This is a genomic window from uncultured Idiomarina sp. (assembly GCF_964010655.1).
Classification (GTDB): domain Bacteria; phylum Pseudomonadota; class Gammaproteobacteria; order Enterobacterales; family Alteromonadaceae; genus Idiomarina; species Idiomarina baltica.
The window spans coordinates 1-50,929 of record NZ_CAXGLS010000013.1; the positions used below are offsets into that span (position 1 = coordinate 1).

The window sequence follows — 50,929 nt, forward strand, 5'->3', positions numbered from 1 at the left end:
ATCGAAGTACGTCCGGGCGAGCAGGTGCCTGTCGATGGCACCATCGTGAGTGGCACGAGCTATGTGAATGAGTCGATGATTACCGGCGAGGCCGAGCCGGTGGCAAAAGAAACGGGCGATAAGGTGGTTGGCGGAACCATTAATCAGCAGGGAAGTTTTCGCTTTAAGGCGACTGCGATAGGTGAAACCACGGTGCTGGCGCAAATTATCCGCATGGTTGAACAAGCACAAGGCGCGAAGCTACCTATTCAAGATACCGTTAACCGCATCACGCTGTGGTTTGTCCCAGCGGTTATGGCGGCGGCGGCATTAACCTTTTTGGTGTGGTTCTTTGCTAAAGACGTCAATGCGCTCACGTTTGCCTTAATTAACGCGGTCGCGGTACTCATCATTGCCTGCCCTTGTGCCATGGGACTTGCCACACCGACTTCGATCATGGTTGGCACAGGGCGAGGAGCCGATGAGGGCGTATTGTTTCGACAAGGCAGTGCGTTACAGCAAATTGAGAACGCGCGTATTGTAGTATTCGATAAGACTGGAACGCTGACCGCGGGTCACCCCGAGGTGGTGAGCTGGGAGGCAGTACAAGCCGATAGTGATGCGTTAATGCTAGCGGCGAGTCTAGAGCAACGCTCAGAGCACCCAACGGCTCAGGCGTTAGTTAATTACGCTGAAGCACAAAGCAAGCAGTTGACCCAACCGGAGAGTTTTAATGCTCTAGCGGGGCTTGGCGTTGAGGGTAAGGTTGATGGTCGTACGTTATTGGTCGGCTCACGTACCTTAATGGATGAGCAATCGGTTGCACTCGACAGTACCCAGCAACAAACTCAAACCATTGAACGCAATGGGCAAACGCCCCTATATGTAGCTATTGATGGTCAGTTAGCCGCGGTGTTCTCGGTCGCTGATCCTATTCGACCTTCGGCCAAGGCTTTGATTGAGCATTTAGCGGAACAGAACATACGCACCGCGATGGTTACGGGCGATGCCGAGGCGACTGCACAAAAAGTGGCAAAAGAACTCGGTATCAGTGACGTGGTGGCGGGAGTTAAGCCCGATGGCAAAGTGGCTGCGGTAGAAAAGCTGCAAGCTCAGTATGGTAAGTTAATTTTCGTTGGCGACGGTATTAATGATGCGCCCGCACTGGCGGCCGCCGACATTGGTATTGCCGTTGGAACAGGTACAGACGTGGCGATCGAAAGTGCCGATGTAGTGATGATGTCTGATGATTTGAACGGAGTGCGTAATGCATTCAGTCTATCGCGTCAGACCATGCGCAATATCCGCCAAAATTTATTTTGGGCGTTCGCCTACAATACGGCGTTGATTCCCGTGGCTGCGGGCTTATTGTATCCGTTTTGGGGCATTACTCTGTCACCGATGCTAGCCGCAGGCGCTATGGCGCTCTCAAGTGTCTTTGTTATTTCTAATGCGTTACGTCTTAAACGTATTACTTTGTAAGGAGCCTCAGTGAAGTTAGGCGTTTTTGATAGCGGGGTGGGCGGTCTGACTGTCGCCCGCTCACTGCAACGGAGCCGTTATTTTTCCGAGTTGCTCTATTTTGGTGACACGGCGCGCGTACCATACGGCAGTAAGGACAGTAATACGGTAACTCGCTACGCACTCGAAGCGGTCGAGTTTTTTAACGGTACCGATGTCGATGCCTTAATCGTTGCCTGTAATACGGTTAGTGTAGTGGCGCTGGAAACCATGCAGAAGTTTTCTAATAAACCCGTGTATGGCGTGTTAGAGCCGGGCGTGATGGCGCTTGAACAAGCAACCGAAGTAAACCATGACAGCCAGGTATTGGTGATTGCAACACGCTCGACGATTCAATCCGGGGAATACCAACGGCGTATAAAGCAGCTTGGTTTTGAGCATGCCACGGCGATGGCGACGCCGTTGTTTGTGCCGATTGTCGAGGAGGAACTTTACGAGGGCGCGATTTTACATGCCACCTTTGACCATTACTTTAGCGCGCTAGAGCGGCCAGACGTTGTGCTGTTAGGATGTACTCACTTCCCACTGATTAGCGATGCGATTAGTGAATATTTCAGTGGCGCAAAAACGATCCATTCGGGCGAAGCAATGGTACAGTGGTTAAGTCAGCATTTAGATTTAAAACGTCAGTTTGACGAAACACCGATAACCATCCACGCTTCAGAAAATGTCGAAGCGGTGCGTCGGGTGGCAAAACGGTGGCAACTTAACTTATAAGGAAGAGCCATGTTTGAAGCGTACAATGGAACCTTTATTGCCCTTGCAGTGATATTGGCAACGGTCCTACTACAATGGTTGATTGCCAGTGGTAGAAAAGCAAAAGAAGACGGTGCTATTCCAGGCAAGCCACCTCAGCAACAAGGCCATGAAAGCTTTACCTTTAGAGCGTGGCGCACGCACCAAAACAGTATCGAAAACCTCAGTGTCATGTTAGGCACGGTATTTTTAGCTGTATTAAGTGGTGCCAACCCGTTTTGGACCGCGTTACTGACGGGCTTTTTTGCGGTCGCGCGTATTCTTCACATGATTCTTTATTATGTGATAGCGACAAACAAAAATCCGAGCCCGCGTAGCTACTTTTTTATGTTGGGTTGGTTAGCTAACGTAGCTTTATTAGTGTTTACGCTTGTTCACTTAGTGACGAAGTAAGGTTAAAGCGGTTTCTTATCCGGGCTCACGAACGTACGTCTGGCTGTTGGTGAGTCCAGTGTCTCTGGCTTATAGTGCTGTGCGAGTACGGCTTTTAAGTCGTTGACTAAGTCAGCGTTCTGTTGTTTAAACTCTGTGAAGTCAGAGCAGGGTTGCTCGCTTAAACGTTGGCTCATAATACGTAGTGTCGCGACCGTTAAGGTATGATGATAGCGTTCGTTCAATGACATGATATGTTGGTTGGCACGCAACGTGGCGACCACTTCGGCAAGTGCGATCGGCCAGGGTGCACGTTTTAAATGTATCCATGCCAAACGCAAGTGCCAACTGTGATCGGTACTATCTCGAGAAAACTCGCCTTGTTCAATTGCGTTAAGAAACGCCTCGTCTGATAGCGTACGGTTATCCATAACTCTTAAGTTCTAAAAAATTTAATCTATTGTGCATCAGATACTGGTTTATTGTCGAATAAGTTCATCTATTTTTATAGGGGATTAGCCGCATCTGGTCAGTCCTGTTTTTAGAGCGTGCGTTTCGTTCAACCTAACCGCTTGATTTTCTGCTATCATCTCGGCAGTCAATTTATCTTGGTTTAGGAGTCCGAGCGCATGTCTGACGAACAAAAACGTCCTTTGTATATTCCCTATGCGGGACCATCGTTGTTAGAAACTCCGTTGCTGAATAAAGGCAGCGCGTTTAGTAAAGAAGAGCGAGCGGCATTTAATCTAACGGGCTTGCTACCGCCCCGTTATGAATCGATTGAAGAACAGGCCGAACGTGCCTATATGCAGTATAAAAGCTTTGAGACTCCACTTAATAAGCATATCTATTTGCGCGCCATTCAAGATAACAACGAAACCTTATTTTATCGCTTGCTGACCGATCATTTAGAAGAAATGATGCCGATCATTTATACCCCTACAGTGGGCGATGCGTGCGAAAAATTCTCTGATATCTATCGCAGTTCACGTGGCTTATTTATCTCCTATTCCGAGCGCGATCAGCTCGATGACATTTTACGCAATGCCACCAAGCAAAAAGTTAAAGTTATCGTCGTCACCGACGGTGAACGTATTCTTGGTTTGGGTGACCAAGGCATTGGCGGAATGGGGATCCCCATTGGTAAGCTGTCGCTTTACACGGCCTGCGGCGGTATCAGTCCAGCCTATACGCTACCAGTGATGCTTGATGTCGGCACGAATAATGAAAAACTGCTGAATGACCCAATGTATATGGGCGCGCGTCACAAACGCATTAATCAAGAGCAATATGATGAGTTTTTAGAGAAATTCATCAAAGCGGTAACACGGCGTTGGCCGGGTGTGATGCTGCAGTTTGAGGATTTCGCACAGCCCAATGCAATGCCGTTGCTTCGCCGCTATCGTGATGAGGTGTGTTGTTTCAACGACGATATTCAAGGCACGGCGTCCGTCACAGTCGGCACGTTGCTCGCTGCGTGTCGTCAGAAGGGCAAAAAGCTGAGTGAGCAGAAAGTCGTGTTTGTTGGCGCAGGGTCGGCCGGTTGTGGTATCGCTGAACAAGTGATGATTCAGATGGTTGCTGAAGGGCTGAGCGAAGAACAAGCTAAAAAGCAGATTTTCATGGTCGATCGCTATGGCTTAGTGGTTGATAGCATGAGCGACTTACGTGACTTTCAACAGGCGTTAGCGCAACCGATTGATAGCCTAAAAGACTGGCAATACAGTGGCGACTATCCGTCGCTGTTGGATGTGATTCATTGTGCTGAACCAGACGTATTGATTGGTGTTTCGGGTCAGGCGGGGTTATTCACTGAACAAGTGATTACCACGATGGCACGCTACGTTGATCAACCGATTATTTTCCCATTATCGAACCCGTCGAAGCATGTCGAAGCGCATCCTCACGACGTTATTAAGTGGACACAGGGCAAAGCGATTGTCGCAACAGGCAGCCCATTCGGCGAAGTTGAGTGGGAAGGGACCACGTATCCGATAGCGCAATGTAATAATAGCTATATCTTTCCGGGCATTGGTTTAGGTGTTATCGCGGTGAAGGCGACGCGTGTCAGTGACGAGATGTTCCGAGTGGCAAGTAAGACGCTGGCGAAAGCCTCGCCGAGTGCCAACGGTAAGAATAAGAACTTATTACCCGGTTTCACCGAGCTGGCTCAATTGAGTAAAGACATTGCCTTTGCCGTTGCGAAAGTGGCACAAGAAGAGGGCGTTGCGCTCGAAATCGATGATGAGGTACTCAAGCAACGTATTGAGAAAAACTTCTGGTCTCCTGAGTACCGTCATTACAAGCGCGTCAGCATTTAAGCTGACGCCTCGATAGCATGAACTAAATCGGCGAGTAGATCTTCTTTACGCTCAATGCCGACGGACAATCTTAGTAAGTCGTCGGGTACAGGCGTGCCCGCTCCTTCAATACTGGCACGATGCTCAATGAGGCTCTCAACACCACCGAGCGAAGTCGCGCGGTGCCATAGACGTGTTTTGGCTGCGGTGCCGACGGCTTGTTGCTCGCCTCCGACGAGTCTAATTGATAGCATGCCACCAAAGCCGCCTTCCATTTGTTTGCAGGCGATTTCATAACCGGCAAAAGAGGGGAGTCCTGGGTAGAGCACTTCACTGACCATGGGGTGTTGCTCCAGTTGTTGGGCGAGAAACATGGCCGAGTCACAGCTTTCGCGCACGCGCAAAAATAAAGTACGCATGCCGCGTAATAGCTGAGCTGCATCCATTGGGGACGGTACCGCACCTCCTTGAGCGCGTATTGCAAGAATACGTTTCCAGAAATCATCGTTTTCTCGTGTGGCAAGCGCACCGGCGATAACGTCAGAGTGACCGTTCAAGTACTTAGTGGCAGAGTGCATAACAATATCGGCACCCAACTCGAGTGGACGTGTTAGTATCGGTGTGGCTACGGTTGAATCGACTGCAACGCGCGCGCCTTGATGTTTGGCAATATCGGCAATGGCGCGAATGTCGCTCACGGTCCACATCGGGTTGCCGGGCGTTTCGAGCCAAATCAATTTGGGCTGTAGCTGCGTGATTTTATTTTCCACCTGATCGAGTTGTGTCATATCGACAAAGTGAACGTGCAATCCGGCATCGGTCGCTAGACCTTTCAGCCAGTTGCGTAACGCCCAATACATGATGTCAGGTGCCAACACGACATCGCCGGGCTTGAGTGCTTGAAATACAGCGGTCGCGGCTGCCATGCCCGAGGCAAATAGTTTCGCGTCGACGGCGTGCTCAAGTTGAGCGATTAACTTTTCTGGCGCATCGTAAGTTGGATTATCGGCGCGAGAATAGACTCTTCCGCTACGATATTGATTATCCTCATCTCTTTGATAGGTCGTTGATGTAAAAATACCCGGGATAATCGGCTTGAAAGGTTGTGTAGTGTTCTCTCCGCCTTGTGCAAGAGACGTCTGGAAACTGTCATTTATCTTTTTTGTCATAAAATCGTTTACTCAGTAATCTAATTTAGCTCTATTGCGTATGATCTGAGTGTATTTTGGTCTCAAAATGAGAGGTATTGCAATGCGTTTGTTAAAAGCTTTAATCGCGGGTTCAGTGTTGTTAGTCGCAAACTCTGCACTTGCTAACGAATGTGAACTTACAATCACTGGTTCAGATAACATGCGTTATGATAAAAGTGAACTTTCTGTACCTGCTAGCTGTTCTGAAGTAACCCTTACTTTGAAGCACTCAGGTAAGATGGGTAAGAAAGTAATGGGCCACAACTGGGTTTTGAGTCAATCAAGCGATATGCAGTCAGTGGTGCAACAAGGCATGTCGGCAGGCTTAGATAACAACTATGTGCCTGACTCGGATAAAGTGATTGCTGCAACTGATGTTATCGGTGGTGGTGAATCCACGAGTGTGACTTTTTCTACTGAAGGAATGAGTGCAGACGGTGACTATATGTTCTATTGCACATTCCCAGGTCACTCGGCGATCATGAAAGGTCAGTTCAAACTGACTCAATAAACTGAATCCAAGCGAGTTAAAAAAGCCCGCGGCTGCTTTGCACCCGCGGGTTTTTATAGGGAATTATGAAACGTTTTACATGGTGTTTGCAGGTTACTGCGTTAGTCTCATTATTGGTTGCATCGGCTGGAGCAACGGCTCAGAGCTATGGTGCGCGTGAAGCGCTTGTTAATGTTGCGCCGGTTCAATTTGAAAATGAAAAGAACCGTGTCGAAGCTGTAGGTACCGCCGAAGCACAGCGCGCTGTCACGTTGTTTTCACCGGTCAGTGAGCGTGTTACTCAGGTTAATTTTGAACCGGGTGACCGTGTGCAAGCAGGCGACCTACTCGTGCAACTGGACGACCGACGTGAGCAAGTCGCTTTGCGACAGGCGCAAATCAGTTTAAAAGATGCCGAGCGCACAGTAGAACGTTTGAAGCAAAGCTTCGAACAAGGAGCGGTGCCACAGTCCGAGCTTGATAATGCTATTTTGTTGCGTGATTTGGCGGAAGTGGAAGTCGATCGCGTAGAAACCGAGATAGCTGATCGAAAAATTATTGCACCCTTTGATGGCATTGTAGGCATTACTGATGTTGAAGAGGGTGATCGTATCAATGAGCAGACGCAAATCGCGACGATTGATGACCGCGATACGTTGCTCATCAATTTCCAAATTCCTGAAGCGGCAGTTTATTTGCTTAAGCCCGGTGTCACTCTAGAGGTGGAGCCATGGCGTTATTCAGGACAGCCTGTCAATGCTGAAATAGTAGAACTCGATTCCCGTATTAATCCTACGACGCGGATGTTTAGAGCGCGTGCGAAAGTTGATAACAAAAATGATGACTTCCTGCCGGGCACTAGTTTTCGCACAGCGATAGAACTCGCAGGCGAGGAGTTTGCGTCGATTCCCGAAGTCGCGCTGTCATGGGGTGCAGATAATCCCTACATTTGGATTGCTGAAAACAGTAAAGCGAAACGCATCGAAGTACAGATTGAACAGCGACTCGAGGGACGCGTATTAGTATCAGGCAATATTAATCGTGACGACACGCTCATTGTTGAGGGTGTGCAGAGCTTACGTGATGGCCAACCGATTAAGTATGAGATGAGCGAACTAGATGCGAGCACTGAAGAGGTGGTCGAGTAATGTCTGACAAGCAAAATTTGCCCGCGCACGAAGGTAATGATTTACCTTCGGTCTCGATTCGTCGACCTGTCCTCATTGTTGTACTTAATATTTTAATTGCGCTTGCAGGCATCGCGGCTCTGATGGGTGTTGAAGTGCGTGAATTGCCGGATGTCGACCAACCCGTAGTCACTGTTCGCGCAACATTGCCCGGTGGTGCTCCCGAGACTGTCGACGCTGAAGTGACGAGTATTTTAGAGGGTGCCGCTGCTCGTGTTTCTGGTGTTAAATCGATTCGTTCGCAGTCAGAAGAAAACTCCGCTCGTACCGTGGTTGAGTTCCAGCCGAGTGTCGACCTTGATGTTGTGGCTGCCGAAGTTCGTGAAGCAGTGAACCAAGTCCGACGAGAACTACCCGAAGATGTTGAACAAGTAAACGTTGTAAAAGCAGACGATGATGCGCGCGCAGTCCTAGATATTGCCGTCTCCAGTGATAAGTTGAGTTTAGAAGAGTTAACACGCCGGTTAGAAACAGATTTCGCGCCCGAGTTTTTGTCTATCGAGGGCGTGGCGGATGTTCGGCTTAACGGTGCCCGTGAGCGCGTGCTGCGCGTTGCACTTGATCCGCTACGTTTGACGAGTTTCGGGCTATCGGTAACGGATGTCGCCGATGCATTGCGTCAGGCTCCTTTTGATGTGCCTGCAGGGAGCTTACGCTCAACGGATCAACGTATTATTATTCGTGCCGATGCTACTTCAATTAATGCCGAGCAAGTCGAAAATATTATAATTTCGGGCGATACGCGCATTGGTGATGTCGCTCAAGCTTATTTTAGTCCTGCGGATGCGAACAGTTTTGTACGCCTAAATGGCAAGCCAGTGGTCGGCGTGGGGGTTATTCGCCAAGCGGGTTCAAATACGATTGAAATCTCTGATCAAGCGCTGGCGATGCTCGAACGTTTACGTGATCGTTTCCCGGATATGGAAATGACCGTCACTAACGACGACGCTTTATTTATTCGCAAGTCGGTTGCTGAAGTGGTAACGACTTTGGCAATAACCATCGCGTTAGTTGTCGCAACGTTGTGGGTCTTTATTGGTTCATTTCGTGCGACCATCGTGCCGGCGCTGTCGATACCTGTTGCCTTATTTGGCGCGATTGCGGCTATTTGGTTGATGGGTTTCTCGATAAATATACTGACCCTGCTTGCTCTCGTACTCGCCACTGGACTGATTGTTGATGATGCCATCGTGGTTGCTGAAAATATTCAGCGACGTCGCTCAATGGGCTTGGGAAGCAGAGCGGCAGCGGTATTGGCGACACGCGAAGTGTTTTTCGCTGTTGTTGCTACCACTGCTGTATTGGCAGCCGTTTTCGTACCTATCGCGTTTCTTCCTTCAACTGCGGGTCGCCTATTCCGAGAGTTTGGTGGTGTCCTTGCGGCGGCTGTGATTATTTCGTCATTCGTGGCGTTATCTCTCGTTCCAGCATTTACCGCAAGACTCCCCAAAAATGCCGGTAAGAAGAATATTTTTGGTCCCGTCGGCGGCTGGTTTAAAACCGGCTACGAGCGCACGCTCAAGTGGGCGCTCAATACCTCTTGGCTGATCGTGGTATTCTCAATAGTTGCGGCAACTGGGGCGGTATTTGTTTACGATAATGTAGCGAGTGAGCTGTTACCGAATGAGGACCGAGGTGTCGTCCGTATTTTCGCACGAGGTCCCGACGGTGTTGGTCTTAATTTTATGGATCGCCAAGCACGCGCGTTAGAGGAAGTACTGATTCCTTATCAACAAAACGGCGCGTTTGAGACATTGTATACAGTGGTGGGTCAATGGGACCCGAATATTGTGTTTATTACCGCCAACATGTATCCGTGGGAAGAACGTGACATTACTCAGCAGGAAGTCATCAACGAAATACGTGGACCGCTTGGACAAAATCCTGGCGCGCCCGGCCGTGCGTTTGGTAGTAACTCACTAAACGTCCGCGGTGGCCAAGGGGGCGGTGCAGTGCAGATGGCGATTACCGGTGAAAGTTATGGTGATATTTTCCAAGCTGCACGTATGTTTACCGCGGCGATTCAAGAACGTTCTGACACGTACACCAACCCCAATATTTCGTATCAGCCAACGCAACCACAGTTGCGCTTTAAAATCGATCGTCGTCGAGCCGCTGAGCTCGGCGTATCATTAAATGATGTTTCGTCGACGTTACGCGCGGCTATCAACGGCGATGATGTGGCCGATCTCAACGTAGGCGACCAGCAAATCCCGGTGATTTTACAGACCCGTTTAAGCTCGATTAAGTCGCCACAGGATATGCAGAACCTTTACGTGTCATCGACGTCCGGTGAGTTAGTGCCTATCTCGAGTGTCGCAGAAATTGTCGAGGAGGGGGTCTCAGCAGAGCTCGAGCGACATGCTCAACGTCGCGCCATTGAGGTCGAAGTTGAAATTCCGCCAGAATATCCGTTATCTGAGGCGACTGACGAATTACGTGCCATCGCTCAGGATGTGTTGCCCGATAGTATGGGTCTTATTTTCTTGGGCGAGGCACAAACATTCGAAGACACCAATCGCGAAGTGGCAATGACTTACATTTTGGCATTTTTGATTGTGTTATTAGTACTTGCTGCTCAGTTTGAGAGTGTAAATAGTGCCTTTGTAGTGATGCTGACGGTGCCCTTCGGTATCGCGGCGGCCATTTATGCGCTTGCGCTGACAGGCATTTCACTTAATATCTACTCGCAAATCGGCTTAGTGATGTTGATAGGTCTTCTGGCGAAAAACTCGGTATTGTTGGTCGAGTTCGCGGACCAATTACGTGACCGCGGACTGTCGGTGCGCGATGCGGTAGAGCAAGCGGCATCTATTCGCTTACGTCCTATCATGATGACCTTGGTCTCCACTATTTTAGGTGGGTTGCCGTTGATTCTCTCAACCGGAGCGGGTGCGGAAGCGCGCAACTCAATTGGTTGGGTCGTTTTCGGCGGTTTAGGTTTGGCGACGGTGTTTACGCTATATTTGACGCCCGTTCTATACCTTTGGCTAGCGCGCTTTACTAAGCCGCGTGCAGACGAAGCTCAACGATTGCACGATGAGTTAGAAGCGGCTAATCAACAGGGTCATTAATCGACCAGTGGTCCTTGATGCGTTGCAAAGTGCCATCGGCACGCAGTGCATCAAGGGCGTCATTAATTTGGTTGACCAATTCGGGGTTATTGTTCGAAACACCAAAAGCCACTTGCGTAGGTTGTGGAGACTGCCACAGCACTTTTAGCTTGATCCCGACCTTATCGGCAAGGTAAAGCGCAACGCGCTTGGGCATAATCACAGCTTTCACATGACCCTTGGCTAAGGCATTTATTGCCTCTTCCTTCGACGCCATCTGTTCAATGCGAAATTGACTTTTTACGCCCAGTTGACTGAGATATGCCTCCAAGGATGAGTGGCGGTCGCCGGTGATATGTTGACCGATTAAATCCTTAACACGCCTGATCTGTCTATTCTCAGCCAGGGTCAGTAGTGCGGGTTGACGGGTATAATACGCGTCGGTGAACAAAAAATAGGGTTTTCGTGCTGCACTTACTTCGGCACCCACTGCGATGGCTAAGGCATTGTGGCGTAGCAGACTCATCACATCATCCCAACTGTACGCATTAAATTGGTAACTGACTTTTAGTTGGTCAAAAACGGCTTTTGCCACATCAATATCAAAACCGCTCGCTACCCCTTTGCCATTAACAAACGGATAGGGTTCATAGCCCTTGGCCAACCCGACGGTTAACGCATCCTTTGTATCCGCCGCGGATAATGCAAAGGACGTTAAACCGATGAGTAAGAGCCAGTGAGGTTTTTTCATCCAACCGACTCTTCAGCTGCCAATTTACAACGGATATAGTCTGAGTGGTCTATATACAGCAAGTCGGCGAGTTTACGTAGCATGCTTTCCTCTAGCGGATCGAGCTCACCATCGGCATAAGCAACTTCCCATAGAGACTCAAGCAGTACAACCTTGTCTGCGTAAGCAAGTGCTTTCAGCGGAGCGGTTGACTCTTGTAGTGAAGCCGCGTCGCGGACATGTATTTTGGCGTGGTTGATGACTTCTTCCGCTGCTTCAGGCGCTTGGTCAAAATCACGCTTCAGTTCATGGATTAAGTAGTCGTGTTCACTCTGTTCAAACTTGCCATCAGCCAATGCTATTTCCATCATTAAAATAACACTCAGCGTTTCGTTTGCATCTAAGCTGCCAAAATGCGGACGGGTGTCGCTGTCATCGGCAACGCGGGTACTTAACCAAGTTTTTAGTTTCTGTAGCATGATACTTCTTTCACTCTTATGTTCAGTCGATGATATTAGGTAAACGCACAGTAAAAGTGGTTCCCTTATTTAGTTGCGATTGCACATCAATGGTTCCATTTAACTTACGTTGCACTAGGTTATAGACAATCGACAAGCCTAAACCTGAACCGCCATCGTCCCGAGCCGTGGTATAAAACGGCTCAAATATTTTATGCTGAATATCGGGCTCGATTCCTGCTCCATTATCGATAATCCGCACCACCGCATCGGTATTTTGTTTTTCTACGAAAATATCAATGTGGTGGTTTTCATCGGGGGTCTTAAACGCATGCTCAGCACAGTTACTGATCAAGTTAGTGATCACTTGAGCGAGTGCACCGCGGTATGTTTTTATGGTTAGCTCCTCTTGGCAGTGCGTTTGGATAGTGACTTTCTTCTTCTTCACCATGGGTCGTAGGCTGATCACAAGTGAACTAATGTAGTCACCCAACGAACATTCAACCAGCTCGAAGCTCGACTGATCTACAGCGGTACGTTTAAAGTTTTGAATTAAGCTAGCCGCGCGTTCTAGGTTACTGTTCATTAATGTATATGCATCAAGCGTGTCGTTGATATACTGCGTGAGCGCGTTGCGGGATATTTTACCATCTTCAAAGCTTTGCTTAAGCTTTTTAAGGCGATGTTCGCAATGTGTTGTGGCAGTTACGGCAATGCCCAATGGCGTATTGACCTCGTGTGCAACCCCCGCGACAAGCTTACCTAAAGCCGCCATTTTTTCGGTTTCAATGAGACGATCTTGGGCTTGCTTAAAATTATTAAGCGCGTCCTCTAAGGACTGTGTACGTTCGGCAACACGCTGCTCGAGATCCTCGTTGTGTTTAATGAGCAGTTGTTCGTATTTTACACGCTCTGCCGCACTGACGGCGCGACCGTAGATATCAGCAAGAATGCCGACAAAAGCCACTTCGTCTTCGGTCCAGGAACGATTAGCGCGAGAGCTCTCGCAACATAAGACCCCGATCATTTTACCTCGATGCCTTAGCGGCACATCGAGCATCGCGACAATACCGAATTTATTCAGGTAATCAGTAAGTTCATTGGTGGCAGGGTGATCTGATGCACGATTAGCGATGATAGTTCGCTCGCGTTTGAGCGCAGCAAAATAATGGGGGAAATTATTCGCGCAAATAGTCGAAGGTGATTGTTCGCCATCATCTGCATCCAATAAGTAAGTACTGGTAATGCAGGCGCTTTCATCATCGTATAACCAGATGCCAACACGATTAATAGCTAAACCTTGAATCACTGACTTAATAATCAGTTGGGTTGCTTGTTCGAGTTTTCCTTCGTCGATAATGGGCGACTTAGAAACCTGCAAGAGTATATTCTCAAGTGTTTCAACCATGACTTTATTTACCGATTGCTTATAATCCCACTATACAATAGTGGGAATTATTGTCGAACCCTTCATCAAAAGGCTTCGTTTGCTGCTGTATCGGCGACCAGTTGGCGGAACCAGCGATGCCCCGCATCATGCTGTAGCAATGGACTCCAAATCATGGTCAAAGTCAGCCCAGGAATGCGAAACGGTGGTTCCTTCGTGACCAAGTGATCGTCATCTTTGTATAAAGCGGCTGCTCGGGTCGGCAGCGTGGCAATCAGTCCTTGTCGAGCCAGGTACATAGCGACGTGGTAGTTGCGGGTAAATACTTTAATTTGTCGACGTTTACCTAGCTCTGCTAGAGCTTCGTCAACCCAACCCAGTTTCTGTACGTCTTGAGGGTCCATACCAACGCCCACGCCAAAGCCTGTTTTTGATACCCATACGTGCTGGGCTTTTAAATACTCGTCTAACGTGTAGCTATTTAGTAGCGGATGCTCACGATGGATGAGACAAGAGAATTCATCCTGCCACAGTACTTTTTGATGAAACGACTGCGGTAGTTTTTCAAAGCGATTAATGGCTAAGTCGACTTTACCATTTTCAACGTCGTGAAAACTGATATCGCTGGGTGTCATGATATCTAAGGATACATGAGGTGCCTGCTCTTCAAGCTGACTTAGTAATCGCGGCATCAGTGTTGACGCCGCGTAGTCCGATGCCATGATGCGAAAAACGCGCTTGCTAGTTGGCGCATCAAATTCGCGTACGGGCTGGATCATTTCTTCCACAGAGTAAAGCACTGTACGCAAGGACTCCTGCATGTCTAAAGCCCTTTGAGTGGGTGTCATGCCATCGGATGTTCGAACTAAAATCGGATCGTTGAGGAGGTTGCGTAGACGTTTTAGCCCATTACTCATGGCGGGTTGAGTAATATTTAATTGTGCTGCTGCGCGGGTGACGTTGCGTTCTCGCAACAGCACGTCTAGATAAACTAAGAGGTTAAGGTCGATGTCCTTGATGGTGTTCATAAAACGCAATAATCCCGATACAAAGCATGTATCGGGATTATAAATGTTATGAATGTGTAACGCTAGTGGTATACGTTACGGGTTGCGATAGCGGGCGATATTTGCGCAGCACGCAAGGCAGGTCCCCATACTGCGAACAAGCCTATTGCCCACATGGCTATCATGGCGATAGGTAAGTAGATATAGCTCAGTCTTGGTAAGTTAAAACTCGAAACGAGCCACATGTTGAGCGCAATACTGCCAGCGATGCCCAGTAGCACGCCAACACTGGTAATCATCACGTTCTCGGTGAGGAAATAACTCATGATGTCAGCTTTTTGTGCGCCAAGTGCCCGACGTGTACCAATTTGGCGGCGGCGACGGTTAATGGAAAAGCTGACTAAGCCGACAATACCCAAAGCTGTGATGATGCAGAGCACTACAATGATGGTCCACAGAATGGCTTGTAACGCAGAGTCACCGCGATAGCTATCCATACGCACCTGTGTCATGGTTTCAGTTTCTCTGACCATACGCCCCACTTCGCGCTGTTTCATAAACTGTTCAACTTGCTCGATGGCTTGTTCACGTTGTCCTGGCTTAGCTCGCACTAGATAACGCGAGTACGGCGAGTCGAATTTGTTCGGTACAAGCATCGAGTGATTGACCGTTGTCCAGCCCGTCCATGGAGCCTGTAAATGATCCATAATACCGATAATGGTCAACGGCTCATTACTTTGAATGTAAACGGTTTGGCCAACGATTTCTGTTGGGCTCAAGTCAGGAAATAAACTCTTTGCTAACGCTTCGGTCAGTATTACTGACTGCGGCCAATCCCGAGTGTTGCGGTCGCGATAACTGATTTCGGTGGCTTTAAAGTTCTCGCCAGCAATCAACTCAACATCGAGCGTATTCAGTCCATGCTCATCGGTCATGTAGAGTGCCGTTGGCACCGAGTTTTCGCCTTCACCGGCTTTGGTTTGTAAGCCCATCGACCAGCCACCGTTGCTCATCGGGATCGCATTAATCTGTACCGCATCATCCACACTCGGGAGTTGGCGGATGCCGTCCAAGTCGGTATCGATCACGTACGGCGCATCAAAATCATTGGCATAACCGACACTGGTCACGTAAAACTGATTGGCTTCATCAAGGCCTGATGAACGACCCATGAGATCGCCGCGGGCATTAATAAGGTGTATCGCATTGACGATAATAGTCATGGTCACAGCCACTTGTAGCGCGATGAGCAGGGCACCGACTTTATTGCGCATCAGAGCTCTGAAAATGGGTCCTATCTGACTCATAATTATCTCCTTAATTACTCTGATTTAAGTTGTGAAGCAGGCGGAATACGACAAGTGCGCCAGGTTGGGTAGGCACCGGCCAATACACTGCTTATGATGGCGAGCAAAATACCGATACCCAGCAGCGGCAGATTGAGTGAGGCAAGGTCTTTGACCTGATCACCGTATAAGTATTCAATACCCAGCAGACCTAATGCGGCCAAAATAAGGCCACCGATACCGCCGGCAACGCCAATGAATACGGTTTCTACCAACTGTTGCTGATAGAGCTGCATGCGGGTTGCGCCTACCGCACGTCGCAGTGCGATTTCGCCGGTTTTAAAGCTAAACTTGGTCAGTAATAGCCCGATAGTATTCAGTAAGCATACGGCTAAGAACATAAGCGACAGATACATCATCACTTCAGCATCGTCATCAACCACATTCTCATGCTCCATCCAACCCATGACATCGGTAAGCCGATTGTTCAGAGGACGCGGGAAACGACCAAGTTTCTTTTGTTCTTCGACATACGCGTTGAGAAAACTCATGTACTCTTGTTTTTCTTGCGCGCTGTCGAGCTGTACCCAGAACTGAAAGTTCACGCATTCAGAGGTCAAAAATGATTTAAAGCCTTCTCCCTCGGGCATCTTCCAGCAGTTCGTATTGCCGCTGTTAGGAAGCTCCATCGTTTCTTTTAGCTTAAACGGTAAGTAAGCATCTTCCATTTCGTTAAACGCACCGGTCGTGACATCGTAAAAACGAGGTTTAAGTACCCATTCATCGAGCACGCCGACCACACGAAATTCTTTACCCTCTAACCTGACCGTGCGACCCACTGAATTTTCGCCAGCAAAGATCTCCTCATTGGCGCTTTTGCTCAGCACGATGCTTCTGTCGCCCGTCTCATCTGCGCTATCGCTCCAGCCTTGACCATATAAAAAGGGTGCATTGAACATGGTAAAAAAGTCGTTGTGGGTGAGGCGCAAGCGTGCCAAGAACGGTTCTTTACCTAAGCCTTGTGGTTCAATAACACCACCCGACTGCGCTAAAGCGGTTTGCAGTTGAGCAGGCGCTTGCGCTTTTAGTGCGGTCGCGTCGGTGTACGTTAACTGATCGGGTGGCTCATTGGGCTCGTCATAGGGTTCATTAGGTGACCAATTATCTAACTGTACATAAAACAAGCGGTCGCTTTTTTCAGGGATAGGATCCGCCGACATTAAGTAATTGATAGTAATCGTCGTCATGGCAGCGCCAATGCCCAAGGCAATAGCACCGCTCATGAGTAGTGATAACAGCGGATGACGTTTTAAGCTGAGCCAAGCAAGTCGAGTATAATATAACCACATAAGCGCCTCCTATGCGTTCACTGTGGCGAGTTCAGGCGCACCGCGCTTTTGCTCGGTGACTTGCCCATCTAACACTTGAATATGGCGGTGGGCACGTTCAGCTTGTGACAAGTCATGGGTGACCATGACAATCGTCGTTCCGGACTGATTAATTTCCTCGAGCAAACTCATCACACTGTCGGCCATTTTGCTATCGAGGTTACCGGTAGGTTCATCGGCGAGTAGAAACAACGGGTTACCCGCTAACGCGCGAGCGATCGCAACGCGCTGTTGCTGTCCGCCCGAGAGTTGTGATGGTAGGTGACGCATACGGTTGGCGAGACCCACGACATCCAAGCTATGTTCGATACGTTCTTTGCGCTCAGCTTTACTCAGTTTGCGGTAGCGCAGTGGTACGTCGACGTTATCAAATAAATTGAGATCTGGAATGAGATTGAAGCTTTGAAAGATAAAGCCAATTTTTTCGTTCCGCAGTTGCGAGAGTTGCTTGTCGTTAAGGTTCTTAACTGAGCGCCCGTCAAGCGTGTACTCGCCGTCATCAAACGACTCGAGTAAACCCGCGATATTTAAAAAGGTGGTTTTGCCAGAGCCTGAAGGACCGGTGACCGCAACGAAATCGCCCTCATTAACGGTAAGGCTAAACTGTTTAAGTGCGTGGGTTTCGACAGTCTCTGTACGAAATACTTTAGTGATGTTGTTCATTACAAGCATGGTGTATTCCTTATTGATTGATAACGACGCTTTCGGCACCGTTGAATGATTGAGTATCAGAAATGATGACGCGATCGCCGACCTTCAGACCCGAAATGATTTCCACTTTTGATAGGCTACTAGCGCCTGTTTGAATAGGCGTTTTTAGTGCGATACCGTCGCTAACCACGTAAGCAACGCGACCACCTTGATTCTGCAGGAAAGGTCCCCGCTGCAGAGTCATCACGTCGTCTTTTTGGTCGAGAATAATGCGGCTCGTTAAACGTTGGTTTTGGCGCAGCCCCGCGGGTGTGTCTTCGCTGAAACGCAATGTGCCGATGACTTCGTTATTGCGAATTTCAGGCGAAACCGCGACGAGAGTGGCTTTATGGAGCTGGCCGTTGTAGTTGATTTCAGCCGCCATACCAATGGCGAGGTCATCGGCGTAGCTTTCTGGAATACCGAGCTCTACCTCAAACTCGGATAAGTCGACAACACCCAACACGGCTTGGTTTTTGGCGACTTGATTCTTTTGATCGACTTCTAAGTTACCCACAATACCGTTAACTGGCGAAGCGATAGTCAAACCATCGACTTGACGTTGCAATTCGTTCACGAGTAATTGTTGGCGGTCCACTTTAAGTTGCAGCGACTGAATATCGAAAGCCAAGCTCTCGCTATTGAGTTTGGCATCCTGCACCGCGTGCTTGTATACGACTTGGGCGTTATCCAATTCGTCTTGCGCTTTTTCATAGTCGATTTCGCTGATGGCTTGCTTTTCCCAAGCTCTGTCAGCACGGCGCTTTTCGCGATCCGCGGCTGTCAGGGTGACGTGTGCTAAATCAACTAATTTTTGATTTTCTAAAGCGGCTTTTTTGGAGTTGATGCGCTGGCGGTCCAGTTCCATTTTTAAGCTGGCTAAACTCGCCTGTTCTTGCTCGAGCTTGCTTTTTAGCTCGGGACTTTCGATGGTCGCCAATGCTTGACCTTGCTCCACCGCATCACCTGCTCCCACGTGATAAGTGATCACCCCTTCAGCTGGCGCATACAAAGTGGGACTCACGGCAGCAACCACTTTGCCCTGAATCGATACATCTCGCGTAAAGTTGCCTTGCTCTACGGTTGCATAGCGCAGCTCACTTGACTCTACAGCCGCCTCGGCTGAAGACCAGGTGGTGAGCATCGGAATACTCACAGCGATAAGGGCCGCAGCGGCAATACCGGCCATCCCCCATTTGATCCAAGGTGTTTTTTTAGGTGCGCGAACAACGTCTTGTCCGCTGGTGTCTGATATCTTAGTCATAAGGTTCCCTCTGATTTAACTTGATTAATAAGTCGCTATAAGAGAGAAAAGGGTTGTATTTTGATGTGTGTAAGAATGTAAGCAGATATATCAACCGCGAGAAAAAGCTGAATGAGCACTGATTTAAACCGAGCCGATGAACTTGCGCGACTTATCTTAGCGGGCTTTCACAGCCACTTTAGTCGCTTTCAATTGCTTACGCAGGGCGCTGCTGAACGCTTTTTAGCGCAACGTTGGCAGGACGTTATTGGCGCGGCGGCAGAGCGGATAAGTTACTATGACAAACAAGTGGCGCTAACCAGCGATGAGTTGTTGCAGTATCAAACGCAATTTGATGAAGCCTTATGGTTGAGCGTCCGGCAACGCTACCAGTCGCTGTTGCAGTTTCATCCGCAAGCGGATTTAGCCGAAACTTTTTATAATTCGGTATTCTGTCGTGCGTTTGAGCGTCAGTATTTTCACAATGCTTTTATTTTTGTCGAGTCGACGTTAGAGGAACGCACCCCGGTTCCTATTGAGCACGTTTATCAGTCTTATTTCCCTGTCTATCAAGGCTTCACCCAAACATTAGAACAGTTATTTTTAGATTTAGGCTTAGGGGATACCTTCGAGAACCTTAAACATGATGTCGAACAGCTGCGTGCCACCTTTTTGCAACGTGCTATAGAAGACGAAGTAGAACCGCACGAAGTGCGTATCGATGTACTGAAAACGCCCTTTTATCGAAATAAAGCAGCCTACGTAGTTGGCCGCATAGTCACTCAGCAACACAGCTATCCGTTTATTGTACCTATTTTGATTAATCCCGAGGGGCGGTTGTATGTGGATGCCTTTATTACTCAGTCGGACAGAATGGCGGCGATATTTGGTTTTGCGCGTTCGTATTTTATGGTGCAAACCGAGGCTCCATCGGCATTAGTACGCTTTCTGAAACAACTCATGCCGCGCAAGACGTTTTCCGAGCTCTATTCTTCAATTGGCTTTCATAAGCAGGCTAAGACTGAGTTTTACCGTGACTTTTTAAAACAACTTGCCAACTCCAATGAGCAACTTAGCGCAGCGCCTGGGGTAAAAGGAATGGTGATGACGGTATTTACACTGCCATCGTTCCCTTACGTGTTTAAAGTGATTAAGGACGAGCTAGGCGATACCAAAGGCTTCGGCCGGAATACGGTGATCGAACGCTATCGCATGGTTAAACAGCACGACCGTGTAGGACGTATGGCAGATACCCTCGAGTTCTCTGATGTAGCGATTCCTAAGCACCGTATTGCCGATGATTTAATGGACGAGCTGTTAACGACCGTTGGTGGCAGTATTCGTTTCGAAGGCGATTTACTGGTGATTAGCCAGTGTTTTGTTGAGCGTCGCATGATACCGCTCAACATGTATTTAGAGTATGCCAGTGAGGCTGAACAGGCAGCGGCTATCGATGACTATGGTCGTGCGATTAAAGATATGATCGCGGCGAATATATTCCCCGGCGATATGCTGTTGAAGAACTTCGGTGTGACACGCCACAAGCGCGTAGTTTTTTATGACTATGACGAGGTGCGTTACCTCACTGATATGAATTTTAAGTCACTCGCTAAAGCCGATCATGAAGTGTCTTTTGCGCCGGACGATGTGTTTCCCGAACAGTTGGCCATATTCGCGGTGCCACAGCCACGCTACCGCGAACTCCTGTTAAGTGCTCATCCGGAGTTGGTTGATCCGATGTATTGGCGGCAGCGCCAGCAAGATATCAAGGAGGGGGTAATTAAAGATATCTTCCCGTACGCTGCCGATTTACGCTTTACGCGGTCGTTTTAAACTGGTCTTCTTCAGTTGAACCGGTTAATGCGGTGACAGATGAGCTGCCGCCTTGAATCGCATTAGTGAGTGAATCAAAGTAGCCAGTACCGACTTCTTGTTGGTGAGCCACGAACGTATAACCTTTTTCTGCGGCATCAAATTCTTGTTGCTGCAGACGAACGTACGCTGACATATCGTTACGAGCATAGTCGTGTGCGAGCTCAAACATGTGATACCACATGTTGTGAACACCCGCTAAGGTAATGAACTGGAACTTATAGCCCATGGCAGCCAGTTCGCGTTGGAACTTCGCGATAGTGGCATCGTCGAGGTTGCGCTTCCAGTTAAACGAAGGTGAACAGTTGTAGGCTAAGAGTTTGCCCGGATACTTAGCATGCACCGCCTCGGCAAATTGACGTGCCTCGTCGAGGTCAGGCTTGGCTGTTTCACACCAAATTAAATCCGCATAAGGCGCATAAGCAAGACCGCGCGAAATAGCTTGCTCAATACCGGGTTTCACACGGTAAAAACCTTCAGCGGTGCGTTCACCGGTAACGAATGGTTTATCGTTATCGTCGAAGTCCGACGTTAGCAGGTCGGCGGCATTGGCGTCGGTGCGTGCTACGATCAACGTAGGTACGCCCTCAACATCGGTCGCAAAACGCGCTGCTATGAGTTTTTGCACCGCCTCTTGGGTAGGTACTAAAACCTTACCGCCCATATGGCCGCACTTTTTAACTGACGCTAACTGATCTTCAAAGTGCACGCCCGCAGCACCACATTGAATCATACGCTTCATTAATTCATAGGCGTTTAATACACCGCCAAAGCCTGCCTCGGCATCCGCGACGATAGGTGCAAAATAGTCAATGTATTGCTCATCATCTGGGCTGATACCTTTTGACCATTGAATTTGGTCAGCACGAGCAAACGAGTTGTTGATGCGCTCAACGACGGTTGGTACAGAATCGACGGGATAAAGCGACTGATCTGGATACATATTGCGTGACGAGTTATTGTCAGCCGCGACTTGCCAGCCCGAGAGGTAAATCGCCTGTAACCCCGCTTTGACTTGTTGAACCGCTTGTCCACCAGTCAAAGCGCCAAGTGCATTGACGTAATCTTTGCCAAATTTTTGCTGAGCTTCACCGTTAATCAAGCGCCATAGTTTGTCGGCACCGTGCTGCGCGTATGTATGTTGCACTTGCAATGAGCCTCTAAGTTTTACTACTTCTTCGGCGCTATAGGGGCGTTTAACCTGTGCCCAACGGGCATCGTTTTTCCAGCTTTGTTCAAGCGCTTTAGCTTGTTCTGCTTGTTGTGTTGATAAAGTCATGATGTTGTCCTGTTGTCTGGTTAATTAATCAAGTTGTTGGTAGCCGGGTAGTGTGAGGAACTCCACTAACTCATCGGCAGTTGTGATGTCTTCGAGTAACGCGACGGCTTTATCAAAAGGCTGCTGTTGCCACATTGATTCACCCACTTCTTGTTTCACTTTCGCTGCTTCTTCGGCGAGGAATTGTTTGAATAGAGCCTTAGTGACAGAAGTCCCGTTACTGAGGGATTTTTCGTGCTTTATCCACTGCCAAATTGATGCCCGCGAAATTTCTGCGGTAGCAGCGTCTTCCATCAATCCGTATATAGGCACGCAACCGCGACCATCGAGCCACGCGCTGATGTATTGCAATGCAACTCGGATATTGGTGCGCATGCCTGCCTCAGTACGCTCACCGTCACATGGGGTGAGTAATTGTGATGCAGTGATGGCATGATCTTGCTCACGCAAGACATTCAGTTGATTATCGCCGCTGAGCTGGTCAACAAATATCGTGCTAACGGTGTCGGCAAGCCCAGGATGAGCAATCCAAGTACCATCGTGGCCATTATCAAACTCGAGCTGCTTGTCCTTGGCGACTTTAGCGAGAATTTGTTCATTTTCGCTGGCATCTTTACTCGGAATAAACGCCGCCATACCGCCCATCGCGAGCGCACCCCGTTTGTGGCAGGTATGTACCAGTAGACGCGAATAAGCGTTAAGGAACGGTTGCGACATCGTGACTTGCTGGCGATCGGGGAGCACACGATCAGAGTGGTTTTTCAGGGTTTTTATATAACTAAAAATATAATCCCAACGACCGCAGTTGAGTGCCGCGATATGGTCGCGAAGCGCATGCAGGATCTCATGCATTTGGAAAACCGCAGGCAATGTTTCGATCAGTACTGTTGCACGAATGGTGCCCGGCTTGAGCTGAAAGCGTTGTTCCGAATAGTGAAATACATCGCTCCACCACTGTGCTTCGATACTGTGTTCTAATTTGGGTAAATAGAAATAGACGCCCGTACCTTCATCTAATCGGACGCGATAGTTGTGGTAAAAATACAATGCAAAATCAAGCAGAGCACCTGGCACAGGCAAATCTTCAAAGCACAAATGCTTTTCTGGCAGATGTAATCCACGTACCCGCGCAATTAACAGCGCGGGGTTGGGATTCACGTTGTATGCTTTGCCGCTCTTTGGATCCTGGTAACTCAGCGTGTTGCGGTTGGCGTCAATTAAATTAACTTGACCGTCGAGCAACCCATCCCAAGTCGGTGATTGGGAGTCCTCGAAATCGGCCATATAGCAGTCAACATTGGCGTTGAGTGCATTAATAACCATTTTACGATCAACCGGACCGGTGATTTCAATGCGACGGCGAGTCAGATCTTTGGGTAATGGGCGAATATGCCAATCGCCCTCGCGAATGGTTTGGGTGTTCGGATCAAAGTCGGGTAGTTCGCCTGCATCGATACGCTGTTGTCTTTTTGACCGAGTATCTAGCAATTCTGCATGACGTGGCATGAAGCGTTCGCACAAGTCGGCAAAATAGGACATAAATTGTGGCGTAAATAAGCGCGCTTGATGGGGCACTGATTTCGCATTAAAGGAAAGTCGAGATGTCATAACCTGAACCTGATGTTAGTAGTTTGTTAACACAGATTCAGCTTAGAGTGGGGTGTGATATTCGTCTAATTTATACGGATGATGGCGGCTATTTTCTATACTTATTTTACTTATGGTCTCTAGGCGATTAAAAATTGTGCGGGGACATGCATCCCCGCACATTGAGTCTTACACTTTGAAGCGCTCGACTAAGTTGTTTAGATCCACTGCTAAGCGTGATAACTCTTGGCTTGAAGCGCTGGTTTGCTCAGCGCCTGAGGCTGTCGAGTTGGACAGGTCGCGGATACTAACTAGGTTTCTATCGACATCGCGTGCTACGTTGGCTTGTTCCTCCGCAGCGCTAGCGATTGACGTGTTATGCGTATTAATTTCGCTAACCGCTGTTGCAATCTGTTTTAATGCATCACCGGCTTCACGCGCAATATCCAAAGTTCGAGAGGCGCGCTCTAAACTCTGTTTCATGGTATTCACAGAACGGTCGCTAGAATCATTAATTGCGGCGACCATGTCTTCGATCTCAACCGTTGATTGCTGAGTTTTGTGAGCTAGTGAGCGTACTTCATCTGCAACCACTGCAAAGCCACGACCGGACTCGCCCGCACGCGCGGCTTCTATCGCTGCGTTGAGTGCCAGCAAGTTGGTTTGCTCAGCAATACCGCGGATAACTTCCAGCACCTTAGTAATGCCTTTAACCTTTTCGGCAAGCTCAGTGACATTATTCGATGAGTCGCCAATTTCTTGGGATAACTCTTCAATCGCTGTAACGGTCTTGATAACACGGTCGTTACCAAACTGAGCACGTTCGTCGGCAGCATCGGATGCTTCCGAGGCACTCTGTGCATCGTGCGCTACATTCTCAACGGCAGTGGTTAACTCGTTAACCGCAGTGGCTGCTTGTTCGAGCTCTTCTGTTTGTTGCTGAATGGTTCGGCTACTGTCATCGGTCACCGAGCTGAGCTCTTCCGAGGTTGAGGCCAACTGCTGAGATGACTGCGCAATTTGGCCCATTGAGTCACGTAGCTCACGCTGCGTCTCGATAAGTTGGCGAAGTAGTTGTGCCGGCTCATCAGAGCCCTGAACAGAGATATGCTGTGTTAGATCGCGTTGGGCGATAGTCTCGGCAAATTTAACCGCGCCGCGCAGCGGAGTGACAATGCTGCGTGTGAGTAAGAAAGCAAATACAGTCACTAAAATAAGTGCAATGATAATAGCGGTGATTACGCCTATTTTTGCAGTGCTTGCAATATCTCTGGCTTGATCTGAAACGGTGTCTATTTGTTTCATTTCTTGAGCAAGCAGGTCATCAAGCACACCCGATATCTTATCAGTTAAAGGTAAGACAGTGTTTTCTCGTAAAGATGCAACGGGCTCGTCTAACTGTGCCTTTACTAACTTTAGAAATTGCTCATCATGTTGCCAGTATTCATCTAATAAGCTTTTTAACTTTTTAAAACGATTAGCTACTTCGTCTCGCTCGATGAACTCCTCATATTCAGCGAGGTTTCGGTCAAGACTGCTCCGTGCATCAGCATACTTATCTAAATAAACGTTTAAACGAGTACTGTCGTCCATATATGTTGCTACGTTGGCTGCATGAACACGAACGCGCAAAAACTCACGGTCCAGATCATTGACGTTGTCAACTGCCGGCACTTGATGATCAGTGATGGCGTCAAGCTGTGTCACAACGCCATCAAGTCGCATCAATGCGAAAACGCCGAGTCCCAAAACGATTGCACCTAGCAATCCGAAGGTAGCGGCTAATCTCGTTCCAATCGAGAAATTTCTAAACATACTTCCCTCTAATTTTTATCAATATAACCTAGCTGTATAAAACATCCTTTTATCGGCTTATGTCGTTAAAACATGAATCCTTTATCAGTCGACGAAACTGGGCTGCTGTGGTTTTTATGTCATCGAGCTCTAAATACTCATTGGGCTGATGTGCCTGTTTAATAGAGCCTGGACCCATGACCAGTGTTTGGCATCCGAGCTGCTGTAAGAACGGCGCTTCGGTACAGTAATTCACTGCCTGCGCTGATGAACCCGCGATACGTTCAGCCAATGCCACCAAGGCCCCATCCGGAGCCTGCTCAAAACCTGCGATAGGTTCATGCATTGCAATAAGGTCGACTGCGTTGGGGTATTTTAACATAACGGGTTTCAACAATTGATTCAGGTCACCGTACAAATCGGTAATACTCATCCCGGGTAACGGTCTAATATCCAACTGAAGCTCGCAACAGCCACAAATTCGGTTGGCGTTGTCGCCACCGTGTATCGAGCCAAAATTCATTGTTGGATAATGAATGTCAAACAGCTTGTTTGAATATTTATGCGAAATAATTTGTTTAAACGACAGTAGCTTTTCAATAACTTCATGCATCACTTCAATCGCATTCAAACCCAGGCTTGGATCAGAGCTGTGACCGGTTCGCCCGATGACCTTAATGGATTCGGTTATATGGCCTTTGTGGGCGCGTATTGGCTGCATTTCAGTCGGCTCACCAATAACACAAAAATCAGGTTTGAGATTGGTAAATTGGTCAACTTGGCGAGCACCTGCCATGGTGGTTTCTTCGTCTGCAGTCGCGAGTATCATGATCGGCTTAGTTTGATATTGCGCGGGTAGCTGCTTTAATTCTTCAATGATGAAAGCAAAGAAGCCTTTCATATCAATCGAGCCCAAGCCATACCAACGATTATCTTTCTCTGTCAGTTTAAACGGATCGAATTGCCACCGTTGCTGGTCATAGGGAACCGTGTCCGTATGTCCAGAGAGCAATAGTCCGCCACTGCCGTGGCCGCGTTTAGCCAGTAAATTAAATTTACTAGGATTACTTGTCAGAGGTTGAATTTCGACATCGAAATCCAATTGTTCCAACCAATCCGCCAGTAACTCGATAACTGCTTTATTGGAATGATCCCAGCTTGGGTCGAGGGAGCTGATCGATGGGCGAGCTATCAGCGCTTGATACATTTTAAAAAAGGATGGAATCGACATAGATAATTATCCATAAAAGTTGCATAAATATATTTATTCAGTTAGTCTGCATACAAATTCAGCCAGATGCAAATAAGTAAGCAGACTTTGAGATGGAAAGAAAGCAGTCAGCAAAAAAATATTCACTCCAGAATGTGGTGGTCATCGGTGCCAGTGGTTACGCGGGCGCCGAATTGGTGTCATTGTTAAATGATCACCCGCTTGTCGGTGAGCTGACGCTATATGTATCTGAGCAAAGTCATGATCGTGATAAGTTTATTGCTCAGCTTTACCCGCGTTTTAAGGGGCGTGTTGATCTACCTTTACTCGGTTTGCCCGTAGGCACGGTTACGGATGCTTTGGCAAATGCCGATGCCGTGTTCTTATGTACTTCGCACGAAGTGAGTTGCCAATGGTATGCCCAACTGAGTCAGTTAACGGCAACAGTGTTTGACTTGTCAGGCGGCTTCCGGTTGCCCACTGCAGATTTATATCCGCGCTTTTATGGCTTTGAACACCCAGCAACTGAGGCATTAGCTAAAGCTGTCTATGGATTAGCGGAATGGCTAGATGAAGGGTTTGATAATGCCCGCTGGATAGCTGTGCCGGGTTGCTATCCCACCGCTAGTCTGCTGGCGCTCAAACCGCTTGCAGTGTTTAACCACCAAATAAATCATACCGTCATTAACGCGGTGTCAGGCGTGACCGGCGCGGGTCGTTCCGTAAGCCTCAAAACCCAAGCCGCGGAGCTATCGCTACAAGGCTACAAGGCCGGTGTTCACCGTCATCAGCCAGAAATTGATTACTACAGTGGACTGAATACGCTGTTTTTGCCTCACTTAGGTGACTTTAAGCGGGGCATACTTGCGACTATTACTATCTACTTCAATGAGGCGCCTTCTCAGGCGCAATTAAAATCAGTTTTCGACGTGTATCAAGCCAGCGCCCTCGTTCACATAGCCGAGGGTGAATACCCGGCACTGAACGATGTGGTTAATAGCGGCCGGTGTCATATCGGCTGGCATTTGAATGGCAACGCGTTGGTGATCTTCAGTGCCATTGATAACTTACTCAAAGGCGCTGCTAGTCAGGCTCTGCAATGCTTCAACTTAAAGTTGGGTTTACCGAGTGAGGAGGGCGTACCGCTATGAATGTCATCAAACTCGGTGGGCGTGTACTTGATGATCCGCAAGGTTTAACGACGCTGTTTCAACATATTGCTCAGCAACAAAACTTAGAGCCCACGCTTATCGTTCATGGCGGTGGCCAGCAGGTTGACGACTTGTTTGCCAAGTTGAATCTGTCAGTTGTTAAGTATCACGGTTTACGTGTGAGTATGGCAGAGCAAATGCCGCTGATTGTGGGGGCACTCGCCGGCACCGTTAATAAGCAGCTACTGGGCATGGCAATTAAACAAACACTCAAGCCGGTCGGGCTAACGTTATTTGAAACGGGTTTGCGCGTCCAACAAGGGCAGCCCGAATTGGGTATGACGGGTCATTGTATTGAGCCCTTTGAAGTGAGTGAGTTATTACTGACGTTATTAGAGCAGAAGCACCTACCTATCGTGAGCTGTGTCGGATTTGATAGCCGAGGCCAGTGGCTTAATGTAAACGCTGATGAGGCGGCAGCGGGACTCGCTAAAGCGCTTTCCGCGACCCTTACCTTTGTCAGCGATGTACCTGCGGTGCTTGACGACCAACAACAACCTATCGCGCAACTCGATAGTGACAGTATCGAACAGCTTATCCAGTCGGGCACTCTCATGGGTGGCATGCGACTCAAAGTTGAGCAGGCGCTAAACGTTGCTCAATTCCTACAAAAACAAGTGCGAATCTGCGGGTGTTCGTGCGACACCCGTCATCACTCCGGCACATTGATTAATCCTTAGTTTTTTAATATTTGAGATTCGTATGAACACACATTTTTTAACGGGTAATGAGCTTACCCAAAGCCAACTAATACAGTTGATAGATACGGCTATTGAGCAAAAGTCACAGCCGCAAAAATTTACTCAGAGTCTAGCTGGAAAAAGCATCGTGACGTTGTTTGAGAAGCCTAGTTTGCGCACACGACTATCGCTTGATGTGGGTATCCAACGCTTAGGTGGCCATTGCGTTTACCTCGACGAGCAAAACGGCCAACTCGGGCAACGCGAAACCATCGCGGATTACGCAAAAAACCTCTCATGTTGGTGCGATGCTATTGTGGCACGCGTGAATCACCATGCAACTTTACAAGAGTTGGCTAAGCATGCCTCTGTGCCTGTGATTAATAGCCTATGCGACCAGTTTCATCCGTGCCAAGCCTTGGCTGACTGTCTTACATTGGTTGAGCACTATGGCGATGTGAGTGGTAAAGCGCTGAGTTACTGGGGAGACGGTAACAACGTGGCGCGTTCGCTGGCACTTTATGGTTGTCTACTCGGCATGCATGTCACGTTAGTAACCCCTGTTGAACATGGTCTCAGTGCGGCCGATATCGACCAACTCAACCAAGCAGGGGTTGGCTCGGTCAAACAAATTCATGATCCTGAGGCCTGCGCGCAGAGCGATGTTGTTTATACCGATACGTGGGTTTCGATGGGACAACAGCAAAGCCTTGATGAGGTTAAAGCCACCTTTATGCCTTATCAGGTGAACGCCGCCCTCATTAAACGGCTCGGAGCGAATGCCGTGATGCATTGCCAACCCGCCCATCGTGATTACGAAATCACTTCTGAAGTGATGGATAGCGACGATTCACTGTGTCTTAAGCAGGCAGAAAATCGGCTATTTGCACAAAATGCGCTGCTTCATCTTTTACTTAACCCTAAAAACACACTGACCCTGCAACACGCGAGCTAAGGAGCAAACAATGAACAAAGTAGTATTGGCTTATTCTGGTGGTTTAGATACATCTGTCATTGTGCCTTGGTTGCGTGAAAACTACGGCTGTGAGGTGGTGGCGTTTGTCGCAGACGTAGGGCAGGGGGCAGAAGAACTCGAAGGCGTGGAAGCAAAAGCAAAAGCCTCCGGCGCTAGCGAGTGTCATATTGTTGATCTTAAAGATGAGTTTGCAGCCGATTACATTTATCCAAGCCTGAAAACCGGTGCCGTCTACGAGCAGAGCTATTTACTTGGCACGGCGATGGCTCGTCCGGTAATCGCCAAAGCGCAAGTAGAATTGGCACGTAAAGTCAATGCGGATGCCTTAGCGCATGGTTGTACTGGCAAAGGTAATGACCAGATCCGCTTTGAGTCTTGCTACGCCGCGCTGGCGCCTGAACTGACGGTGATTGCGCCTTGGCGAGAGTGGGACTTAAGTAGTCGGGAGAGCTTACTTGCTTATCTTGCAGAGCGTAATATTCCCTGCTCTGCGTCACTCAAGAAAATCTATAGTCGCGATGCCAACGCGTGGCATATCTCACATGAGGGAGGTGAGCTTGAAGATCCTTGGTGTGAACCGAGTGATGAAGTCTGGACATTGACTTGCTCACCTGAACAAGCACCCGATGAACCTGAGTATATCAGTCTAGCGATTGAGCAAGGCGCTGTGGTGAGTGTTAATGGTGAAGCGTTGTCGCCTCTGAAATGCCTCGAACAACTGAACAAACTAGGTGCGAAACATGGTATTGGTCGCGTTGATATTGTCGAGAATCGTCTAGTGGGTATGAAAAGCCGTGGCTGTTATGAAACGCCGGGGGGGACCATCATGATGTACGCTTTACGTGGCATTGATGAGTTGGTGCTCGATAAAATGACGCGCTCATGGAAAACACAGTTAAGCGAGCAATTTGCGCAGTTGCTTTACGATGGGCGTTGGTTTACCCCTAACCAAGCATCGGTGTTAGCCGCCGCCGAAAGTCTGAACCAAGTGGCAACCGGTGAAGTCGTGATTAAGCTCTATAAAGGTAATGTTACTGTCACGCAAAAGTGTTCTCCTTATTCTCTTTACAGCGAGGCGTTTGCCACCTTCGGTGCCGATAATGTTTATGACCAAAAGCATGCCGCAGGCTTTATTCGCCTCTATTCACTGTCGAGCCGTATCCGCGCGTTAAAACAAACGGCAAAAGTGTAGGAGGCGAATATGACCAAGGGACTTTGGGGAGGCCGGTTTAGTGCGCCTCCCAGCCAAGCCTTTCAGCAGTTTAATGACTCGCTGCCATTTGACTGTGTACTACTTGAGTTTGATATTCGGGGCAGTATTGCTTGGGCGCAATCGCTGCAACAGGTGGGCGTTTTAACGACCGATGAGTACAGCCATATACAGCATGCATTGCATGACATTTTACAACACTGGAGTGGGTGCTTAGGTGATGTCGCGGTGGCGGGTGATGAGGACATTCACGCCTTTATTGAACGTCAGCTGATCGAACGCATTGGCGATCTGGGTAAAAAACTGCATACAGGTCGTAGCCGTAATGACCAAGTCGCCACCGATATTCGACTGTGGTGCCGAGCGCAGGTAGAGACCCAGTGGCAGCGACTCGAACAATTGATTGCAGCGCTGGCCAATTTGGCCGAGCGCGAGGCAACAACGGTGATTCCTGGATATACGCATTTGCAACGCGCACAACCGATACTATTTTCGCATTGGTGCTTAGCCTATGTTGAGATGTTTAAGCGTGATCAGGCACGGTTAAAAGATGCGTTAGCGCGTATCAACGTGTGTCCACTCGGATCGGGCGCTCTAGCGGGTACGGCTTATCCGATCGATCGAACGGACTTAGCGCTTCGTTTGGGGTTTAGCGCGCCGGCGGCGAACAGTTTAGATGCCGTATCCGATCGCGATTTTATTGTCGAACTGCTATCGGTGGCTTCACTGTCGATGATTCACCTTTCACGCATGGCTGAAGATTTAATTTTTTATGCCAGTGGTGAAGCGGGGTTTGTTGAATTAGCCGATGATGTGAGTAGCGGCTCTTCACTGATGCCGCAGAAAAAGAACCCCGATGCGCTTGAGCTTATTCGCGGTAAGTCGGGACGTGTGGTAGGCGCGCAAGTGGGCCTGCTGATGACATTGAAAGCACTACCGTTGGCATACAACAAAGATATGCAAGAAGACAAAGAGGGCATATTTGCCAGCTACACTCAATGGGGCGCCTCTATCGATATTGCGCAGCAATGCGTAAACGGTCTCACTGTAAATCAGTCGCGGGCGCTGCAAGCAGCGAAGGGCGGCTATTCAAATGCGACTGAGCTTGCTGATTATTTGGTTAGCAAAGGCGTTCCATTTCGTACCGCGCATGAAGTGGTAGGGGAATGCGTGCAGTTAGCGCTTAAGCACCAGCAACCGCTCGAAGATTTGCCTCTCAGTACTTTGCAAGCAGTGCATTCGGTGATTATGCCTGACGTTTATGAATGGTTGAGCATTGAAGCGCTATTGGCAAAACGAAATGCACTCGGGGGCACCAGCATTGAACAGACACAAGCTGCGCTTAAGAAGCTTCAGCAAGGTCTGCGTATTAAGGTTCGTGATGCTACGCTGGATGATATTGATGCGATTGTCGGCTTGGTCGGTCATTGGGCGGGTGCCGGCGAAAACCTGCCACGAGCCAAAGATGATATTGTGCACTCAATCAATGAATTTGCCGTGTCTGAAGTCGATGGCAAAGTCACTGGGTGTGCTTCGCTCTATATCTATACCACGGGCTTAGCTGAGATACGTTCGTTGGGAGTCAATCCACAAAGCCAGGTGCGAGGTCAAGGTCGTATGTTGGTTGAGCATTTGTGTCAGAAAGCGCGTCAGATCCGATTAAAGCGCGTGATTGTGTTGACCCGTGTGCCTGACTTTTTTAAGCAGCAAGGCTTTACGCTGTGCGATAAAGCACAGTTACCAGAAAAGGTAATGAAAGACTGTGAGTTGTGCCCTAAGAAACACTGTTGCGATGAAATTGCGATGGAATATGGGCTGTAAAAGCAGCCCATTAACTTAACTTCGTACATTGCAGTTGAGTTACTCTAATATGAAGATTTGATGACAGTTTGCAATTGTCACAAATTTGTCACGCTAGCTCCCTACCATTCTCCTCGACTTTTAACCTATGGATAACATCCAAGTCGGGAGAACCCAATGAATCTGAATTCTTTGTTCAAAGCATCTGCGATCGCAGCAGCGTTAGCGCTTGCTGGTTGCGGTGGCGACATCAATATCAATTCGGGTGCTGAAGTACAGCAGCCAGATAATGGTGGTGACAATGGTGGTAACAACGGCGGCGATACGGGCGCTGACTTGCCAGGTACAGCGAGTGGTTCACTATCGTTAGCAGCGTCAGAAGCGCTCGGCGAAGAAGTACAAGTTCAAGTCATCTCAGGACGCATTACCGCTGACACAACTTTAGTGAACAGCAAAAGTGATGGCACAACAGTTATGTATGCTATCGACGGACCTACCTTTGTCGGTGGTGACAACGCGAATTCAGCAACATTGACCATTGAACCGGGTACTGTGGTATTTGGTCGTCAGGGTAATGATTACTTGGTTGTGAGCCGCGGCTCAAAAATCATGGCAGACGGCACCTCTGATGCGCCCATTATCTTTACATCATCACAAGATGTGGTGGGCGAAGAAACAGGCGCTGGCCAATGGGGCGGCTTGGTTATCTTAGGTAATGCATCAAGCAACAAATGCCCAGCAGATGGCTCTGACTGCGCATTGCAAGTTGAAGGTGCTGAAGAGGGCGCAGTGTTTGGCGGCTCTCAAGACGATGATAACTCAGGCACGTTACGCTACGTGGTTGTTAAACACGCAGGTTTCGAAATCGCGCCTGACAATGAATTGAACGGTATCACATTTGGTGGCGTAGGTTCTGGCACGACGGTTGACTACTTACAAGTGCACGGTAACGCGGACGACGGTATCGAAATGTTCGGTGGTACGGTCAACTTTAAGCACGTTGTATTAACCAGCATGCAAGATGACAGCATCGATTGGGACAACGGCTATCGTGGTAAAATGCAATACGTTTACGTTGAGCAAGATCCAAACGGTGGCGACGCTAACCGTGGTATCGAAGCAGACAATGATGGCAGTAACCCAGCGGCAACGCCAATGTCTAACCCGACTATCGCGAACTTAACCATTATCGGTAATAACTTCAAAGGTGAAGACTCTTCGGAAGGTATTTATTTACGCGAGGGTACCGGTGCACAGTTTTACAATGTTGTGGTGACAGGTCCTTCGGAAATGGGTGAGTGCTTTGAAGTTGAAGGTAGCCCACAATCTCAGACCAATCTAGGTGACGGCACTATCACCATGGAAAACTCTTTCATGGCTTGCAGCAATGGTGAGAACTTTAAGTACGGTTCAGGCGATGTAAATCTCGAAGATTGGTTCCTAAATCAGCAATCGAACAACCAAGTCAGCACTTCAATCATGCTAGGTGCTAACGGTCAGCCCATGGCAAACTCTCCGTTATTAGGTGCAGGTCAAGACGTTGCGAACACCGTTGATGGTAGCTTCTTTGAGTCAGTTGATTTTGTTGGTGCGGTTCCGGGTGACAGCGATTGGCGTCAAGGCTGGGCATTTGGTTTTGGCGGCGGTGAAGTCACTGCGGGCGGTTCAGAAGCGCCTGTAGCAGGTTGTCCAGCAGGCACCGAAGCGATTACCCCAGTAGATGGATCTACTACAACTTGTCAGCTAGCGGGCTCTTACACGGACGATTTAACACTGAGCGCGGACAATATTTATGCATTGAGCGGACCGGTTTTCATCGGTGGTGACAATGCGAACTCAATGACGTTGACTATTGAGCCGGGGACAACTGTTTATGGACGTACTGGTGGCGATTACTTAGTGATCAGCCGTGGTTCAGACATTATGGCGGAAGGTACGGTTGAACAGCCTATCACGTTTACTTCCGCAGCTTACGTTGAGACTGGCGAAGGTCAGCCGGGTCAGTGGGGCGGCTTAGTTATCTTGGGTAACGCACCGAGTAACAAATGCCCATCTGATGGTTCTGACTGTGCATTGCAAGTTGAAGGCGCGGCAGAAGGTGCTGTATTCGGTGGTACTGATGCGACCGATAGTTCAGGTACCTTGCAGTATGTACGTGTCATGAACGGTGGTTTTGAAATCGCACCGGATAACGAACTTAACGGTATTACGTTCGGCGGTGTGGGCTCAGGAACCAAGGTGGAATACCTCCAAGTTCATAACAACTCAGATGATGGCATCGAAATGTTCGGCGGTGCGGTTAACTTCAAGTATGTTGTTTTAACCAACATGCAAGATGACAGTATCGATTGGGACAATGGGTACCAAGGCAAGATGCAATATGTATTGGTCCGCCAAAACCCTGACAACTCAGATGCAAACCGTGGTATCGAAGCTGACAACGATGGTAGCAATCCGGCTGTAACTCCAATGTCGAACCCAACCATTGCGAACTTAACCATCATTGGAAACACGTTCCAAGGCGAGGACTCTTCAGAGGGTATCTACTTGCGCGAAGGTACTAAAGCAACGTTCTATAACACGATCGTTTCAGGTCCTGCGGGCATGGGCGAATGTTTAGAAGTTGAGAGTAGCCCGGTCAGCCAGCAGCACTTACAAGATGGTGGCATTGCAATGACTCACTCAGTCATGGCGTGTGACAACGGTGAAAACTTTAAATTTGGCGCAACTGACGTCAATTTGGAAACTTGGTTCACAGGTCAAGCAGGTAATAGCATTGCCGCAGCAGGCGATACTTTGAACGGTGTCTTCAGCATTACAGACGCAACTGCAGCAGACCTCAGCGGCGATACATTCTTCGACAACGCGACATTCGTTGGAGCAGTTGAAGAAGGTAACGATTGGACTGCAGGTTGGACTGTAGGATTAGAGTAACCCCTTAAGTAGCATAAAGTGCTCTTTAAAAGCCGTGAGGTGACCTTAGGGACACCTCCGGCTTCCATAGTAACAAGAGGTAGCTAATATCATGCGTGCCAACCGATTCCCTCTGGCAAATATTTCTCTCGCAGTGCTTGCCTGCTTGGCAACACCTGCGGCACTCGCTTGGCAAGACGCCGAGCAAACCGAAGCTGAAGCAGAGCAGCAGGCAAGCAACCCTGAGCAAGTCATCGAGGAAGTGGTTACCACAGGTACTCGTTTACAGGGCAGTGCCGCAGCGGTAGTTCAAGAGCGTAAAGAACAGGCGTTCGTGGCCGATATCATGGGTGCTGACCAGATTTCGCGTACCGGTGATACTGATGCCGCTGCTGCGCTTCGTCGTATTACAGGTCTTACACTGGTCGACGGTAAATTTATTTATGTACGTGGTTTAGGTGAGCGTTACTCGAGTACGCAACTTAACGGCATGTCCGTACCGAGCCCTGATCCAACCCGAGCCGTTATTCCACTCGATTTATTCCCCTCGGATATTATCGAAAGTTTAGCTGTTCAAAAGTCGTATTCAGCATCAATGCCGGCTAACTTTGGTGGCGGTAATGTTGATATCCGCCTGAAGTCTGCCCCCACGCAAGAAGTTTTTAATGGCTCGATCAAAGTGGGCGGCAACTCAGAAAATTTCGATGACTCATATTGGTATGATGGCGGGAGTTCATGGAAGGGTAAAGATGACGGAACTCGTGCAGCACCACAAATGTTGCAAGCGTTGTGGGGACAACGCACATTCCTTGATGAAATTAGCATCGAAGATAATCGGGATGTGGCATTGGCACTGAACCGAGATTATGACCCTCAAATGCAGTCTATTGACCCTGATTATGGTGTCAATGTGACCTACGGTAACCGTTATGATTTAACTGACAAGTGGGCGATTGGTTTTTTGACCACGGCTGCGTACCGCAATGAGTGGCAGGTTTCTGAGCAGTTTCTGGGTGAAAACTACCGCTTAAACCCTGATGACAGCTATACATTGGTTCGTGGTTGGGATGATGTGCAGTCAACCGAGCACCAAGTGACGTGGTCAGGTATGTTCACGCTGGGCATTAACTACGGCGCGAATCACAAAGTCGACTTCAGCCATGTCATTCTGAACGATACCGAGGATCGTTTACGCGAGAAATTGGGTAACAATAACAACATCAACTTCGGCTCTGACCAGCGTATTCGTGAGTTTGATGTGAATTACCAAGAGCGTCGGATGGTGGCTAACCAAATTAAAGGGATGCATACCTTTACCGACTGGAACTTCTTGGGTATTGATTGGAAGTATTCAAAGGCACGTTCAAGCCGTTATGCACCGGGTAACTTAGAGACTCGGTTTATTTTGACGGACCGTAACGAAGATGGAGTTTTTGACCGTCAAACTGAGAGTAACCTAACCAATGCGACGACGGCTGCACGTTACTCTTTTCAAGATCTCGATGATGAAGTTGAAAACTGGGGCGGCAATGTAACTCTACCAATCATGCTCGATGATTGGGATATCACCTTAAAGGCGGGCGCGGACTTTGTTCAGAAAACGCGTTTTGCCACCAACCGTCGTTTTGATATCAATACGCGTGCGTTCCCCGACTCGAGCGTTTTGCAAGGGCATCAGCTAGGCGAAATCCTTAATGATGACTTATTAGCGAATACTGAACTTAGTTTTACGCCGATATTGAACGATACTACGGTAGCGGGCGATGATTATATTTCTGCGCAAGCAATCGACGCATACTACGTTGAAGGCGACGTGTTCTTTAAAGAGAAGTGGCGTATTACGGCGGGTGTTCGTTGGGAAGACTTCCGCCAAGTTGTGGTACCACTGGTACCAACGACCGGTGAAATCGATTTACCAACCAACCCGACACCTAACGATCTAGCTGATTTAGCATTCCAAGAGGATGACTTCTATCCATCGTTGGCGTTGACTTACTTTTTAACTGACGAGCAGCAGTTACGTTTCAGCTACGGACAAACGGTAGTCCGTCCTGACTTGCGCGAAGTCTCTAGTTCAACGTACCTCGATCCGTTGACCTTGTTCCCAGTCGGCGGTACACCAGGCTTGCGGACAACGTCGATCAAGAACTATGACGCACGTTGGGAGTGGTATCAAGAAAATGGCGATACCTTGTCGTTGGGTATGTTCTATAAGGACATGACTGACCCGATTGAATCTGTTCAGTCGCCCGCGCAAGACGGTCCTCCATTAGTACGTATTGCTAACGCTGAGACCGGTGAAGTATACGGTGTCGAAATGGAGTGGTTAAAATCACTCAGCACGAACTTCTTTGTTTCGGGTAACGTTACGTTAAGTGACTCTGAAATCCAGTTGGATACTCAGAAGATTGTTGAACAAACCGGTGTATCGACGTCGATTACCAATACCGAACGTCGCTTAACGGGTCACTCAAAATGGGTGGTCAACAGTCAGCTTGGCTTTGATTCTGACAATGGTAAGCACTCTGCATCGTTGGTTTATAACGTGTTTGGTGAGCGTATTATCATTCCAGGTATCGAAGGTCGTGGCGATGCGTTTGAGCAACCTTTCCACAGTTTAGACGCGGTTTATAGTTACTATCCAGACTTCAATTCTCAGATCACGCTCAAGGTGCAAAATATCTTGAATCAAGATAAAGAGATTGAGTTTGACGATACCTTGCTTCGTTCAGAAACGCGTGGTGTTAGTTTCTCGCTAACGTATAAGCGTGAATTCTAAATACGCGGAGAGTTTTGATAAAAGCGATGCTAATTAGCATCGCTTTTTTTTGCTCGTTGAATAGAGACTTCGAGTGGTCTTAATGTATCGAGGTGCACATCCCGTTGTGGGAAGGCGATGACGATATCATTCTCGGCGAATAGTGAGTCGATCTTGTAGCGCAAGTCCGACTGCACCCGACGTAAATCCATCGGCGCACTAACCGAAGTCCAGAACAGCAAATTGAAGGTAAGGCTGTTATCACCAAAGTCTTCAAATAACACTTCGATGGGGTACTCGGTGTTAATCTTTTTATGCTCTTTCGCCGCCTCCAGCATTAAGTCACGTACCTTTTCAGCCGGTGAACCATAAGCGACACCAACACTGACATTGCTGCGGATATCTTTTGAAACCAGTGTCCAGTTCACTACGCGTTGCTCTAAAAAGTAGCTGTTTGGCACCAGTACATGAATCCCGTCAAACCGACGAATACGTACACAACGATTACCTATTTCTTCAATGCGACCTTGCTCGTTCTCAAGCTCAACGATGTCGCCAATACGAATTGGACTCTCGGTTAATAGAATAAAGCCCGATATCAGGTTATTGAGCAAATTCTGCGCACCAAAACCCACACCAATGGCGAACGCGCCACCGAGTACTGCAAATATCGTAATCGGAATACCGGCTAACGGTAGAGCAAGTAAAACCAGTAACAAGTAGGCAATAAACTGAAATAGCCGACGAAAGGTAAATAGGGTGTTTTCCGACGCGCCGTTGCGCAGTAGGGCACGGTTCAGTAGTTGGCGACCTATAATGCGAACAACAATAACACCAACGATGATAATGGTCAGCGCAATGACCACTTGACTAAAATGGATTTTTGTATCGCCGGAGGTATAAAGTGGTGTCTGCCATAGGGTTGTAAAGGCGGAGCTAAACTCCGCCCATAAACTTGATGCTTCTTCTTGCATATCAGGCTCGAATTAAACTTTAGCAGAAGCGCGTTGCTTCATCGCTTGATACCAACGGAATAAATTAGGACGGCTTTCATCAACGCGTAGATTCACGACTTTGCCAAAGTCGACTGAGCAGAACGCATTGATATCGGCGACAGTGAGCTGACCGCAGGCAATAAAATCCTTACCTTCGAGTTGGTCGTCTAGGAAATCAAAAAAGCGCTCGGCCTCTTTGATATTGTGCTCACCCCATTCGCGGATGGGTTGCATGCGATGCTTGAAATAGTCGGTCGTGTGCTGAAAGCCCATGCCTATCGGGTAGAACAAATAAAAGTCGACCCAACGCGTCCACTGCTCAATAATGGCTTTGTCGTTGGCATTGTCGCCAAGTAGTTTAGGTGAGTCGGGATATTGGTTTTCGAAATAATGGCAAATTGCCGTGGTTTCGCAGATAAATCTACCGTCATCGAGCTCAAGTACAGGGACTTTTTGCATGGGATTTTTGGCTTTGAAAGCATCGCTGAGGTTTTCACCTTTTGACAAGTCAATTTCAATCCGTTCGACTTTATCTAGTAATCCCTTTTCTGCGAGAAACATGCGTACGCGACGCGGGTTAGGCGCCTTCGCCATTTCGTAGAGCTTCATTGATTAGACTCCATGTTGTTGTTTTTAGGTGGTCCAGTTACGCTTTAACTTATCAGCAAACGCAATAAAACGCTCGCGCATTGTTTGGCGTACTTTGATATCAATAGAAGAGAGTACGGAATAGCCGGAAATATGGATGTGCACTTTAGGCGCTTGTATTGGCGCCTCTAGATGATTATCGAGAGAGCTAATAATGTTAGCGACATTGCAGGTCACGCGGGCAAACTCGGGAACAAAAATTTTAATATCACCAACAAGGTCGAGTAGTTGAACATGAATTTCATCGCTCTCGAAGTGCGCATCAGTAAAGTCGATCTTGAGTGAACCCAGCACACTGTAGGCTTTAATTTTAGCCGGTACTTGCCATGCACCTTTCATGCTTTGCGAAGACAGTATTGCGACAACCGAATGTTCGCTGCCAGCGAATATTTTGGTGGAGTGTGCGTCAAAACGTGCGGCTTTACTTTGCTCATACTTCGCATCAACTTGCAGGGGTAAGTCTTCTACTAAGTCGGCTAATTGCTGGTGAGCGGTCGCGTCAAATGCTTGGTCAAGCCGCGCTTCAAAAGCCTCTTGCGATAGTTCACTATGACTGTAATTCATAACCAGCTGGTCTATCACTTCTTCGCGAACTTTATCCAGGGGACGGTCTTCAAATTTTACAGCCATAACGGCTCCAAATGTTATTTAAATGTTTAATTGTTAAATTATGGATCGCTTAAAGCGCTTTTCAAAGCTTATTTTTACAAAATATCTACAATTTTTAACTAATAAGTTAGAAAGAGCGGCTTGCGCCGCTCAATGTTTTATTGCAGTGAAGGTAACTTATTAAGTAGCGCAGGCGGCAATTTAGATACCAATGAACTGCGCAGCGGATGCCAGAACACCGACACAAGTAGTAAGCCAGCACCCACGATTAAGCCCATCACCGCGCTACCTAAGTCGACCAAGCCAACGCTTGTCAGCACTTGACTGAAAATAAAAATAACGTAGGCCAATGCTGATACCATCAAGGCGCGACGATCGATAATCAGAGATACGACACTCAACACAACATAAACCACCAGTGTCGCGGCTGCTTGAGTAACGCCGATTTCAAAATCACTGCCAAGAATGACGTTAAACAAAGGATGGATCATTAGCGGCGCCGCCAGTAGATGAAGCCAAAACGCGACATCAGAACGACGACTGGTGCGATCGACGTCCGAAGCATCCCAATACATGGCGATGCCAAAGGTGACTAACCCCCCTGTCATGATCACCAAGTCAATTAAGATACTGTCTAGCAACCAGGTGGTGCTTAAGAACGACACAATGATACCAACCACCGTAGCGATCCCAGCCGCGAGCGTGATAGGAACACGGAACCGAAACCAATGCGCTGTTGCAACGGCACTGGCAGCAATAAATGCGACACCGCTAGCAAGGTCGGGTCTAACCGCCATGGCAAGTAATTGCATAATCACGCCACCGAAGGTACCGCCCAATGCCGTCACCAATAGCACGATCGATGGCAGCGCCATATGTCGACGGCGAGTGAAGTACTCGGACAACAACCAACTTGCCACAGCTACTAAACCGCCACCGATCAGCGGCGACATGGTATTACCAATCGTCCACAGACCTGCCAAAGCAATCACTGCGGCGATCACGACAAAAATGTCGTTAAAGCCGTGTACCAAAGGAATATACTCTTGGTCTTGATTTAGGACTCCACCGCGCTGTTGTTGAATAAAATCACGAAACGCGTTCGCCGTTTGTTTAGGCATGACACCTGCCTCGACGGCTGCGCGAATATCTTTGTCGCTGTACATTTCAACGCCCTCATTTTGACTTTGATTAAACAATAATCACGGTGGAGACGAAAAGCGAATCTGCTTTGTTACAAACTGTAAGCAGTGAAACAAATCAGGTTCGCGTAAGCTCCGTCACTTTCTGTTTAGAGAACCAAGGGTAGAGCACCGGCAATACTACAAGCGTCAGTAACGTGGCGGAAACCAGTCCACCGACGATGACCGTTGCCAAGGGACGCTGGATCTCAGCGCCTGCACCCGTGGCAAACAGCATGGGTATCAGCCCGAGCGCTGAGGTGATGGCTGTCATCAACACCGGACGTAAGCGAGACCATGCGCCATCAAATACTGCCTCAGTGACCTGATGACCGTCCGCGATCCGCTGGTTAATGCTCTCTACCAGAACCACACCATTTAGAACGGCGACCCCAAAGAGTGTGATGAACCCGACTGCACTGGGCACCGAAAGATATTGACCGGAGATAAAGAGTGCAACAATACCGCCAATCACTGCTAACGGCACGTTTACTAAAATCAACATTGCTTGACCCAGGGTGCCGAAGGCAAAGTAGAGCAACAGTGCGATAAGAACAAGCGAGATAGGCACGACAATAGATAGCCGTTTTTGCGCTCGTTGTTGACTCTCAAACTGACCACCAATATCGACTGAATAGCCGGATGGTAAGTCAACGGTGTTGTCGATGGTCTGACGGATATCCGCCACGACACTACCCATGTCGCGACCTTGCACATTGGATTGAATGACGACACGTCGTTGAACATCATCTCGGCGTATTTGTGGTGGCCCCGACTCGATCGCGACGTGGGCGACCTCGCCGAGCGTAACCCAAGCACCCGATGGCGTTAATAAACGTAATGAACGAATGGCTTCTGCGGTTTCTCGAAACTGTTTGGCAAGCCGCACATAAATGTCATAGCGCTCATTGCCGTGAATAATTTGGCCCGCTGACGCACCACCCAGTCCATTGTCGACGACATCTAGCACATCAGAGACATTTAATCCGTAACGTGAGAGTTGTTGTCGTTTAGGAGACACCACTAGCTGGGCTTCGCCCTTTATTTGCTCCATTGCTACAGCAACGGCGCCATCGACTTGTTTAACTGCTTCCTCAATCGCCTGACCTTTACGGGCAAGCACATCCAAATCGGGGCCAAATAACTTAATCGCGAGTTGCGATTTAACCCCCGACAGTAGCTCATCGACCCGCGTTGCAATCGGTTGTGAAAAGTTAAACAGTAGACCCGGGTGTGTATCGAGTTTAGCTTCCATTTTTTCCTGCAAGGCGTAACGGTCTGATGCCGTAGTCCATTCTGACTGGGGTTTAACACCGACATAGATCTCAATATTACTGATAGGCTCCGGATCGCCGCCGACCTCTGCGCGACCAATACGGCTCAGCGCATACGTGGTTTCTGGAAATGACATCAGTATTTTTTCGAGCTTAGGAGCAACCTCCAACGCCGTTTCGAGATTAGAAGAGGGGGCCAATGTCACGCGAATATTAATCGTGCCTTCTTCTAGCTCAGGCGCAAACTCGGTGCCCAGTTGCGGAACCAATAGCAGGGCAGCGACAAATAACGCACCGGCGATCGCAACCACCACTTTTTTACTTTTTAAGGTAATGGATAGCAGTCGCTTGTAGCCCCTATCTAGGGGTTTAAGTAACTTATTTTCTCGAGGCTTTATGCCGCGACTAAAGAAGTAACTAGCGAGCGCCGGGACGACCATGATGGCAACAAAAACTGCTGAGATAATTGCCAGAATGATACTGATCGCCATTGGCTCAAATAATTTTGCCTCGACACCCTGAAAGCTAAATAACGGCATGAAAACGACCAAAATGATCATGGCAGCAAAAAAGACGGGTCGTGCGACCTCATTCGCCGCCTCTTTCACTCGGAGTTTGATACCGTGATTATCAAGCTGAGCCGCTTGCGGGTCAGGATCGTGATACTCAGTCCGCTTTGCTGCCTGTTCATGGTGCTCAATATCGGGACGACTCAGATGTTTGAAAATGTTTTCAACCATCACTACCGAACCATCGACCAGCATACCAATAGCGACAGCAATCCCGCCTAATGACATGAGATTCGCAGACATACCGACAGCCGACATAACCATCAAGGCGATGGCGATCGACACTGGTATAGAGAGCAGCACTAAGAAAGTAGCGCGTAAGTTCAGTAAGAATAAGGCCAATACCGCGATGATGAACACAAATGCGATGAGGAGCGAATAGGCGACCGTCGACACGGCTTTTTGTATTAAATCGGCTTGATCATAATACGGCTCAAACGTGACGCCCTCGGGCAGTGCCTGCTGGATAAGCGGAATGCGCTTTTTAATGCCATCGATAGTCGCCTTGGTGTTCGAACCCATACGTTTGAGTACGATACCGGACACCACCTCACCTAACTGGTTGACCTGACCGTCAACTTTGCGCGACATTGATACCGCACCTTGGCGGATTTCACTCCCGACCTCGACAGTGGCTACTTGGCCGAGTGTCACCGAGACCCCGTCAACGGTTTTTAAGGGAATCTGACGGAGCTGTTGCAACCCTTTATCACCGTTCGCGAGCCAGCCCGTGCCACGGATAACTAACTGCTCCTGACCGCGAGGCATATACCAGCCCCCTACGTTACCGTTGTTCTTATTAACCGCATCCATAACGTCCTGTTGGGTCAGTTCATAAGACAATAACTTGGCGGGATTAAGGTTAACCTGATATTGCTTAACCTCGCCGCCAAAGGACAAGACTTCGGTGATCCCTTCAACCGGCATGAGTAGCAGTTTAACCACATAGTCGTTAAGACTGCGTAGCTCCATGCTAGTCACGCCAGAATCAGGGTCGGCGACTAATAAGTACTGGTAGACCTGACCCAGACCGGAGGAGTTAGGACCCATTTCGGGTGTGCCGACACCCTCGGGAATCAACTCTTTTGCCGCTTGCAGTCGCTCAAATACCAGTTGTCGAGCAAAGTAAATATCCACGCTCTCGTCAAACACCACGGTAATACCGGACAAGCCGGTCTTAGAGATGGAGCGGACTTCCTCAACATCGGGAAGGGCATACATGACAGACTCGATCGGATAAGTAATTAATTGCTCAACTTCGGTCGCTGCTAACCCGGGCGCCTCGGTATTCACCGTAACCTGAACATTGGTCACATCGGGAAAGGCGTCCAAATTAAGCTTAGGGATCACAAAAAAGGACGCGATGCTGATGCCGAATAAGGCCAATACCAATAATAGGCGATTGGCGACAGCAAATTGGATAATGCGCTGAAACATACAACCTCCTATTAATGGTTATGCGGGTCAAAGCCGCCCTTAGCAATTTGTGAACGGACGAAAAAAGCCCCCTGACTGACGTATCGTGTGCCTTCCGATACCCCGTCAATAATCTTCCACGGACCTTTTTCATCAATTAGTTCGACTTCTTGGGGTTCGAACTGACCGGGAGCACGTTCAATGAAGATTTGCCAGTCGCCATCTGGAGCACGCATCAGTGCTGAGTCCTGAACCGCTAATACCGGTTGCTCCGACTCAACGGTGAAGTAGACATCAGCAAAAAGTCCAGGATGAAGGCGGTCTTGCTTATTATCGACTGCCAGTCGGATAGTGCGTGTGCGGGTTTTATGGTCGATGGTATGCCCCTCCTGAATGACTTTTGCAGGGTAGTCGACTCCATCGACTGTCACCATCACTTGATCACCAAACTTAACGTTAAGATCGGTGGTACCGGGTAGTCGTGCGTTCACCCACAAACTTGCTTCTTGCAGCACATCAACGAGCTCGGTACCTGCACTCACTTGTTGACCTTGCTTAAAGTTATCGCTAACCACAATGCCGTTAATATCAGACGTCAGTTGATATTCTCCAAGTGGATAATCGGGCTTGGTTAAACGCTCAATTTCGTTAAGTAGCATACCAAACGCTTTGAGTTTAGCGCGCGCTGAGGTAAACGTATTTTGTGCTTCGACGAAGCGTTTTTCACCGACTGTCGATTCACCCAGCGACTGCACCCGTTGCCACTCGTTTAGCGCAACTAAATAACTGCTTTGTGCGTCCGCCATACGCGCACTAAATAGCGTAGCCAGCGGTTCACCTTGTTCGACGTGATCGCCGATACTGACAAAGCGTCTTAAAATGGTGGAATCAATTCGAGGACTGACAACGTAGCTATTGAAATCGTTCGCCACTACCTCGCCGGGCGCATACACGGGGTACTCGATCACGCGAGCGCTGAGTTTGCCAGTGGCAATGTCGGCCATATCACGTTGCTGCTCAGAAAGTGTGATGCCAGCGGGCTCTTGGTGTGTTTCATGGTCTTCTTGATGTTGCTCCTGCGCCTGAGTTGAAACGCTCAGCACCATTGCTATGACTGCATGTAAAGGTTTTACTGACATGATTTATTCTCCAATCGCGTTACTTGTGTGCTGACTGAGCGGGCTTAACTTCAGAGCTTTGCTGAGTTCACCCGAGCGATATAACCATTCGATAGCCGCCAAACGGTATTGCGTTTGTAACGCGATACCTGCGTATTGACTGTCGAGTTGTTGGCGCATTGCGGTGAGGTAATCGGTGGTTGATAAGTCGCCTTCGACCCAGGACTGCTCTATCACTTGGGACGAAGCGCTCTGTCGGTCTTGAAAGCGTTGTTGCCAGCTGTGCCATTGGCTTTTGATAAAGCGATAGTTGTTAAGCGAGGATTTGAGCGCCGCTTGCCACTGATGCTTCAACGCCATGAGTCGCTTCTCTTCCGCCAGTGCTTCGCTACTCGCCGCATGCACTGCGTCGTTGTAGCTGTTACGGATCTGCAAAGGCATACTGAAAGATAAACCAACGACGGTTTCGTGGTCGGTCTCGCCCGCTTCAATACCCAACGTCGGGTTGGCCGTCGTTAGTGAGCGCTTCCAGTCGACATCGGCACGTTTAAGCTGCCATTGCAGATAAGCGGCCTTTAACTGCGGATGCTGTTGCCAGCGAACCGTTAAACTGGGTGTAATATCAAATACGCCATCCTCAATGGTGAGTTGATTGAAATCAGAGGTGGTCAGTAAGGCGTTTAAATCCGCTTCAGCAGACTGCAACGTTTGGTATGTTGCAGCGGTTTGCTGTAATTGACGACTTAACGCCAAAATGGTCAGTTGTTCATCCACGGCCCCAAGTCACCTGCTCGACGACGCTCAGAGACGATGTCGATAGCTTGCTGAACCACGTCCTCCTGCTGTTTCGCCAAGCTGTATCGCCTTTGGGCATCAAACCAGCGCACATAAGCATCGAGTAGCTCTTTAGCGTGCTGGGTCGCCGTTTGACGATAGAGGCTTTGTGCTAACGCTGTCATGGCATCGGCTTGGCTGGCGCGAGCTTCATTACCGGTACTCCAGTCGAGCGTTTGACTCACACCCACCGCGTAGTTATTGACGTCTCCCTCGCGCTCTAAGCGAGAAGACAAGGTTGGATTATATAGCGGTTGATTGAGCTGGCGGCCTTGCTGGATCAGTGCTTGAGCTTGTTGCTCGGCCGCCTGAACACTTGGATGTTGCTGTATTGCTTTTTGCCATAGGTCAGGCAATTGCTGTGCGCTGGCGAAGCTTGAACTCAACGCCATACTAATTGCAGCAAACAAGCGTTTGCTGCGTTTCGAAAACGAACGCATAGGTAGACTCCTCAGTCATGTTACTGCGTAAAACAAATTAAGTGCTGCGAAAGCAGCGTGTTAAGCAGTTATGAGGAGATGGGAGGCCGGAATAATGGCGCTGAAGAGGGATTTGTATAAGCCTGGGCATAGCCCGGACGGATCGTCGCGACACGCGGCAAAGTCAATGTCCGCTCCGCTTTTATGGCATAGAGGTGAAATGAGCCATGACAATGGCAACAGTGGTGACAATCAAAACTAATTTGACCACTACTCGGGAGATTGCTTTTATCGATATGGGATTCGTCGTGTTCGAAATTGAGGTGTTGCTAGAACGCAGATTGATGGGTTTGATGCACGTCAGCGACCGCCTGACTGATTTGAGTCAGAACGGCAAACAGTACAAAAATTAAAAATCCCAGTCTACGCATTACTTCTCGCGGTTGATACGAACCCTGTAAAGCTACATTAAACGCTAATTCGCTTCAAGTTTGGCTGTAGCATTTGAAATTCTCATATAAAGAATGTATTTTTAAATAAATTCCTGTATTGAGAATATAATGAATATTGAATCGTTGAAAATCTTTTGCTGTGTGGCTGATGAGTTAAGTATCACTCGCGCTGCAGAGAGACTGGGTCGAGCGCCTTCAAATGTTACTACTCGAATTCAGCAGCTTGAGTCTGAGGTCGCCACTGACCTGTTTGTACGTATTAATAAGCGGTTATCGTTGTCTCATGCCGGCGAGCAATTTTTAGAATATGCGAAACGCCTTATCGCGCTAGAAGAGGAGGCTAAACAGGTCGTTTTGGGGGAACAAAGCGGTGGTAGTGTGCGAATGGGAAGTATGGAAAGTACAGCTGCAAGTCGTTTACCACAGCTGCTAGCGGACTTTACTAAGAGATTCTCGCAGGTTCATGTAAGTTTAAAGACAGCCCCCTCAAGCAGGCTTATTGATGAGGTGCAAAAAGGGTTAATTGACTGTGCTTTTGTGGCTTTGCATGCAGAGCAAATAGCGCACGATGAGCTCGATGATCGGACACTCAATTCGCTACCTGTTTGGCAAGAAGACTTAGTTCTTCTACTACCACCCAACGAAGCGGGTGTGAAAGATATAACTCAATTAGAAACTCGCACTCTTGCCGCTTTTGCTTCGGGATGTACTTATCGCAAGATAGCTGAGACGGTTTTGGATATTGATGCGAGTTCCGAGTGGTGTGTCCAGGAGTTAAATTCTTATCACGCCATGATTGCATGCGTTGCAGCGGGGCACTGTGTCACTTTGTTACCTAGAAGCGTCTTAGAGTTGAGTCCTGCTGCTAAGACGTTAGCCTCGTTAAATTGTCAAACCATTGATACTTATCTCGTATGGCGACAAGGCCACCTGACTCCCGCACTTTCACGTCTGATCGATGTCGTTAAGGACACGCTGTAATGGAATCGGTGGACCGTAATAATCAAGATCGCGGCATCAGAACGGCGCTAGAAGCGGCGTTAATTCTTACTATTGGAATGGGTTTTGGGCGATTTGCCTACACAGCAATTTTGCCTCACATGGTCGAAGAAGGCGTGTTGAGTGTTTGGGCGGGTAGCTTGGCAGCTACACTCAATTACTGTGGCTATTTGGTCGGGTCACTACTGTCTATATATATTAAACCTCACAACGCTCATCGTATGTGTCTTTGTGCTGTCATCGGCACGGCTGTATTTATGGCATTATTAGCAATGCCACTGCCCGCAGTAGCGATTATTGCGGTGCGCTTTATTGCTGGCGTGTTTAGTGCTTTTTCTATGGTGGCAGCCTCGCTTTGGCTACTTGAACACCGCGGCCACTCGCACCATGCACCTTTATTATTTGCGGGGGTGGGTTTTGGCATCGTCGTCTCTGCAGAACTGATCGTGTTAGCGGATTGGTTGCTGTTAACCAGTTTTGAAATGTGGCTAGCACTGGCATTATTGACCGTAGCTCTCGGTATCATGGTGCTCAGAGGACTATTTGATAGCAATCCCAAAGCAAGCCCAAACTACCAAACGGAAAGTAAAAGGCAAGCGCCCAATATCGGTACCGGTGCACTTATTTTTTGCTACGGACTGGCTGGCTTAGGATACATAATCACCGCAACCTATTTACCGTTTTTAGTCCATCAAGTGTTACCCGAGGTTGATTCGTCACATATCTGGGCGGTATTCGGATTAGGTGCCATGCCCTCGTGCTTTATTTGGCACAAAATTCATCAACGTCTAGGTTCCCAGCTTGCCTTACAAACTAACCTAGGCGTACAGGCGTTAGGTGTAGTGCTACCGACGATGGGTTCGTCCTCTAGCTTTTATCTTTTAAGTGCCATTTTGGTCGGCTCCACCTTCATGGGAACCGTAACAATTGCAATGTCAGCCGCACAAAAAATAAAGTACAGAGTAAAGTTTAATATGCTGGCAGTCATGACGCTTTCTTATGGAGTGGGGCAAATTATAGGTCCTCTCTTGGCAGAGGCGCTTAGAGCTTATAGTGAAACATTCAACAGCTCTTTGATAGCTGCCGCCATTGGCTTGGTACTAGCGGGAGCGATAACTGCTAAACCCTCTAAACAATTGACAAACTGAGGTTTTAAGAGATCGACAGCCCTTCTAGAATTCGGCTCCATGGTACGAATAATTGTTGGTAGTCGGTCTGTAGAAATAAAAAAGCCCCGCACAAAGTGCAGGGCCTTCAGAATGTCACCGAACAACTTCGAGCGTGAATATTTTAGGCAGGTAGAAGTGTAAATATCCCATTTATAACACAGTCATCTGATAGAATATTTATGCCGCAGTTCGGTAATCAAACGGTGTCATATCATTGAGTGAGTCGTGCGGTCTTTCGTGGTTTATGGTGCAAGGGAATACGGGCTACAGGCACTTTCAAATCAAAGCGAACAGCCAGCGTACGTGGATGTTCCTCAATCGCTCTTGTCATTGTGTCATGTAGATCAAATAAGAGTTCCTGAATATAAGGCAAATGCTGAGGCCAAAGCGGAAGCCCTCTGTACGAACTGTCGGAGTAGAGTGTTTGGTTGTGGTTCATTGGATTACGTATTGGCAAATTCATAATTAGAGCCATGATCGTTGACTACTAATAACTGATCTGATTCCGTAATCGTTAACCATGAGTCAGACGTTAAGCTGTCGGGCTCACCAATCCGTTGGTTGACTGAAAAGCAAGATAAACGCGACCACCAAAAAGATATTGGTAAGTTAAGACGGTTAGACGTTTACTTTAGAGGTCTCTATCTAGACCAAATCAATCGAAGTCTGATTGACGAGGTAAAGTTTGATATTCGGAGTGAAGCGTCTGCCTCAACGGCTAACCGTTACCATGTTATGCACATTTGGCTGCCGAGCACTTGAAACGAGTGGCTTGTAACGTTGATGGCTCGATTGGTACAAATCTGGTACACCATCAGAAACTAAAAAGCCCCGCACAAAGTGCAGGGCCTTTAGAATAGTGGTCGGAGGCGGAATCGATAAGATCTAATAACTTATTGTTTTATAGTGGATAAAAAAT

41 protein-coding genes are annotated in these 50,929 nt (G+C 48.4%); 18 read left to right on the top strand and 23 right to left on the bottom strand.

Going from position 1 to position 50,929, the window contains the following annotated elements:
- The 3 genes from ABNS04_RS05105 to ABNS04_RS05115 form a co-directional block, all read left to right on the top strand.
- The coding region (locus ABNS04_RS05105; protein ID WP_348671215.1) for a copper-translocating P-type ATPase at positions 1–1,461 on the top strand (1,461 nt) is incomplete at its 5' end.
- Between the two features lie 9 nt (positions 1,462–1,470).
- The gene (murI, locus tag ABNS04_RS05110; RefSeq protein WP_006956304.1) at positions 1,471–2,217 is read left to right on the top strand and encodes a glutamate racemase; all 747 of its coding nucleotides are present in this window, start codon (positions 1,471–1,473) and stop codon (positions 2,215–2,217) included.
- Positions 2,218–2,226: 9 nt separating this feature from the next.
- Positions 2,227–2,649, top strand: coding sequence for an MAPEG family protein (locus tag ABNS04_RS05115; protein WP_006956302.1), 423 nt, complete (start codon positions 2,227–2,229; stop codon positions 2,647–2,649).
- 2 nt (positions 2,650–2,651) lie between these two features.
- Here the strand turns inward: ABNS04_RS05115 and ABNS04_RS05120 are convergent, their stop codons facing one another.
- Positions 2,652–3,059 carry a hypothetical protein gene (locus ABNS04_RS05120; RefSeq protein ID WP_272978035.1) on the bottom strand — a complete coding sequence of 136 codons (408 nt, stop codon included), beginning with the start codon at positions 3,057–3,059 and terminating at the stop codon, positions 2,652–2,654.
- 198 nt (positions 3,060–3,257) lie between these two features.
- Between ABNS04_RS05120 and ABNS04_RS05125 the strand changes: the two genes are divergently transcribed.
- Positions 3,258–4,949, top strand: coding sequence for an NAD-dependent malic enzyme (locus ABNS04_RS05125; RefSeq protein ID WP_272978036.1), 1,692 nt, complete (start codon positions 3,258–3,260; stop codon positions 4,947–4,949).
- On the opposite strand, the gene ABNS04_RS05130 is transcribed toward ABNS04_RS05125, so the two are convergent.
- Positions 4,946–6,097, bottom strand: a complete 1,152-nt coding sequence (locus ABNS04_RS05130) for a PLP-dependent aspartate aminotransferase family protein (RefSeq protein ID WP_006956296.1) — start codon at positions 6,095–6,097, stop codon at positions 4,946–4,948. The two genes, ABNS04_RS05125 and ABNS04_RS05130, sit on opposite strands and share 4 nt — an antisense overlap.
- Positions 6,098–6,179: 82 nt before the next feature.
- On the opposite strand from ABNS04_RS05130, the gene azu reads away from it, so the two are divergent.
- The 3 genes from azu to ABNS04_RS05145 all read left to right on the top strand — a co-directional run bounded on the left by azu (position 6,180) and on the right by ABNS04_RS05145 (position 10,869).
- Positions 6,180–6,629 (top strand): azurin, encoded by a 450-nt coding sequence (gene azu, locus ABNS04_RS05135; protein WP_006956293.1) that lies wholly within the window; start codon positions 6,180–6,182, stop codon positions 6,627–6,629.
- Positions 6,630–6,694: 65 nt separating this feature from the next.
- Positions 6,695–7,756, top strand: a complete 1,062-nt coding sequence (locus tag ABNS04_RS05140; protein WP_006956292.1) for an efflux RND transporter periplasmic adaptor subunit — start codon at positions 6,695–6,697, stop codon at positions 7,754–7,756.
- Positions 7,756–10,869 (top strand): efflux RND transporter permease subunit, encoded by a 3,114-nt coding sequence (locus ABNS04_RS05145; RefSeq protein ID WP_006956291.1) that lies wholly within the window; start codon positions 7,756–7,758, stop codon positions 10,867–10,869. The genes ABNS04_RS05140 and ABNS04_RS05145 overlap by 1 nt, the downstream gene beginning before the upstream one ends.
- Here the strand turns inward: ABNS04_RS05145 and ABNS04_RS05150 are convergent.
- The 8 genes from ABNS04_RS05150 to ABNS04_RS05185 all read right to left on the bottom strand — a co-directional run bounded on the left by ABNS04_RS05150 (position 10,850) and on the right by ABNS04_RS05185 (position 19,058).
- The gene (locus ABNS04_RS05150; protein WP_272978037.1) at positions 10,850–11,599 is read right to left on the bottom strand and encodes a transporter substrate-binding domain-containing protein; all 750 of its coding nucleotides are present in this window, start codon (positions 11,597–11,599) and stop codon (positions 10,850–10,852) included. The two genes, ABNS04_RS05145 and ABNS04_RS05150, sit on opposite strands and share 20 nt — an antisense overlap.
- Positions 11,596–12,057, bottom strand: a complete 462-nt coding sequence (locus tag ABNS04_RS05155) for a TerB family tellurite resistance protein (protein WP_006956289.1) — start codon at positions 12,055–12,057, stop codon at positions 11,596–11,598. The genes ABNS04_RS05150 and ABNS04_RS05155 overlap by 4 nt, the downstream gene beginning before the upstream one ends.
- Positions 12,058–12,079: 22 nt before the next feature.
- A complete protein-coding gene (locus tag ABNS04_RS05160; protein ID WP_272978038.1) occupies positions 12,080–13,444 on the bottom strand; it encodes a GAF domain-containing sensor histidine kinase in 1,365 nt (454 codons plus the stop codon).
- A 65-nt stretch (positions 13,445–13,509) separates the two neighbouring features.
- The gene (locus tag ABNS04_RS05165; protein ID WP_071464094.1) at positions 13,510–14,451 is read right to left on the bottom strand and encodes a LysR family transcriptional regulator; all 942 of its coding nucleotides are present in this window, start codon (positions 14,449–14,451) and stop codon (positions 13,510–13,512) included.
- A gap of 62 nt (positions 14,452–14,513) precedes the next feature.
- A complete protein-coding gene (locus ABNS04_RS05170; protein ID WP_272978039.1) occupies positions 14,514–15,737 on the bottom strand; it encodes an FtsX-like permease family protein in 1,224 nt (407 codons plus the stop codon).
- A gap of 14 nt (positions 15,738–15,751) precedes the next feature.
- Positions 15,752–17,065: an ABC transporter permease gene (locus tag ABNS04_RS05175; RefSeq protein WP_272978040.1), complete on the bottom strand. Its 1,314-nt coding sequence runs from the start codon at positions 17,063–17,065 to the stop codon at positions 15,752–15,754.
- A gap of 9 nt (positions 17,066–17,074) precedes the next feature.
- Positions 17,075–17,776: an ABC transporter ATP-binding protein gene (locus ABNS04_RS05180; RefSeq protein WP_006956284.1), complete on the bottom strand. Its 702-nt coding sequence runs from the start codon at positions 17,774–17,776 to the stop codon at positions 17,075–17,077.
- A gap of 10 nt (positions 17,777–17,786) precedes the next feature.
- Positions 17,787–19,058, bottom strand: coding sequence for an HlyD family efflux transporter periplasmic adaptor subunit (locus tag ABNS04_RS05185; protein ID WP_006956283.1), 1,272 nt, complete (start codon positions 19,056–19,058; stop codon positions 17,787–17,789).
- A 111-nt stretch (positions 19,059–19,169) separates the two neighbouring features.
- Here ABNS04_RS05185 and aceK point away from each other — a divergent pair, with 111 nt between their 5' ends.
- Positions 19,170–20,870, top strand: coding sequence for a bifunctional isocitrate dehydrogenase kinase/phosphatase (aceK, locus tag ABNS04_RS05190; RefSeq protein ID WP_272978041.1), 1,701 nt, complete (start codon positions 19,170–19,172; stop codon positions 20,868–20,870).
- Here the strand turns inward: aceK and aceA are convergent.
- The 4 genes from aceA to argE all read right to left on the bottom strand — a co-directional run bounded on the left by aceA (position 20,854) and on the right by argE (position 26,800).
- Positions 20,854–22,188 (bottom strand): isocitrate lyase, encoded by a 1,335-nt coding sequence (aceA, locus tag ABNS04_RS05195; RefSeq protein WP_006956281.1) that lies wholly within the window; start codon positions 22,186–22,188, stop codon positions 20,854–20,856. The two genes, aceK and aceA, sit on opposite strands and share 17 nt — an antisense overlap.
- 24 nt (positions 22,189–22,212) lie before the next feature.
- Complete coding sequence (aceB, locus tag ABNS04_RS05200) at positions 22,213–23,796, bottom strand: malate synthase A (protein WP_272978042.1); 1,584 nt, start codon at positions 23,794–23,796, stop codon at positions 22,213–22,215.
- A gap of 168 nt (positions 23,797–23,964) precedes the next feature.
- Positions 23,965–25,590 carry a methyl-accepting chemotaxis protein gene (locus ABNS04_RS05205; protein ID WP_272978043.1) on the bottom strand — a complete coding sequence of 542 codons (1,626 nt, stop codon included), beginning with the start codon at positions 25,588–25,590 and terminating at the stop codon, positions 23,965–23,967.
- Between the two features lie 49 nt (positions 25,591–25,639).
- Positions 25,640–26,800, bottom strand: coding sequence for an acetylornithine deacetylase (gene argE / locus ABNS04_RS05210; RefSeq protein ID WP_272978044.1), 1,161 nt, complete (start codon positions 26,798–26,800; stop codon positions 25,640–25,642).
- Positions 26,801–26,892: 92 nt separating this feature from the next.
- Between argE and argC the strand changes: the two genes are divergently transcribed.
- The 7 genes from argC to ABNS04_RS05245 all read left to right on the top strand — a co-directional run bounded on the left by argC (position 26,893) and on the right by ABNS04_RS05245 (position 38,348).
- Positions 26,893–27,930, top strand: a complete 1,038-nt coding sequence (argC, locus tag ABNS04_RS05215; protein WP_272978045.1) for an N-acetyl-gamma-glutamyl-phosphate reductase — start codon at positions 26,893–26,895, stop codon at positions 27,928–27,930.
- A complete protein-coding gene (argB, locus tag ABNS04_RS05220) occupies positions 27,927–28,670 on the top strand; it encodes an acetylglutamate kinase (RefSeq protein ID WP_006956276.1) in 744 nt (247 codons plus the stop codon). The genes argC and argB overlap by 4 nt, the downstream gene beginning before the upstream one ends.
- A gap of 22 nt (positions 28,671–28,692) precedes the next feature.
- Complete coding sequence (locus tag ABNS04_RS05225) at positions 28,693–29,625, top strand: ornithine carbamoyltransferase (RefSeq protein WP_272978046.1); 933 nt, start codon at positions 28,693–28,695, stop codon at positions 29,623–29,625.
- A 10-nt stretch (positions 29,626–29,635) separates the two neighbouring features.
- Positions 29,636–30,838 (top strand): argininosuccinate synthase, encoded by a 1,203-nt coding sequence (locus ABNS04_RS05230; protein ID WP_006956274.1) that lies wholly within the window; start codon positions 29,636–29,638, stop codon positions 30,836–30,838.
- A 9-nt stretch (positions 30,839–30,847) separates the two neighbouring features.
- Positions 30,848–32,677: an argininosuccinate lyase gene (gene argH, locus ABNS04_RS05235; RefSeq protein ID WP_272978047.1), complete on the top strand. Its 1,830-nt coding sequence runs from the start codon at positions 30,848–30,850 to the stop codon at positions 32,675–32,677.
- Between the two features lie 156 nt (positions 32,678–32,833).
- The gene (locus tag ABNS04_RS05240) at positions 32,834–35,590 is read left to right on the top strand and encodes a hypothetical protein (protein ID WP_006956272.1); all 2,757 of its coding nucleotides are present in this window, start codon (positions 32,834–32,836) and stop codon (positions 35,588–35,590) included.
- Positions 35,591–35,681: 91 nt separating this feature from the next.
- Complete coding sequence (locus ABNS04_RS05245) at positions 35,682–38,348, top strand: TonB-dependent receptor (protein ID WP_006956271.1); 2,667 nt, start codon at positions 35,682–35,684, stop codon at positions 38,346–38,348.
- A gap of 29 nt (positions 38,349–38,377) precedes the next feature.
- Here ABNS04_RS05245 and ABNS04_RS05250 read toward each other — a convergent pair whose 3' ends face one another.
- From ABNS04_RS05250 to ABNS04_RS05285, 8 genes are all read right to left on the bottom strand, one after another.
- A complete protein-coding gene (locus ABNS04_RS05250; RefSeq protein WP_006956270.1) occupies positions 38,378–39,301 on the bottom strand; it encodes a mechanosensitive ion channel domain-containing protein in 924 nt (307 codons plus the stop codon).
- Between the two features lie 12 nt (positions 39,302–39,313).
- Positions 39,314–39,931, bottom strand: coding sequence for a glutathione S-transferase family protein (locus tag ABNS04_RS05255; protein ID WP_272978048.1), 618 nt, complete (start codon positions 39,929–39,931; stop codon positions 39,314–39,316).
- A 24-nt stretch (positions 39,932–39,955) separates the two neighbouring features.
- Complete coding sequence (locus ABNS04_RS05260) at positions 39,956–40,600, bottom strand: LiaF domain-containing protein (protein ID WP_272978049.1); 645 nt, start codon at positions 40,598–40,600, stop codon at positions 39,956–39,958.
- Between the two features lie 137 nt (positions 40,601–40,737).
- Positions 40,738–41,745 carry a hypothetical protein gene (locus ABNS04_RS05265; protein WP_006956267.1) on the bottom strand — a complete coding sequence of 336 codons (1,008 nt, stop codon included), beginning with the start codon at positions 41,743–41,745 and terminating at the stop codon, positions 40,738–40,740.
- A 94-nt stretch (positions 41,746–41,839) separates the two neighbouring features.
- Positions 41,840–45,040 (bottom strand): CusA/CzcA family heavy metal efflux RND transporter, encoded by a 3,201-nt coding sequence (locus tag ABNS04_RS05270; protein ID WP_272978050.1) that lies wholly within the window; start codon positions 45,038–45,040, stop codon positions 41,840–41,842.
- A gap of 11 nt (positions 45,041–45,051) precedes the next feature.
- The gene (locus tag ABNS04_RS05275; RefSeq protein WP_006956265.1) at positions 45,052–46,158 is read right to left on the bottom strand and encodes an efflux RND transporter periplasmic adaptor subunit; all 1,107 of its coding nucleotides are present in this window, start codon (positions 46,156–46,158) and stop codon (positions 45,052–45,054) included.
- A gap of 3 nt (positions 46,159–46,161) precedes the next feature.
- Positions 46,162–46,911, bottom strand: coding sequence for a TolC family protein (locus ABNS04_RS05280; RefSeq protein ID WP_242603670.1), 750 nt, complete (start codon positions 46,909–46,911; stop codon positions 46,162–46,164).
- Positions 46,896–47,411 (bottom strand): TolC family protein, encoded by a 516-nt coding sequence (locus ABNS04_RS05285; RefSeq protein WP_272978051.1) that lies wholly within the window; start codon positions 47,409–47,411, stop codon positions 46,896–46,898. Before ABNS04_RS05285 ends, ABNS04_RS05280 begins: the two co-directional genes overlap by 16 nt.
- Positions 47,412–47,617: 206 nt before the next feature.
- Here ABNS04_RS05285 and ABNS04_RS05290 point away from each other — a divergent pair, with 206 nt between their 5' ends.
- The 3 genes from ABNS04_RS05290 (at position 47,618) to ABNS04_RS05300 (ending at position 49,989) form a co-directional block, all read left to right on the top strand.
- Positions 47,618–47,803, top strand: coding sequence for a hypothetical protein (locus ABNS04_RS05290; RefSeq protein ID WP_040488077.1), 186 nt, complete (start codon positions 47,618–47,620; stop codon positions 47,801–47,803).
- A gap of 147 nt (positions 47,804–47,950) precedes the next feature.
- Positions 47,951–48,823: a LysR family transcriptional regulator gene (locus ABNS04_RS05295; RefSeq protein ID WP_006956261.1), complete on the top strand. Its 873-nt coding sequence runs from the start codon at positions 47,951–47,953 to the stop codon at positions 48,821–48,823.
- Positions 48,823–49,989, top strand: a complete 1,167-nt coding sequence (locus ABNS04_RS05300; RefSeq protein ID WP_006956260.1) for a YbfB/YjiJ family MFS transporter — start codon at positions 48,823–48,825, stop codon at positions 49,987–49,989. The genes ABNS04_RS05295 and ABNS04_RS05300 overlap by 1 nt, the downstream gene beginning before the upstream one ends.
- A 232-nt stretch (positions 49,990–50,221) precedes the next feature.
- Here ABNS04_RS05300 and ABNS04_RS05305 read toward each other — a convergent pair whose 3' ends face one another.
- Positions 50,222–50,473, bottom strand: coding sequence for a hypothetical protein (locus tag ABNS04_RS05305; protein WP_286682509.1), 252 nt, complete (start codon positions 50,471–50,473; stop codon positions 50,222–50,224).
- Positions 50,474–50,929: the final 456 nt, after the last annotated feature.

What these genes read in the sequence shown, in the direction of transcription:
- ABNS04_RS05115 (WP_006956302.1), top strand. Translation starts at nt 2,227, where the DNA reads ATGTTTGAAGCGTACAATGGAACCTTTATTGCCCTTGCAGTGATATTG.
- ABNS04_RS05120 (WP_272978035.1), bottom strand. Translation starts at nt 3,059, where the DNA reads ATGGATAACCGTACGCTATCAGACGAGGCGTTTCTTAACGCAATTGAA.
- ABNS04_RS05125 (WP_272978036.1), top strand. Translation starts at nt 3,258, where the DNA reads ATGTCTGACGAACAAAAACGTCCTTTGTATATTCCCTATGCGGGACCA.
- ABNS04_RS05130 (WP_006956296.1), bottom strand. Translation starts at nt 6,097, where the DNA reads ATGACAAAAAAGATAAATGACAGTTTCCAGACGTCTCTTGCACAAGGC.
- azu (WP_006956293.1), top strand. Translation starts at nt 6,180, where the DNA reads ATGCGTTTGTTAAAAGCTTTAATCGCGGGTTCAGTGTTGTTAGTCGCA.
- ABNS04_RS05140 (WP_006956292.1), top strand. Translation starts at nt 6,695, where the DNA reads ATGAAACGTTTTACATGGTGTTTGCAGGTTACTGCGTTAGTCTCATTA.
- ABNS04_RS05145 (WP_006956291.1), top strand. Translation starts at nt 7,756, where the DNA reads ATGTCTGACAAGCAAAATTTGCCCGCGCACGAAGGTAATGATTTACCT.
- ABNS04_RS05150 (WP_272978037.1), bottom strand. Translation starts at nt 11,599, where the DNA reads ATGAAAAAACCTCACTGGCTCTTACTCATCGGTTTAACGTCCTTTGCA.
- ABNS04_RS05155 (WP_006956289.1), bottom strand. Translation starts at nt 12,057, where the DNA reads ATGCTACAGAAACTAAAAACTTGGTTAAGTACCCGCGTTGCCGATGAC.
- ABNS04_RS05160 (WP_272978038.1), bottom strand. Translation starts at nt 13,444, where the DNA reads ATGGTTGAAACACTTGAGAATATACTCTTGCAGGTTTCTAAGTCGCCC.
- ABNS04_RS05165 (WP_071464094.1), bottom strand. Translation starts at nt 14,451, where the DNA reads ATGAACACCATCAAGGACATCGACCTTAACCTCTTAGTTTATCTAGAC.
- ABNS04_RS05170 (WP_272978039.1), bottom strand. Translation starts at nt 15,737, where the DNA reads ATGAGTCAGATAGGACCCATTTTCAGAGCTCTGATGCGCAATAAAGTC.
- ABNS04_RS05175 (WP_272978040.1), bottom strand. Translation starts at nt 17,065, where the DNA reads ATGTGGTTATATTATACTCGACTTGCTTGGCTCAGCTTAAAACGTCAT.
- ABNS04_RS05180 (WP_006956284.1), bottom strand. Translation starts at nt 17,776, where the DNA reads ATGCTTGTAATGAACAACATCACTAAAGTATTTCGTACAGAGACTGTC.
- ABNS04_RS05185 (WP_006956283.1), bottom strand. Translation starts at nt 19,058, where the DNA reads ATGACTAAGATATCAGACACCAGCGGACAAGACGTTGTTCGCGCACCT.
- aceK (WP_272978041.1), top strand. Translation starts at nt 19,170, where the DNA reads ATGAGCACTGATTTAAACCGAGCCGATGAACTTGCGCGACTTATCTTA.
- aceA (WP_006956281.1), bottom strand. Translation starts at nt 22,188, where the DNA reads ATGACTTTATCAACACAACAAGCAGAACAAGCTAAAGCGCTTGAACAA.
- aceB (WP_272978042.1), bottom strand. Translation starts at nt 23,796, where the DNA reads ATGACATCTCGACTTTCCTTTAATGCGAAATCAGTGCCCCATCAAGCG.
- ABNS04_RS05205 (WP_272978043.1), bottom strand. Translation starts at nt 25,590, where the DNA reads ATGTTTAGAAATTTCTCGATTGGAACGAGATTAGCCGCTACCTTCGGA.
- argE (WP_272978044.1), bottom strand. Translation starts at nt 26,800, where the DNA reads ATGTCGATTCCATCCTTTTTTAAAATGTATCAAGCGCTGATAGCTCGC.
- argC (WP_272978045.1), top strand. Translation starts at nt 26,893, where the DNA reads ATGGAAAGAAAGCAGTCAGCAAAAAAATATTCACTCCAGAATGTGGTG.
- argB (WP_006956276.1), top strand. Translation starts at nt 27,927, where the DNA reads ATGAATGTCATCAAACTCGGTGGGCGTGTACTTGATGATCCGCAAGGT.
- ABNS04_RS05225 (WP_272978046.1), top strand. Translation starts at nt 28,693, where the DNA reads ATGAACACACATTTTTTAACGGGTAATGAGCTTACCCAAAGCCAACTA.
- ABNS04_RS05230 (WP_006956274.1), top strand. Translation starts at nt 29,636, where the DNA reads ATGAACAAAGTAGTATTGGCTTATTCTGGTGGTTTAGATACATCTGTC.
- argH (WP_272978047.1), top strand. Translation starts at nt 30,848, where the DNA reads ATGACCAAGGGACTTTGGGGAGGCCGGTTTAGTGCGCCTCCCAGCCAA.
- ABNS04_RS05240 (WP_006956272.1), top strand. Translation starts at nt 32,834, where the DNA reads ATGAATCTGAATTCTTTGTTCAAAGCATCTGCGATCGCAGCAGCGTTA.
- ABNS04_RS05245 (WP_006956271.1), top strand. Translation starts at nt 35,682, where the DNA reads ATGCGTGCCAACCGATTCCCTCTGGCAAATATTTCTCTCGCAGTGCTT.
- ABNS04_RS05250 (WP_006956270.1), bottom strand. Translation starts at nt 39,301, where the DNA reads ATGCAAGAAGAAGCATCAAGTTTATGGGCGGAGTTTAGCTCCGCCTTT.
- ABNS04_RS05255 (WP_272978048.1), bottom strand. Translation starts at nt 39,931, where the DNA reads ATGAAGCTCTACGAAATGGCGAAGGCGCCTAACCCGCGTCGCGTACGC.
- ABNS04_RS05260 (WP_272978049.1), bottom strand. Translation starts at nt 40,600, where the DNA reads ATGGCTGTAAAATTTGAAGACCGTCCCCTGGATAAAGTTCGCGAAGAA.
- ABNS04_RS05265 (WP_006956267.1), bottom strand. Translation starts at nt 41,745, where the DNA reads ATGTACAGCGACAAAGATATTCGCGCAGCCGTCGAGGCAGGTGTCATG.
- ABNS04_RS05270 (WP_272978050.1), bottom strand. Translation starts at nt 45,040, where the DNA reads ATGTTTCAGCGCATTATCCAATTTGCTGTCGCCAATCGCCTATTATTG.
- ABNS04_RS05275 (WP_006956265.1), bottom strand. Translation starts at nt 46,158, where the DNA reads ATGTCAGTAAAACCTTTACATGCAGTCATAGCAATGGTGCTGAGCGTT.
- ABNS04_RS05285 (WP_272978051.1), bottom strand. Translation starts at nt 47,411, where the DNA reads ATGCGTTCGTTTTCGAAACGCAGCAAACGCTTGTTTGCTGCAATTAGT.
- ABNS04_RS05290 (WP_040488077.1), top strand. Translation starts at nt 47,618, where the DNA reads ATGACAATGGCAACAGTGGTGACAATCAAAACTAATTTGACCACTACT.
- ABNS04_RS05295 (WP_006956261.1), top strand. Translation starts at nt 47,951, where the DNA reads ATGAATATTGAATCGTTGAAAATCTTTTGCTGTGTGGCTGATGAGTTA.
- ABNS04_RS05300 (WP_006956260.1), top strand. Translation starts at nt 48,823, where the DNA reads ATGGAATCGGTGGACCGTAATAATCAAGATCGCGGCATCAGAACGGCG.
- ABNS04_RS05305 (WP_286682509.1), bottom strand. Translation starts at nt 50,473, where the DNA reads ATGAATTTGCCAATACGTAATCCAATGAACCACAACCAAACACTCTAC.